46 protein-coding genes, 4 tRNA genes and 1 pseudogene are annotated in these 50,039 nt (G+C 37.0%); 15 read left to right on the top strand and 36 right to left on the bottom strand.

The annotated features are described in order from the left end of the window. The 4 genes from LACDD01_RS08070 to LACDD01_RS08055 all read right to left on the bottom strand — a co-directional run. Window positions 1-853 (bottom strand): MurR/RpiR family transcriptional regulator (locus tag LACDD01_RS08070; RefSeq protein ID WP_061414258.1); only part of this gene is annotated, 853 nt, incomplete at its 3' end. Between the two features lie 15 nt (window positions 854-868). After that, window positions 869-1,348, bottom strand: coding sequence for a PTS sugar transporter subunit IIB (locus LACDD01_RS08065; protein ID WP_019291821.1), 480 nt, complete (start codon window positions 1,346-1,348; stop codon window positions 869-871). Between the two features lie 38 nt (window positions 1,349-1,386). Next, window positions 1,387-2,223, bottom strand: coding sequence for a PTS system mannose/fructose/sorbose family transporter subunit IID (locus LACDD01_RS08060; protein WP_061414255.1), 837 nt, complete (start codon window positions 2,221-2,223; stop codon window positions 1,387-1,389). Next, the gene (locus LACDD01_RS08055; protein WP_061414252.1) at window positions 2,216-3,058 is read right to left on the bottom strand and encodes a PTS mannose/fructose/sorbose/N-acetylgalactosamine transporter subunit IIC; all 843 of its coding nucleotides are present in this window, start codon (window positions 3,056-3,058) and stop codon (window positions 2,216-2,218) included. Before LACDD01_RS08055 ends, LACDD01_RS08060 begins: the two co-directional genes overlap by 8 nt. Window positions 3,059-3,206: 148 nt before the next feature. On the opposite strand from LACDD01_RS08055, the gene LACDD01_RS08050 reads away from it, so the two are divergent. Beyond that, window positions 3,207-3,980, top strand: a complete 774-nt coding sequence (locus tag LACDD01_RS08050) for a sulfite exporter TauE/SafE family protein (RefSeq protein WP_019291824.1) — start codon at window positions 3,207-3,209, stop codon at window positions 3,978-3,980. Between the two features lie 334 nt (window positions 3,981-4,314). Here the strand turns inward: LACDD01_RS08050 and LACDD01_RS08045 are convergent, their stop codons facing one another. Beyond that, a complete protein-coding gene (locus LACDD01_RS08045; RefSeq protein WP_061414249.1) occupies window positions 4,315-5,520 on the bottom strand; it encodes a tyrosine-type recombinase/integrase in 1,206 nt (401 codons plus the stop codon). A gap of 62 nt (window positions 5,521-5,582) precedes the next feature. Beyond that, window positions 5,583-6,218, bottom strand: coding sequence for a helix-turn-helix transcriptional regulator (locus tag LACDD01_RS08040; RefSeq protein WP_061414247.1), 636 nt, complete (start codon window positions 6,216-6,218; stop codon window positions 5,583-5,585). Window positions 6,219-6,485: 267 nt separating this feature from the next. Here LACDD01_RS08040 and LACDD01_RS08035 point away from each other — a divergent pair, with 267 nt between their 5' ends. The 3 genes from LACDD01_RS08035 (at window position 6,486) to LACDD01_RS08025 (ending at window position 9,391) form a co-directional block, all read left to right on the top strand. Beyond that, window positions 6,486-6,782: a hypothetical protein gene (locus LACDD01_RS08035; RefSeq protein ID WP_061414245.1), complete on the top strand. Its 297-nt coding sequence runs from the start codon at window positions 6,486-6,488 to the stop codon at window positions 6,780-6,782. Between the two features lie 90 nt (window positions 6,783-6,872). After that, a complete protein-coding gene (locus LACDD01_RS08030; protein WP_061414243.1) occupies window positions 6,873-8,393 on the top strand; it encodes a hypothetical protein in 1,521 nt (506 codons plus the stop codon). Between the two features lie 107 nt (window positions 8,394-8,500). Then, entirely contained in the window at window positions 8,501-9,391 is an 891-nt protein-coding gene (locus LACDD01_RS08025; protein ID WP_061414240.1) for a bifunctional DNA primase/polymerase, read from the top strand. A gap of 27 nt (window positions 9,392-9,418) precedes the next feature. Here LACDD01_RS08025 and LACDD01_RS08020 read toward each other — a convergent pair whose 3' ends face one another. Beyond that, window positions 9,419-9,736: a helix-turn-helix domain-containing protein gene (locus tag LACDD01_RS08020; RefSeq protein ID WP_061414236.1), complete on the bottom strand. Its 318-nt coding sequence runs from the start codon at window positions 9,734-9,736 to the stop codon at window positions 9,419-9,421. A 141-nt stretch (window positions 9,737-9,877) separates the two neighbouring features. On the opposite strand from LACDD01_RS08020, the gene LACDD01_RS08015 reads away from it, so the two are divergent. Next, window positions 9,878-10,711, top strand: a complete 834-nt coding sequence (locus LACDD01_RS08015) for a PASTA domain-containing protein (RefSeq protein WP_061414233.1) — start codon at window positions 9,878-9,880, stop codon at window positions 10,709-10,711. 17 nt (window positions 10,712-10,728) lie between these two features. After that, window positions 10,729-11,319 (top strand): hypothetical protein, encoded by a 591-nt coding sequence (locus LACDD01_RS08010; RefSeq protein ID WP_061414231.1) that lies wholly within the window; start codon window positions 10,729-10,731, stop codon window positions 11,317-11,319. A 248-nt stretch (window positions 11,320-11,567) separates the two neighbouring features. Here LACDD01_RS08010 and LACDD01_RS08005 read toward each other — a convergent pair whose 3' ends face one another. After that, a complete protein-coding gene (locus LACDD01_RS08005; RefSeq protein WP_061414228.1) occupies window positions 11,568-13,040 on the bottom strand; it encodes a MutH/Sau3AI family endonuclease in 1,473 nt (490 codons plus the stop codon). Between the two features lie 84 nt (window positions 13,041-13,124). Between LACDD01_RS08005 and dcm the strand changes: the two genes are divergently transcribed. Continuing rightward, window positions 13,125-14,429, top strand: coding sequence for a DNA (cytosine-5-)-methyltransferase (dcm, locus tag LACDD01_RS08000; RefSeq protein ID WP_061414226.1), 1,305 nt, complete (start codon window positions 13,125-13,127; stop codon window positions 14,427-14,429). Window positions 14,430-14,650: 221 nt separating this feature from the next. Here dcm and rpsD read toward each other — a convergent pair whose 3' ends face one another. The 21 genes and pseudogenes from rpsD to LACDD01_RS07895 all read right to left on the bottom strand — a co-directional run bounded on the left by rpsD (window position 14,651) and on the right by LACDD01_RS07895 (window position 36,674). Further along, window positions 14,651-15,262 carry a 30S ribosomal protein S4 gene (gene rpsD, locus LACDD01_RS07995; RefSeq protein WP_003133217.1) on the bottom strand — a complete coding sequence of 204 codons (612 nt, stop codon included), beginning with the start codon at window positions 15,260-15,262 and terminating at the stop codon, window positions 14,651-14,653. Between the two features lie 202 nt (window positions 15,263-15,464). Beyond that, on the bottom strand, window positions 15,465-16,820 hold the full coding sequence (locus LACDD01_RS07990; protein WP_061414224.1) for an APC family permease: 1,356 nt from the start codon (window positions 16,818-16,820) through the stop codon (window positions 15,465-15,467). A 270-nt stretch (window positions 16,821-17,090) separates the two neighbouring features. Next, window positions 17,091-17,540, bottom strand: a complete 450-nt coding sequence (locus tag LACDD01_RS07985) for a hypothetical protein (RefSeq protein WP_019293660.1) — start codon at window positions 17,538-17,540, stop codon at window positions 17,091-17,093. Between the two features lie 113 nt (window positions 17,541-17,653). Next, complete coding sequence (locus LACDD01_RS07980) at window positions 17,654-18,298, bottom strand: ATP-binding cassette domain-containing protein (RefSeq protein ID WP_061414220.1); 645 nt, start codon at window positions 18,296-18,298, stop codon at window positions 17,654-17,656. A 19-nt stretch (window positions 18,299-18,317) separates the two neighbouring features. After that, a complete protein-coding gene (locus LACDD01_RS07975; protein WP_061414217.1) occupies window positions 18,318-20,354 on the bottom strand; it encodes a DUF1430 domain-containing protein in 2,037 nt (678 codons plus the stop codon). Window positions 20,355-20,757: 403 nt separating this feature from the next. Then, window positions 20,758-20,831, bottom strand: a tRNA-Pro gene (locus LACDD01_RS07970). Window positions 20,832-20,885: 54 nt separating this feature from the next. Beyond that, window positions 20,886-20,959 (bottom strand) — tRNA-Arg (locus tag LACDD01_RS07965). Between the two features lie 118 nt (window positions 20,960-21,077). Then, window positions 21,078-21,881, bottom strand: coding sequence for an energy-coupling factor transporter transmembrane component T family protein (locus tag LACDD01_RS07960; RefSeq protein ID WP_019292582.1), 804 nt, complete (start codon window positions 21,879-21,881; stop codon window positions 21,078-21,080). Between the two features lies 1 nt (window position 21,882). Beyond that, window positions 21,883-22,728 carry an energy-coupling factor ABC transporter ATP-binding protein gene (locus LACDD01_RS07955; RefSeq protein WP_061414214.1) on the bottom strand — a complete coding sequence of 282 codons (846 nt, stop codon included), beginning with the start codon at window positions 22,726-22,728 and terminating at the stop codon, window positions 21,883-21,885. Next, window positions 22,725-23,558, bottom strand: a complete 834-nt coding sequence (locus tag LACDD01_RS07950) for an energy-coupling factor ABC transporter ATP-binding protein (protein ID WP_019292584.1) — start codon at window positions 23,556-23,558, stop codon at window positions 22,725-22,727. Before LACDD01_RS07950 ends, LACDD01_RS07955 begins: the two co-directional genes overlap by 4 nt. Window positions 23,559-23,623: 65 nt before the next feature. Next, a pseudogene (locus tag LACDD01_RS07945) lies at window positions 23,624-24,117 on the bottom strand (DUF2325 domain-containing protein). Continuing rightward, complete coding sequence (gene nrdG, locus LACDD01_RS07940; protein ID WP_019292586.1) at window positions 24,114-24,713, bottom strand: anaerobic ribonucleoside-triphosphate reductase activating protein; 600 nt, start codon at window positions 24,711-24,713, stop codon at window positions 24,114-24,116. The pseudogene LACDD01_RS07945 and the gene nrdG overlap by 4 nt, the downstream one beginning before the upstream one ends. A 195-nt stretch (window positions 24,714-24,908) precedes the next feature. Further along, a complete protein-coding gene (locus tag LACDD01_RS07935) occupies window positions 24,909-26,348 on the bottom strand; it encodes an APC family permease (protein ID WP_061414211.1) in 1,440 nt (479 codons plus the stop codon). 213 nt (window positions 26,349-26,561) lie between these two features. Then, window positions 26,562-28,802 carry an anaerobic ribonucleoside-triphosphate reductase gene (gene nrdD / locus LACDD01_RS07930; protein ID WP_019292589.1) on the bottom strand — a complete coding sequence of 747 codons (2,241 nt, stop codon included), beginning with the start codon at window positions 28,800-28,802 and terminating at the stop codon, window positions 26,562-26,564. Window positions 28,803-28,961: 159 nt separating this feature from the next. Further along, window positions 28,962-29,474 carry a cysteine hydrolase family protein gene (locus tag LACDD01_RS07925; protein ID WP_019336043.1) on the bottom strand — a complete coding sequence of 171 codons (513 nt, stop codon included), beginning with the start codon at window positions 29,472-29,474 and terminating at the stop codon, window positions 28,962-28,964. 104 nt (window positions 29,475-29,578) lie between these two features. Beyond that, window positions 29,579-30,940: an APC family permease gene (locus tag LACDD01_RS07920; RefSeq protein ID WP_019291515.1), complete on the bottom strand. Its 1,362-nt coding sequence runs from the start codon at window positions 30,938-30,940 to the stop codon at window positions 29,579-29,581. Window positions 30,941-31,087: 147 nt separating this feature from the next. Further along, window positions 31,088-32,041, bottom strand: a complete 954-nt coding sequence (locus LACDD01_RS07915; protein WP_061414208.1) for an L-threonine 3-dehydrogenase — start codon at window positions 32,039-32,041, stop codon at window positions 31,088-31,090. A 66-nt stretch (window positions 32,042-32,107) separates the two neighbouring features. Beyond that, a complete protein-coding gene (locus LACDD01_RS07910) occupies window positions 32,108-33,298 on the bottom strand; it encodes a glycine C-acetyltransferase (RefSeq protein WP_014025448.1) in 1,191 nt (396 codons plus the stop codon). Between the two features lie 225 nt (window positions 33,299-33,523). Next, window positions 33,524-34,531 carry a bifunctional threonine ammonia-lyase/L-serine ammonia-lyase TdcB gene (gene tdcB, locus LACDD01_RS07905; RefSeq protein WP_003133199.1) on the bottom strand — a complete coding sequence of 336 codons (1,008 nt, stop codon included), beginning with the start codon at window positions 34,529-34,531 and terminating at the stop codon, window positions 33,524-33,526. A 24-nt stretch (window positions 34,532-34,555) separates the two neighbouring features. Continuing rightward, entirely contained in the window at window positions 34,556-35,650 is a 1,095-nt protein-coding gene (locus tag LACDD01_RS07900) for an alanine dehydrogenase (RefSeq protein WP_019291512.1), read from the bottom strand. Between the two features lie 178 nt (window positions 35,651-35,828). Continuing rightward, on the bottom strand, window positions 35,829-36,674 hold the full coding sequence (locus tag LACDD01_RS07895; RefSeq protein ID WP_046400884.1) for an aldo/keto reductase: 846 nt from the start codon (window positions 36,672-36,674) through the stop codon (window positions 35,829-35,831). A gap of 119 nt (window positions 36,675-36,793) precedes the next feature. Here LACDD01_RS07895 and LACDD01_RS07890 point away from each other — a divergent pair, with 119 nt between their 5' ends. The 7 genes from LACDD01_RS07890 to LACDD01_RS07865 all read left to right on the top strand — a co-directional run bounded on the left by LACDD01_RS07890 (window position 36,794) and on the right by LACDD01_RS07865 (window position 42,416). Further along, the gene (locus LACDD01_RS07890) at window positions 36,794-37,273 is read left to right on the top strand and encodes an S-ribosylhomocysteine lyase (protein WP_003133193.1); all 480 of its coding nucleotides are present in this window, start codon (window positions 36,794-36,796) and stop codon (window positions 37,271-37,273) included. Between the two features lie 14 nt (window positions 37,274-37,287). Then, complete coding sequence (locus LACDD01_RS12080; RefSeq protein ID WP_197458041.1) at window positions 37,288-37,437, top strand: hypothetical protein; 150 nt, start codon at window positions 37,288-37,290, stop codon at window positions 37,435-37,437. Continuing rightward, window positions 37,434-38,447: a Gfo/Idh/MocA family oxidoreductase gene (locus tag LACDD01_RS07885; protein ID WP_061414205.1), complete on the top strand. Its 1,014-nt coding sequence runs from the start codon at window positions 37,434-37,436 to the stop codon at window positions 38,445-38,447. The genes LACDD01_RS12080 and LACDD01_RS07885 overlap by 4 nt, the downstream gene beginning before the upstream one ends. Before the next feature lie 97 nt (window positions 38,448-38,544). Next, a complete protein-coding gene (locus LACDD01_RS07880) occupies window positions 38,545-39,387 on the top strand; it encodes an ABC transporter ATP-binding protein (protein ID WP_019292970.1) in 843 nt (280 codons plus the stop codon). Continuing rightward, entirely contained in the window at window positions 39,380-40,882 is a 1,503-nt protein-coding gene (locus LACDD01_RS07875) for an ABC transporter permease/substrate-binding protein (RefSeq protein WP_061414202.1), read from the top strand. Before LACDD01_RS07880 ends, LACDD01_RS07875 begins: the two co-directional genes overlap by 8 nt. A 96-nt stretch (window positions 40,883-40,978) precedes the next feature. Beyond that, on the top strand, window positions 40,979-42,247 hold the full coding sequence (locus LACDD01_RS07870) for a BaiN/RdsA family NAD(P)/FAD-dependent oxidoreductase (protein ID WP_061414199.1): 1,269 nt from the start codon (window positions 40,979-40,981) through the stop codon (window positions 42,245-42,247). Window positions 42,248-42,330: 83 nt separating this feature from the next. Continuing rightward, window positions 42,331-42,416 (top strand) — tRNA-Leu (locus LACDD01_RS07865). Window positions 42,417-42,686: 270 nt separating this feature from the next. On the opposite strand, the gene LACDD01_RS07860 is transcribed toward LACDD01_RS07865, so the two are convergent. Both LACDD01_RS07860 and LACDD01_RS07855 read right to left on the bottom strand, forming a co-directional pair. After that, the gene (locus LACDD01_RS07860; protein ID WP_061414196.1) at window positions 42,687-42,890 is read right to left on the bottom strand and encodes a hypothetical protein; all 204 of its coding nucleotides are present in this window, start codon (window positions 42,888-42,890) and stop codon (window positions 42,687-42,689) included. A gap of 213 nt (window positions 42,891-43,103) precedes the next feature. Next, on the bottom strand, window positions 43,104-44,201 hold the full coding sequence (locus LACDD01_RS07855; protein ID WP_231863409.1) for a glycosyltransferase family 2 protein: 1,098 nt from the start codon (window positions 44,199-44,201) through the stop codon (window positions 43,104-43,106). Window positions 44,202-44,458: 257 nt separating this feature from the next. Between LACDD01_RS07855 and LACDD01_RS07850 the strand changes: the two genes are divergently transcribed. Beyond that, window positions 44,459-45,493: a YdcF family protein gene (locus tag LACDD01_RS07850; protein WP_061414189.1), complete on the top strand. Its 1,035-nt coding sequence runs from the start codon at window positions 44,459-44,461 to the stop codon at window positions 45,491-45,493. 34 nt (window positions 45,494-45,527) lie between these two features. On the opposite strand, the gene LACDD01_RS07845 is transcribed toward LACDD01_RS07850, so the two are convergent. The 5 genes from LACDD01_RS07845 to LACDD01_RS07825 all read right to left on the bottom strand — a co-directional run bounded on the left by LACDD01_RS07845 (window position 45,528) and on the right by LACDD01_RS07825 (window position 50,002). Beyond that, a complete protein-coding gene (locus tag LACDD01_RS07845; RefSeq protein WP_019291504.1) occupies window positions 45,528-46,322 on the bottom strand; it encodes a TraX family protein in 795 nt (264 codons plus the stop codon). Window positions 46,323-46,538: 216 nt separating this feature from the next. After that, on the bottom strand, window positions 46,539-47,708 hold the full coding sequence (locus tag LACDD01_RS07840) for a class I SAM-dependent rRNA methyltransferase (RefSeq protein WP_061414185.1): 1,170 nt from the start codon (window positions 47,706-47,708) through the stop codon (window positions 46,539-46,541). A gap of 47 nt (window positions 47,709-47,755) precedes the next feature. Next, entirely contained in the window at window positions 47,756-48,952 is a 1,197-nt protein-coding gene (gene pgk / locus LACDD01_RS07835; RefSeq protein ID WP_014025460.1) for a phosphoglycerate kinase, read from the bottom strand. A gap of 92 nt (window positions 48,953-49,044) precedes the next feature. Then, window positions 49,045-49,530, bottom strand: coding sequence for a hypothetical protein (locus tag LACDD01_RS07830; RefSeq protein WP_029343540.1), 486 nt, complete (start codon window positions 49,528-49,530; stop codon window positions 49,045-49,047). A gap of 386 nt (window positions 49,531-49,916) precedes the next feature. Continuing rightward, a tRNA-Leu gene (locus LACDD01_RS07825) sits at window positions 49,917-50,002 on the bottom strand. Between the last annotated feature and the right edge of the window lie 37 nt (window positions 50,003-50,039).

Below are 50,039 nucleotides of genomic sequence, written 5' to 3'. Positions count from 1 at the left end.
TCACTTCATTTAATTTTTTTATATTTTCAGCCGTTTTCTTCATACGCTTCGTCAATTTCGGTCCAATCATCTCTTCAATAACACCTAGATATAATACTGTGGCCACTTGAAAGGATGACTCAAAAGAAGCAATTGCGCCCACCCGTAACAGGTGCTCTGTTGTAGGTATCGCAATAACACCGCTCACACGTTTACTTATTTCATTAGACTGATTTTTAGTGACAATATAAGATTGAGCACCGCGTTCACGTGCAATATCCAAAGCAGCTAGAACTTCTTTTGTCTCTCCTGAATAAGAAAAACTTAAAACAACGTCTTGCTCATTGAGGTAAGCCAAATTTTCCATCACCATATGCCCATCCCAACTGTGCAAAGCCAGAAAACCAGCCCGGTTAAATTTGTGAGCCAAATCATAAGCAATAACTCCTGATGAACCTACACCAATAAGATAAATTCTCCTCGCTTTTTTCAAAGCAGAAATAGCCTCTTGTATCACTTTTTCATCTAGAAAATTAGCTGTATCCGAAACTGTCGTGGAGAGCATAACAGCAACCTTATCAATAATTGTTGATAAATCATCATTCTTTTGAACGATGGGATCAATCTCTATGATATCGTTTGAAGCTATAGCATTAGAACTTTGCGCCATTGCAATTCTAAATGTATCCAAGCCTTCATAACCGAATTTACGAACAAATCTTGTAATCGCGGAAGCGGATGTATCCGACTGTGCTGCAATTTCAGCAATGCTCATCGTCAGAACATCAGGATGTCGCAAAAAAGTATCCGCCACCCTTTTTTGACTTTGGTTGAGCGCTTCATAATTTTGCTTGATTTCCATTCTGATATTCATAAATATTTCCTTTTTCTATTTATCATCAATCATACTCATAATTGAGGCATCACTTTCACCTGGTACCATACGAGCAGTAATTTTTGTTCCATTTTCTGTTAGTTCCTTGAGCTGTTCTATATCTTGGGGAGATAAAAAGACAGATTTTTTTACCTGAACAGAGTCTTCGCCTTGTTTCGAGATATTTCCCACATTAAATTCGTCCAGTAGTCCAGCATCAACTAAAGCTTTCATATCTCCAATTGTTTTTGTCAAAACAAAAACACGTTCATCACCAAAGCGATTTTCCTTAAAATTCACAATTGCACGGCGAATACTTGACACAGTTAACTTTTTCCCCGCTGGTTTTGCCAACTGCAATGCACCGAGAACCATCTCATCATTCCATGCACTATCATTTACTACATAGAGTCGTTCAGCATTCACTACATTTGACCAAACGGCAGCAACTTGACCATGAATCAAACGCTCATCTACTCTTGCATGTATAATCATTTTACTATTTCCCCATTCTTCTTTCAATTAAAATTCTACTAGTTAAAGAGGTTACCAACAGCATTTAACATAGGCTGTAAATTTCCTAAAATCATACCCAAAGCAATCAGGACAAAAATCAAGCGTGTAGAGTTCATCTTCTTTTTACCTAGAAGCCAGTAGCTAAGTCCGACAATTGCAAGTGGCACAAGCCCTGGTAGAATTTTATCCAACATTTCTTGCACATTCATTGTTACTTCGCCCATTTTATAGGAAAGTTCAAGTTTATAGGTAATCACAGAAGGAATTAAGCCCCCTACCACGGTCAAACCAAGGATAGCTGCTGCATCAGTCAAGACTTTCATTTGTGATGCAAAACCAACAGCAATTTTTTTACCTTGTGCATAACCAATCTGAAGGAATTTCCAGCGAACGACGAGTACAGCTAATCCAATAATCAAAGGAATAATTAAGCTAACAACTTGTCCTGCTTGAGCTAAGTAAGCCGCCATTGAGAAGACAACAGCACGGTAAATAGCAATAAAAAGCGTATCCCCGACACCAGCAAATGGTCCCATTAAACCCGTTTTAAGACCGATAACTGCTTCTTCATCTGTTTCATTGAGTTCTTCTTCCATAGCTATGTTCGCCCCAATAATCAGATGACTCATGGCTGGTGTTGTATTAAAGAACCCAATATGTGTTTTCAAGGCTTTAGCCATTTTTTCTTTATTGTTACCATAAAGGCGACGTAAAGCCGGCATAATTGTGTAGGCATAGCCTAAACCTTGCATACTTTCGTAATTCCACCCCCATTGGAAACCAAAGAGATTGCGAATGTAAACTTTTTTTAAATCTTTTTTTGTGATTTCTGGTTTATTATATTGTTCAGTCATTGAAGTTAACCTCCTCATCTACGTAGAGATTTTCTGATAAATCTGTTCCCGTAGCTGTAGCAGCTACAGGTTGTGGTGCTGCAGCTTCTTTCACTTTATTTTGTTGATTAATTACCGCGATACCAGCAAGTGCAAGTCCAATAAGGGCGACTCCAAGTACTGAAAAAGTCTCAGAAAAGTAAGCCATTAAGGCAAAACCGATGATAAAATAAGACCAATATTTTTTAATCGGGAGATAGTGAAGCAAAATTGCAATACCCATAGCAGGAAGGATTGCTCCTGCCGCTTTTAGTCCATTCATTACCCAAACAGGTATTGCTTCATTAATAAGATTAACGACATGATCACCGAAATAAAGACCAATAAATACTGGAATCATCCGTGATAATGTCCACGAAAATATTCCAAATACGTTGCTCATTTCCACACCACGAGCATTGCCGACTTCAGCAAATTTGGCTGCTCGCTTTTGCCAGAATAAATTAACCATACGACCCAAAATATCCATTTGTGTGAGCAAAAGTCCAATCGGAATAGCGATACCAATGCCGTATTCTACACCTTTACCTGAAAGAATGGCATAGGCTGTTCCCATAATAGCTCCGCTTAAAAAATCAGGAACAGTAGCCCCACCATAAGTTGCGACTCCAAGTGTCATCAACTGTAGCGTTGCACCGACCAGAAGTCCTGTTGTAAGATCTCCCATAACAAACCCTGTAAATGCAGCTGCAAAAAGTGGCGTGTAAGGACCTATTTGAATAGAAATCTGATCTAGTACACCAATGGCTGTATAGACCAGAAGAACAATGATGATTCCAATGGAAAGTGTATCCATATTTCCTCCTCCGCCTTCTTTTGAAAGCGTTTTTATATTTTAGATGATCCTATTGTAGCGAAAACGAAAATATTTGTCAATTATTTTAAAATAAAACACTAAACGAAATCAATTTTCGTTTGGTGTTTTTTTATGTTATACTGTTCGTATGAATATTTTACAATTTTTTCTCTATCCTTTTATCATTATCATAGCAAATGTGATTGGAGCAATCAGTGGCATGGGTGGTGGATTAATCATCAAACCCCTGCTGTCCCTACTTGGATTTCACTCACTGCCTGAAATCGTATTTTATTCTAGCGTGGCTGTCCTTGTTATGGCACTTTCTTCAACAGCGCGCCAAATTAAAAACGGCATCAAAATTAACGCTCGAAATGTTACTTTTTTGTCTATCGGTTCCGTGTTAGGCGGAATGCTCGGACAGCGGGTTTTGCAATTTTCTTTTAAAATTATTGGAAATGAAAATACAGGTCAACTCCAAGCTTTCCTACTAATTATTTTATTATCTGGCGTTTTACTCTTAGGACGATTAAACATTCAGTTTAATAAACAACTCAATACTCTTTATTTCTTATGTGGACTGTCTCTTGGAACCATATCTGTATTTCTAGGAATTGGGGGAGGTCCTTTCAATGTCGCTCTTCTTTTACTGATTTTCCCTCTAAAAATCAAAGAAGCAACGACCTACTCTATCGTTTCTATTTTGTTCTCACAAGTTTCAAATTTAGCTACAACTTTAATTTTTTCGAATGTATTTGCATATGATTTAAACATCTTATGGGTAATCATTCCTGCTGCATTTATTGGAGGACATCTTGGCGCATTACTTAGTGGAAAACTTAGTGATCGGAGTATTAACAGACTCTTTAATATCGTAGTTATCATGATAATGCTTATTACTCTAATACCAGTATTGTTTTAATAGCTCTATCAATTTCAGTATAATTAGGAATACTATTTCATAGCTAGACTAATTTAATTTTTCCTTTCCATATCAGTTCGATAAAAACACTGACAAACAGTGTTTTTTATTTTCATTAAGTATAACTGAACCTAAAGTTTATGAAGTAAATCTTAAACAAAAAAACTCTAAGTCAATCTGACTTAGAGTTATAACTCGTGTGAAACGAGATTACATCATTTTGTTGTAGAATTCAATAGACAAAATCTCTTGTGAACCTTTATGTATAAAGGTTTGTAAGAGATTGTTTTTTATATTTTTAGTTTTAGTTCTGTGTTTAGTTCTGTGTTCTCAATTATGAGCCAAAACCTAACTCTTTTAACGACTCTTTACTAATACGAGCTGTTTCTCTTGCTTTATCTGGCGCAAGATGGCTATAAGTATCCAATGTAATCTTAATACTCGAATGTCCAAGGCGGTGTTGAATTTCTTTATAGTCAGCCCCTGCATTCAGTAAAACACTTGATTGTGTATGACGAAAGCCATGAAAACCGATATCAGGAACTCCAGCTTTTTTATAATGCTTTTTCAAGCGTGTCATACAATTAGAACGTGCACGGAGACCTCCAACATTAGACGGGAATACGACTTCTACATTATAAATCCCTTTTTCCATGAATAACGCTGTCGTTCGATTTTTAAAAGCTAACATCATAGTCAATGTTATCTCATCAAGTGGAAGTTCTCGCATACTTGACTGTGATTTAGTTTTTTCTTGTAATTGCACTTTACGAGTCAGTGTTTTTCGGATAGTAACACTACCTTTTTCAAAGTCAAAGTCATCCCATGTCAATGCTAAAGCTTCATTCACGCGCACACCAGTAGCTATTAAAAACATATATAAAGTAGTATCCCAGCGATTACCATATGTATCTGGAAGACTATTCAAATAGGAAAAAAATTTTTTCAAGTTATCTGAATCAAAATATTTCAGAGCCTCTAACGCCTCTTCCTTCACTTTACCAACAGAAACCATTTTAGCTGGATTATCCTTAATCACTCCTAATTCAAATCCATATTGTAAAATACGTCGAATAGTTCCAAGATGCAACTTCACATTCTTAGCACTTCCTGTTGGTCGTGCTCTTTTTCCTTTTACAGCCACATTAGTACTTTGAACCCAGCTATTGATAATTGATTGGATTAATGGGGTGTTAATTTTTTCTAGTTTATATTTACCTAAAGCGGGCAAAATATAAACATTGAAAGAACTCCACATTGTTTCTGCAGAATTTTCCGTCACTGCTGTTTTATATCCTGCAAACCAATCTAGAGCAAGCTCTTCAAAATTTTTAAACTTGTTTACTTTCCGAAGTGTTGTTTTCCCATTTGCTTCAAACTCATTGATTTTCTGACGTTCAAGATTCTTAATATCAGATTTTTTACTGGCAGAAATTGTCGTATAACGCCCAACACCTGCTAAACTGTCTGTTCCTAAGTATACACGCTTTTTGTATACAATCGTACCATCTTTTTTCTTTGTTTCTTTAATATCACTCATTAATTTTCTCCTGTACCATATGTCGGGCGGACAGGTTTGGTTATTGAGAAAATGTTTGAGTATTAAATACTCCTTCGGTTACGGATGCCAAGGATTACTGTTTCAAGTACAGCTATATCTGTCTTGTTTAATTTTTTACCATCAATACGCAAATCCATATACTTAAGTAGATTCTTAGCCTCAATAAAATTTAAGTCTAATTGGTGTTCAACATTCAGTGATAATTTTTTGTTGATATTATACTTCCCATCACTCTCATTATCTAGAGTTTCAGCTTCATAGTCCTTAATGATCCCTGTATTAGTATCAATTAATGTCAGTAAGGATTCGATAATACCAATAACACTTGTTTTTTCTCTTTCATTAAGAATAAAATAGTTGCTGTGCTCTAAATCAGTTAATAAAATACTCCTCAGCTCTTCAACGTCATATACACGATTACTGTTTGGAGAGATAATAGGAAAGCTTGGCGATATTGTTTTAAAAAAATTATTTAAGATATCTTGGTAAGCATCTACGCCTTGAGATGATAAAGAAGCTATCCCTTTTACTATAGAAAAGAACATGCTTACAGTTGGGAACTTCTTCCCTTTTTCAACATTAGACATGAAGGGTTGAGTGACCCCTACTTTTTCTGCAACACTAGTGAGTGTACTCCCGTACTTGTATCGTTCTTCTTTTAAAAATTCTCCTAGCATTATGCCTCCTTTTTTAATATAACCGGTAATATAACTTATTACTTGACTTCAAAAAATCTTTCTGTTAAAATCGAAACCATACTCGGTTATGATTACTGATTATATTTTACCATGAAATGAAAGGTCATTCAACTAAAAAGATGAAAAAATATCGTGCCCCTCCTCCTAAGAAAAACAACAAACAAAAAAAAGCCTCACTTCTCCGCCAAGAGGTGTGGCTTGGTAAATTATCTTATTCCTATTATAACATAGGACAGGGGGAAATAAATGGATAAAGACAATCCAATCTCTATTACATTTCTGAGCAAAGAAGCTCAAAATGAAATTTCAAAATCAGTAGCAAATTGTATTGAACAAGCAACAAATGATACATTTGAATTCAAGAGCTATCCTGAGTTACTGTCACAAAAACAAGCCTGTGAATTTCTTCAGGTTAATCCAAATACTTTGTATTCCTATGAACAATACGGATTGAAACGTTACAGCCCTCCTATTGAAGACAGCCGTAAAGTTTGGTATCTCAAAAAAGAGATTTTGAGCTTCATCGGAGTAACAGAAACTTAACAAAAAATAATTAGAAATGTCGGGCGGACAGGTTTGGTTATTGAAAAACTTCGCATCGTTCGTCATTTTTTAAAATCAAAAGGAGACATTATGTCACTTGAAACTAATATCAAAACTACAATCGCTCTTCCATGGGAAGAGCTTGAAAATATTGATGCAGCTTTGTTGCCTAAATTTTTATCTAAAGTAAAAGTTATTCCTAAGGACCCAGAAGGAAAGTATACTGATGATATTAATTTGTATCTCAACAATGGCTTGGAATCAGCAGGGATTAAATTTGAAGGTACAAAAGTCCCTCGCTTTATTGTCCTTATTCTTGATTATCTCCATGGAGGAGTTACTTTCAAAAATGGACAAGTCTATTTCACGCGCAATTTGCAATATCATACTTTATCAGAACATAAAATGACTCAGATGTATAAAATGCCTAAGGGGCGTGATTTTAGTCCGCAAGAAGTATTAGAGATTATTCAATTTATAGACTCTCATCTTCACATTGACCCCGTAAAAACACTGAAGGAGTTTACTATCGCAGGTACTGATTTCCAAATTGATTTAGAGAAAAAAACTGTGATTTCGGAAGCTCCACAAGAAACAAATTCCTACTTTAAAGTATTTGAGTGTTCCTATGAAGATGTGAAAGCTCTAGTGTCTTTGTATAAGGAATTCCTTCAATCTGTTATCTATGATGCTGATAGCTTGCATAATGCGCGGCTTCAACCTCTCTATACTATGATGGTCGCAATGCGTTTAGTGTCAAAATCAAAGTTCTTCGTAAGTAAATCAGGCGTCCGTACTGGTAAAGGTCTTCGCCATAAGGTTCTTTCATCAATTTTTGAAACAAAACCTGTTTCTCTTGATGCTCTGTCAGGGATGACAAGTGACTTAGGTTGGGCTTCCTTTGATGGCGGTGAGATGTTATTGGTAACTGAAGCAGGAGCAATCACACAAAAAATGGAACGCAACCTTAAAGTACTTGCTACCGAAAGCACACATACAGCGCGTACTATTGGGAAAGACTATGCAGATATTAACCTCACAGGAGTTTTAACAATCGATTCTAACGAGAATATCTTATTATCTGAAGATATGAAAAGTCGTCTGGTAAATATTGCCTTCAAGGACCGTCCGAATGGGGAGACTGACGGACAACGTGAAGCGTTCTTTCAAGAGTATTGGGGAAAATTTACACAGTCAAGTACAACTTCATCAGGGCGGGATGCCCTGCCTATTTCTGGACTTGCAGCTTTATTAGACTCTTTTTATTATTGGGAAGAGAATGATTACCAATTTGACTTTAAACACGTTGAAATGAATAATCTTCAAAACAGTACACAACTTGATGACGTACAGCTCCTTGTTTTAGGAGAAATTCACAAAACTGAAGAGGATTATGTGGTAAAAACAGACAATGACGTCTTACAAAATCTTTTACGTGAAACATATTCTGGTAAAGGAAGCTCCCAAAAGCGTAAAGCCGCCTTGGATTTAATTGGAATGGTAGAGGGCTCTATTTTTAAGGGAAAAACTTTACGTGTAATTAAAAAGACCAACAATGAGCGCTTTAATAAAGCTATGGTACTTTATAAACAATGGCTGACTGAACAGTAAAAAAAATGACATTACGTTATTACGCTTATTACGCATTCTTTTATAAGTACTCTCTTAGGAAAAGCGTAATATCTGTAATAGCGTAATTTTTATATGGAAGGAACTTTATGACAAATTTTAAACAAAAAGCACGAAAACTTTATGAAAAAGGATATCAATGTATTCCTGTATTAAAAGATAAGAAACAACCTTCTTATAAGTTTGCAGGCATTGATATTACAGAAAGTGTAATCGAACAATGGGATTGGCAAGATAAACAAATCGCCATGCTTGCGCGTGGTGTTTGGTTTATTGATATTGATACACATACTCTTTCTCCTGAACTTAAAGAAGAAATTCGCAAAGGATTAATTGACAAAGGTTTAGACTATCTCTATCAACTTCCTTACAAAGACACGAATTTTGAAGGATATTCTACTCTCTACAAATCTCCATACTTTGAAGAAGTAATGACAAATGCTAAGACAAGCTATGTGGAGGTAACAAAGACTGGTGGTCTTCATATTATTTTCAAGAAAAAGTCTTCTTCTTCGCTAACTTATCAACAAAAGATTGATGTATTCAAGGATAGTTTCGGGTCTGGAGTGGATATCAAAGCAAATGATAATAACTATTGTATTATTTCCCCAAGTGAAGGATACGTACCTGTTATTCAAAAAGAGCCTTGTGAGTATCAAGGAAAGCTAGAGGAACACTTATTTAATAACACTGTACAGAAACAACGTGAAATTGCACAAGCTATGTTTCCAGAATATGCTACCCCACGCAGTGCCTGTCCTAATGGTAATTTAGCATACCAACGTATTGTAGAAGGGACATCCACAGCAAGGAATAATGACTTGTTCATTGCTTGTTGTTATGCTTTTCAGCATGAAATCTCAATTGAACCACTCGCTGTACTGATTGATACTGAAAATACCCAAGGAGATGTCTTCACGCGCGAAGAATTTATCCATACTGCAAAATCAGCTAAGAATACAATTCAACATAATAAATAAAACATAAAAAAGTTAGGTGTATTTTTCCTAACTTTTTTTATCTTCTACAATATTATTTGCTTGTTCAACAATGGCAACAAACTCCAAGAAAGACTCCATCTGCTTTTCGGATAATCCTGACATCTTAATAGTCACTTCATCTGATATCCCTAGTAAGTAGTCTGATGAGGTATTAAGGATATCACATATCTTTATCAGTACATCAACTGATGGATAGGTAATACCTTGCTCATAAGCAGAAATAGCTCCCTTTGAAGCATTTAACCGTTTTGCCAATTCAAGCTGTGTCAATCCCTTACTTTTTCTTACAGCTTTTAATTTCTCTCCAAAATATTCCATTCCCATTACAGTACCTCTGTATCAATCATATTAAAACAAAATACAACTACAGTAATATGTATGCTATTATAGTTTGACCTTCATGCGTATTTTTATTATACTTAATAGTACAAATACAAATTAAGATATACTTAAGGAGAACAAATTTTGAAAAAATTAAACATTCCACGCTGGACTTATATAGCTATTCCGCTCTTAGCTTGTCTTATTTTTGTAGTAATAGCCAGCTTATTTAGCCCAAGCTCTACAGACGCAAAAAATAAAGATACAAAAACCACCCAAGAACACCCAAAAAAAATACCCGTTGATATGATAGAAATACCTGATATTTCTCTTAAAAGCAAAGAGGAAGCTGATGCGCTTTTAAAACAAGCTGGAGTGAAAGTGCAGTATGTAACTGGGAACTTTGCCGATGATGTAAGTGAGTATACTACATTCATTCCCAAAAATACTGTTAATTATGATGAAAGTCAAAAATCTGTTAAACACTACTCTTCGGGTGATGGCTGGGATATGGAAGCATTCACCGAAGCTGATTATATCAACAAATCTGATACATTGATTGTCAAAGTCGCAGATATGGATTACAAATATCGTTCTACAGACAATACGGATGGTAGCTCTAAGGATACCTCAAATACAACATTCCAACCTACAACAGTTTACGATGAAGGGGGAATAAAACTCGAACAAACTAACTGGAATTCATTTAAAGTTACAAATAATACCAACCAAGTAATATCTGTTAAAGACATTAATTTAGATATAGATGGTCAAGAGGTAAATCCATGGTCCTTAGGTCTTCTTTGGAAAGATGTAGCTGTAGGTAAAAGTATCATTGGTAGTATCACTGATTATGATGGCAGTGGATTGTTAACAAAAGGAAAGACATTACATGGCATTATAGAATTTGATGATGAGGATTGGAATGCACTAGGAACGGCTGAATTCAATCTCGTCCTAGAGAATACAATTAAATAATTAACGGACATATTTAAATGAATAAACTAAATAAATTTTTGGGTATATTGACAATAGGAATTATCGCAATTTTAGCTTTTTTCCCTTTTAGATCAACAATGAGTGGTTGGGGAGAAATGACAGGGAGCTTACTTATACCGAAAAGTATAGATAGTATGCTTGGAGAAACCTTAAATGCTCTAAGAATACAAAGAATCATAGAAATCATAGTATTCATTATAATAATGTCTATATATTTCAATATGAGTAAGAAGGGCAAATACACCCAATCAAATACAAAATTTAAAACATTTTTAGGAGTAACAATAGCTTGGTGTACTTTCATTATTAGCGTCTTACTTCCCGGACTAGATTTTGCTTTTTCATCTCCCCATTTTTATAAAGTTAATATTATTTTAATGCTCTTCTTCCCAATAGGATTAAAAATATCAACGATATTAGTTACATCTTCTAAAAAATCTAAAGGTACTAATACCTCTAAAAGCCCTTCTAATAATAAAAATCAAACTTCTGACCTTTATATTACTTGTAATAATTGCTATATGGATAACGAGCCTGATAGGATACGTTGCAAAAGATGCTCAAGAACTCTTGATAAAACGAATTAAACGTAGATTCACTTTTTACATTAAGCATTACTTCCGTCAGGAATTGAAGCAGGAATGCTCCTGCTTTTTATTATATGCAAGTTTCTATTTTCAATTTCAAAAATTTGGTTCTTATGAATTGATAGAATAGCAATATAAAATAATCTTTTATGATGCGAATTGAAACCTCTTTTTTATAATATTTCGTAAACAAAAAGATATCAAAAAGAAACAAAAACTCTGTATCAAAGATACAGAGTTATCTATCTTTACACATAGTCTATCTTATTTAACATCTCAACTAAAACTGTGCCTTTTATCCAAAATTGTTGCTGATAAATATCATATCCATTTAATTTCAGTGGTTTCTTAGTAGAGTCTGTACTTGTCCCCCTTAAGAAAATCGCATAATCTTTTGACTTAGGGAAATTAGTAGCTTCTTGAATTGTACCTGTTTTCTTATTAAGTCTTAATTCTCCACTTTTATTTCTGACTCCTTCTACTTTGAATTCATTATTAAAAAGTAAATAACGTACTTGATCCCATGTTTTCTTCACCTCACTGTTGATAAATTCGTCATCAAATGAAAGTCGTTTAAATCCTTTAAAAATATTTTTCTCTAGTGGTGAGCTATTGTATGCTTCTTCAAATATAGAAAACAACAAAGTTTGATTTGCAAAAAATTCATAAATTGAAGAACATTCAAAGTCTCTTCTTGGGTCACTCCATTCTAAAAAATCAATTGTATCAAATTTTGTATCTTCCGTACGAGCACCTTTATTTGTTAAAGTAAGAGTTTTAGGAATTGTACCTATCTTAGCAAAAGTATCTATCTTTCTTAATTTACCTGATTTTATTCCAAATGCAGCTGTCATAATCTTTTCCGTAATGGACTTATTCACTTTACCATCACTATTTCTGACTAACTCTAAATCCAAAATTCTAGCTATTTCTTCGATACTTTTGTCTTTATATTTCATAGTGAAATTTTCAAGAATTTCATCTAGCTCTTTATAATTCGAAAATTTATTTTTTCCATATAATGGCTGAAACTCTTTTCCTAAAAATTTTTGCACGATGGTAGTTAATGTTTGTCTACGCAACCTAAATCTTGGTGGGTGAGGATATTTTGGAGCTGTATCCATATAAAGCATTTGATTTCTCAATTTAGAGATTTTAGGATATTCGATGTCGGGATTCAAATTATTTTCCTTAACATTAATAATAAAATCTCGCACAACCTGCCAATCATTAAGTAAAATTTCTATATCCTCTTTACTAAACTCATGAAACTGATAATTTTGGATTGGAAATTTAGCGTATTCTGAAGCAGGGACTGTTGTTTCTGAATCATATAAGTAATAAATAAGTAGCATGTGCTCCATCTTATGCCACAACATAGAACTGTAAAACTCTTCTTCTACTATTTTATTAGGACTCACTGCTGTTATACTCATTGGCTCTTTCGCTTCCACAGAGTATATTCCTTTTTTTGAAATTTTTAATCCCGTAGTTTTCAACTCAGTATCTATACCGTCCACAATTAAATCAGCTTCTTGTTTATTATCTGCTGGATACCCAAGAACTGATTGTTCAATGACATCTCCAGCAATACCTGTAATTTTTGGGTTTAATATAGTTTTATTAAATACATTATTTTTATCTACTTCTCCTAAAGTGCATCCGATAACATTATCAAAAATTTCAATAAGTTCTTTTTTAGTAAATACATGATTCGGCATAAATTACCTCATTCCAGTTTTATAACTTGATCTTTTGCCACTTTTATTTTATAATAGTATTATCAATTTTTCAAAGGAATACACATGGAACAATTAAAAATATTTTCAATGTTTGATGGAGTAGGCGGTTTTACCGTTGGTCTGAATAACTCAAATGAAAAATTATTCAAAACAACCTACTCAAATCAATTTGAACCATCAAGAAAGTCTCAAGACGCCTTTGAAGTTGGCGTATACAATTATCCTGATATAGAGCATATAAATACTGATGTAGAGAAAATTGACATTAGTAAGTTTGAAGAAATGCGCGACAAAGGTGTGAATATGATTGTCGGAGGATTTCCTTGTCAAGATTATTCTGTTGCACGTTCTAAGAAACTAGAAATGGGTATTGAAGGAAAAAAAGGAGTTCTGTTTTGGGAAATCATTAGAGCTGTACAAACCATACAACCAAAATATTTGATATTAGAAAATGTCGACAGACTACTCAAGTCTCCATCAAGTCAGCGAGGAAGAGACTTTGCAATCATGCTTTCTGCTTTTAATGCATTAAACTATTCTGTAGAATGGCGAGTTATCAATGCGGCAGATTATGGTCGTGCTCAACGTAGAAGACGCGTTTTCTTTTACGTCTATCACAACAGCACCCCTTTTGCTAAAAAAATAGACGAAAAGTATGAACCAACTACACTAGATTTAATTACTGATGAACATCTATATGATGAATATATTTTCAAAGATGGTTTATTTTCTAGACAATTCCCTATAAAGCAAACTCCAAATAAAAACCGTTCAGCTTTTTACCAACTCTCTAATGATATAGTTAATGTATCTGATAATTTCACAGGGACAGTTTGGAACACCGGTATAATGAGGTATGGACGTTACTTTACTATTGACACCGAGCCAATAAAAGAGAAAGCTATTACTTTGGGAGAAATCCTTCAAAAAGAAAGTGAAGTACCAGAAGAATTTTATATTACGGACCCAGATAAGATAGAGAAATTTAATTATCTAAGGGGCTCTAAAAAAATTGAGCGAACCACACCTGATGGACATAAGTGGATTTATTCAGAAGGAGGAATGTCCCCATTTGACTCATTAGAATTACCAGCCAGAACGATGCTTACCAGTGAAGGCTCAATTAATCGCTCTACCCATTTATTAAAAATTAATAATCGTTATCGATTACTTACCCCAATTGAAGCGGAAAGAATACAGGACTTTCCTGATGATTGGACAAAATACAAAAAGTCTTCTGATGGAACAATAAAAGAAGTTTCTACTCGGATGCGTATGTTTTTTATGGGAAATGCATTAGTCACTGAAATAGTAAAAAGAATTGGAGACGAGCTCGAAAATATACTTACAGAATATGACAAAGAATAGCTTAAAAAGAAGCTATTCTTTTTTATTATTCCTCATAATAAAAAGTAAATCAAAAAAAAGCCCTGTATCAAAGATACAGAGCATTTCCGCCCGACAAAGTTTAGTTCTGTTTTTAGTTCTGCTTCTATTGAAACCTAACATTATGTATCAAAACATAAAATCTATCAAAAGCTGATACTTAAGTGATATTGTAAGGTAATAAATCCTAACAAATTCACTGATTACATCATTTTGTTGTAGAATTCGACGATAAGTGCTTCGTTGATTTCTGTGTTGATTTCATCGCGTTCTGGAAGACGAACGAGTGAACCTTCAAGTTTATCAGCATCGAATGATACGAAGTTTGGACGTCCTTTAGTTGCTTCAACAGCTTCAAGGATTGCAGGAACTTTCATAGATTTTTCACGAACTGAAATAACTTGACCAGGTGCTACGCGGTATGATGGAATATCAACGCGTTTACCATCAACGAGGATGTGACCGTGGTTTACGAATTGACGTGCTTGACGACGTGTAGTTGCAAGACCAAGACGGAATACAACGTTATCCAAACGTTGTTCAAGCAAAGTCATGAAGTTGAAACCAAGAGTTCCTTCTTTAACACGTGTAGCTGCTACAAACAAGTTACGGAATTGACGTTCAGAAACACCGTAAGTGAAACGGAGTTTTTGTTTTTCAGCCAATTGCAAACCGTATTCAGAAAGTTTTGAACGGTTGTTAGGGCCGTGTTGACCAGGTACGTAGTTACGACGTGCAAGTTCTTTACCAGAACCTGTAAGTGAGATGCCGAGACGGCGTGATTGTTTCCAAGATGGACCAGTATAACGTGACATATTAATGTCTCCTTCAAATTTTTTTGAAGAATATTGACAGCCTCGAATTCGTGCATTTCACTTTCGCCTTACAGCTTCGGTTACTTCGTAACAAGGGAAATGTTGACGAGTTTTCTAGCTGACTGCTATATTCAACTTTACTATTTTAGCAAAATTATTAAAAACTGTCAACATGACAAGTGAATCATTTATAGTGTTCTTCTTATTTAGATTTTACTTTAACAACTGCTGCAACACTATCGCTGCTTCGCTTCATTTTCGTCTGGTAATAAAACACAGGAATGCCGGCTAGCGTAATAGCAATCCCAATCATCGCAAGAACGGGCTGCTGTGTAATAGTCGTCCACATGATAAACAAGGCACCCAACATTCCAATGACAGGAAGGACAGGGTAAAGTACAACCTTATATGGACGGTGCAAATTTGGCTCCTTTTTGCGGAGGATAAATACTGCAAGAATTAACAAGAAGGAGAAAAACCACATTACAAAGATGACCAGATTTGTCAGGATATCAAAGGAACCTGCTGCCATAAAGATGCAAGCTAAACTCCCAACCAAGGCCGTTGAAACAAAGGGAATGGCATTTTTATTGAGTTTACTCAAGTGTTTTGAGAAAGGAAGTGAGTTTTCTAAAGCTAGAGCATAAGGCACACGAATTGCTGTCATTGTGTAGCCATTGAGCGTGCCATAAACAGAAACTAAAATCCCAATCGTTACGAGCTTACCACCATTTACACCAAATAATTTTTGTGCAGCATCTGAAGCTGTATTTGCATTTCCTGCAATCTGATCCAGAGGCAGAACTTTTAAAAACCCTAAGCTAATGGCAATATAAATAAATGAAATAACCAATAGACCGATGGTGATAACTTTCGACAAATGTTTTTGCGGATTTTTCATCTCACCGGCGATATTCCCTACATTCATCCAGCCGTCAAAGGCAAACAAACTCGCGACCAAAGCGCCACCAAGACCGGCAAAGAATCCGATATTTTGTCCCGCCTGAATTGGAAACAACTGCACATCCACTTGCGAATTGGTTGTTAAACCAAAAATAATAATCAAAAAGATTGGGATTAATTTTAAAATCGAAGTCACTTGCTGAAAACGTGAAGTAAAACGTGAACCCAGTAGATTAATAGACATGATAGTTAAAATAGAGGCAATAGCGATAGGTAATAATAAGCCTTGAGGTAGGCCAAGCAAGTTCAGAACTTGTGTGGCAAAGATTATTCCTAGGGCTGCCATATTTCCAGGATTATAAATTAATACTTGTACCCAGCCAAAAAGAAAGCCCACTAGTTTTCCATAACTGTGCTCTAAATATTTTACAGCACCACCTGTTTCCGGAATGGCAGCTGCAAGTTCAGCAACACTGAGTCCCGCACAAATCGTTAAAATACCACCCACTGCCCAAGCAAGCAAAGTTAGCGAAGCAGATTGGGTTACTGCAACCATCGCAGCAATTTTGAAGAATACTCCTGCTCCAATAACCGTTCCTACAACAATAGATAAGGCTCCGAAAAAACCGACATCATTTTTCAAGTCTTTTTCCATATAATATCTTCCTTAAATAATATATTCACTAATTTTTTTAGTGTTATGCACTATTATACTTTAAGTACTTCTACACACCTAACAATTTGCGGGACTTTAGGAGCTTGTTAAGCAAATGTAATTCTTTAGATGAATTAAAGAACAAAAAACTCAGCTACGAAAACTTCTCAGCAAACACAACTCAATGGCTGTCCGAAGACAACATCTTTTTATCCACTGCTATTTTTTCAAACCAATCTTACAGAAGACCATGAACAATCTCCTTAAAAATTAATACCAGTTTGTTGGGTTATACCAACAAGAAAATGTAGCAGAAGATCTTCCATAAGTAGTTGCAAGTGCCCATTGTTTAAATCCAGCATTTGCTACTTGACTTCTCGTACCTACTTTAGCTTTAGCACCATGTCTTTGATATCTAGAGCTGTAATGGTTAGAATGTCCTCTTTTCATTCTTCCCCAATCATAAAGGTCAGAAAAATATACCCATCTCCCTGAAGCATGATTAATAGCTGGTCTTGCTTTCTTATTGGTGTTAGACCCTAAATTACTTTCTACAATATTACCTTCAGGGTCAAAATGGATATATCCCTCAGAATCTGATGTATGTGTGATATCCCCATATGGCTCTTGTTTGTCCGCAAAAGCCACTGAACCACCTAGGAAACCGCCGAACAGTCCAAAAGAAAGTACTAAAGTTGCTAAATATATCATTTTTTTCATATTTACCTCCAAAAATTTTTTATATACAATGTCGCTGTGTCTCCGATAATTTTAAAGCCGAGGATTGTTCATGATCTTGTGTAGGGTTGATTTAAAAAAATGGTAGCGCAAAATTAAAGTTCTATGCTTTTATTCCCTTTCTTTGCCAGTTCCTCATCATGGGTGACAATGATTACTGATTTCCCCTCTATTGATTGTTGAAATAAAATATCCGTAACGATATCTCTGTTGAGCGAATCTAAAGAACCTGTGGGTTCATCCGCTAAGATAAGTATGGATGGCTTTAAAATAATTCGCGCGAGTGCAACGCGCTGTTTTTCTCCCCCAGATAAACTGCTAATCATTGTGGATAGTTTTTTATTTAAATTGACCGCATTCAGTGCCTCCTTTTTTTGTTTTACTTTCTCTTTCCTACTTAATTTGCTATATTTTAAGCCTATTTCTAAATTAAAATTAATTGTTTCTTCTTCAACTAGACCGAAATCTTGAAATAAAAATGATATTTTATTTCTCTTGATTTTTAGTTTTTCTTTTCCTTTCAGCTCTGACGCTTCAATACCTTCAAATAAATATTCTCCTGAACTTACCGTGTCGTTCATCCCTAGTATGTTTAACAGCGTCGTCTTTCCAGAACCACTGACACCTTTGATGGTAACAAAATCACCCTTATTTACAGTAAACGCATTGATTGAAAAAATGGGTTTATCCTGTATCTTTTTTTGGATGTTAGATAGAGAGACTATTTCGTTTTTATTCATCACTTTCCCCTTTAAAGATTTAATTAGACTGTCTTTTTTCAACTCTAAACAAAGTCATACTGACTATAATGACATTGAGTACCATGGCCAGAAAGATATTAATAACAAATTCTTTGCTGATTTCAGACAAGAATACAGCTATAGATAAACCCATCATTAGTTCGAATAGCAACAATAAAAAGACTGAGGCATAAGCTTCAAAAAAAGAATAACCGTTTAGCCTTAGCAAATAAAATTTTTTATTATGATACTGGAAAAAATAGGCAGTGGTAAGTAAGCAAACAATGGAAAAGACAAATACAGTCAATAGGGAGCTGATTAATAAAGAGCTGAGCGAACCAGACAGGCTTTTTATTAGCGTAATCTCTGACTTTTCATAGGGGACAAAAGAAGGTAAATTATCTGTTAACTTGTTTTTCTCTAAAAGCCCGCTAAGCTTTTCACTTGACTGCCCAGCTGTTTTTATTTTGATTGGCGGATACATAGCACCACTAAAAATATTCCTTTCCCAACTGTCGCTGTTTTTGAGTGTTAAAATATCTAAAATAGGATAGTCATCAATCCATGGCTTATTGGGAACAAAACTGTAGACAGGTTGTTTATCTTTGATATAGATAATCTCCTTTAATTTATCCTCAAATTGGAGTAAGTCTTTAAAATAGTATTCTTCTATCTTCTTTAAGTCATCACTTCCCTTGAATCTTTCGGGAATGAGTAATATCCTTTTTTCTTCACTTTCTTCTATAAGGACTCTCTGATTATTTTCATCTAAAATCTCGAATTTTTTTAAATAATTAGGGTTGAGTTGTATCGTTCGTCCAAACACTTCGTTCTCTTTTATATTATAATGTTCTATATTTACCAGCAAGCTCCCGTTTTGGTTTAAATAGCGATAAATCTCCTCCTCTTCTTCTGCTCTAGAATCCTTGTCATGGTCAAATTCAAGTTGATTTTTTCCCACAACAACGGGGTAAAAAACATGATAGTTATCTTCACTTATTTTTTTAGGCACTTTACTATTAAAGGTGATACTGGATGTTTGATACATAATCCTTGCTAAATCTAGGTGAGTTGCGACTAGCATCATCAGAAAAATAAGTTTTATCGCTGTTGGCAATACGTTGATAAATAACTTTTCTCCTTTATTTTTACTCTCTTTTTTTCTCCGACCTAACTTCTCCACGACATAAACCATCATCATCAACCAAACATAACTCAAGGCTAGGAGTAGTCCAACATTTATCATAAAATTAACACAATAGATGCGTGAAATGCTTCCTAATAAATAGGTAAGTAAAGCAATGGATGCAAAAATACAAGTTGCATACCCCTTGCCGATAAAGTTATTTATACTCGCTACGATAGAATAGCCATTTTGTCGTAAAATATGAATTTTTTTATGAACCGAAAAAATCCAAAAACTCAACATCACCGTAAAAAAGGTTATGCCAATCTTTAAATAGCTTGAAATATTGTAAATGTCCCTACCCGATGATAATTCATAACTTTCACTTTTTTCAAAATCTGCAAAATCTTTGTAAGTATAGTTCTCATCAAAAGCTTTGTTATAAGTATTTTTAATCTGTTCTACCGTATCTTTATATTTGTTTTTATCCTCTGTTTTTATAAAAACTTGCCACTCAAATTCATTTTTATTTTTTAAATTATCTATACCGTCTATAGTTAAGACTGATTTACTCAATGGAGGGCTGTACACGCTTTTTTGATGCGTCTGAGGTACATACAAGGTTATCTCTGCTTTTTCTAGGAACTTAAAATTGATCCCTTCTTTGATAAAGTACCCTTGGTCTACAACTTTATAGAGTGTAAATAATCCCTCCTGTTTTGAAATTTTTTCTATAATATCAATCGCGCTGTCGTTCTCTTTTTTATTCGTTATTTTTTTAGGTTTTTTTACAGGAGAATAACTATACGTATATCTAAAAAAGTCTGTCACTTTATCTCTTGAATATTGCTCTACCTGAAAAATAAACATTCCAAATAAAATGCTGAGTAGAAGAATAGCAAGATTAAATTTTAAAATTCTTTTTTTCAAAAAAGCCTCATTTCAGTTAGTACTTTTATTCTCAAGGTCTGTTTTCTACTATTTTTTGATCTGTTCTGCAATGTTGACTTCACATCCTCCTATTCACAATAAATTTTATTCATGGCACACTATTATCCGTAAAAAAATATGAAATATAACAAAAAAAATCAAAAAAACTTTTTAACTGCTACTTCTAGAATTGCAATACTTCTTGATATGTCCTATTTGCTTTGTTCTATATAGCACGCCCTGATACTAGAGTGACAATATTAATACCAAATCAAAGCAAAACAAAAAATAGACTCCAAAGAATCTATTCTTTAACTCACTAACTCCAACCACAATACAGGCTCAGTTTTCATTTCCAACAAAAAAACTCATCTACGAAAGATGAGTTAGGGTTAGTCGGTAATCGGGAAGACAGGATTCGAACCTGCGACACCTTGGTCCCAAACCAAGTACTCTACCAAGCTGAGCTACTTCCCGAAGGTATGAAAATTTTTTACAATAATAAAACGGGCAAGCCCGAATTAATTATTATGCACCCGGCAGGATTCGAACCTGCAACCGCCTGATTCGTAGTCAGGTACTCTATCCAGTTGAGCCACGGGTGCGTTTTTTAACTACTTGATTATTATAGCAAATCAACTTTGCGAATGCAAGAATAAACTCATAATTAAACAAAAAAACCGAAATTATTCAGTTTTTTTATTCTAAAAGTAGCTGCGCGAATTAACGACTAAAGGTATTCCATGACAGTAAGAGAGCAGCCAATATAAAAATACTCAGTAATAAAATAAAATCATTTTTCGACCATTTGAGCTGACGATATTTACTGCGCCCATCGCCTCCTTGATAGCCTCGTGACTCCATGGCAACTGCTAAATCTTCTGCACGGCGGAAGCTCGAAACAAAGAGCGGAATCAATATCGGGATAATCGAGCGGACTTTTTGCAAGAGATTCCCTTCACCAAAATCCATACCTCTTGCCTTTTGGGCATTCATAATCATGGTTGTATCGTCCATCAATGTTGGAATAAAGCGAAGTGAAATCGAAAGCATAAGTCCTAATTCATGTACCGGTACCTTGATTTTCTTCAAAGGTGCTAAACCAGTTTCAATACCATCTGCCAAGGTTAGCGGCGGCGTGGTCAATGTGAGTACTGTTGACATAAAGATAATTAACACAAAGCGGAAGAAAATATAGAGTGCGTTAATTAAGCTCTCTGTTGATATTTTCAATATCCAAAATTGAAAAATAATATGTTCTCCAGGTGTAAACAGCATCTGAAAAATAACTGTAAATAAAATCAAGCCAATCATCGGTCTTAGACCTTTAAGGAAATAAGAAATAGAAATTCCTGATAAAAGGACACCAGCAAAAGTGTAAAGAATTAAGAGTAAATAGCCTAACCAGTCATGTGCAAAGAAAATCACGATAACAAAAATAAACATGACTAAAAGTTTGCTTCGAGGATCCAGACGATGAATCAGCGAATTTCCAGGGATGTAACGTCCCATAAGCATATTTTGCATTCTACTTTTTCGCCTCCTTCAGCATTTGAATCAACTCTTGACGTTTGATAGGCAAGCGGTCAAAGACCACACCTCGCTGCTCTAACTTGACAGCAAATTCCGTTGTTTTAGGTACACCAAGCTCATGCTGCATCAAAAATTCAACATTTTGAAAAACGTCTTGAGGACTACCTGATGAAATAACACGTCCTTTTTCTAAGAGATACACCTTGTCTGCATATTCGGCCACATCATCCATATTATGTGTGACCAAAACAACTGTCTGCCCTTCTTGATGTAGGTGACTAAAGAGCTGCATCATCTCGATGCGGGCTTTGGGGTCCAATCCAGCAGTGGGTTCATCAAGAACTAAAACTTTAGGTTCCATTGCTAAAATCCCCGCAATGGCAACACGGCGCATTTGTCCACCTGATAATTCAAAAGGCGATTTTTCAAAGTTTTTTTCTGCTAGACCGACAAGCTCGAGCTTTTCACGCGCAATTTTAAGCGCCTCTTCTTGCGAAACACCAAAGTTTTGTGGACCAAAAGCAACATCTTTCAAAACCGTTTCTTCAAAAAGCTGACTTTCTGGAAACTGGAAAACAACCCCCACCTTTTTACGTGCTGGCTTGATTTCTTTTTGTTTACTGCTGGCCTGAATGACAATATCATCAATATTGACCTTACCTTCTGTAGGTTGCAACAGGCCATTAAGATGTTGTAATAGTGTTGATTTCCCTGAACCTGTATGGCCAATAAGGGCAGTATAACTTCCTTCTGCCACCTCTAAATTGATGTCAAAGAGCGCTCGACTCGCAAAGGGAGTATTCGGTTGGTAAGTGAAATTTACCTTATCAAATTTAATCATTTTCTCAGTCTTTCTGCTAAGAGTTCTGCCAGTTCTTCTTCATTTAAATATTTTTCTGGCAAGTTAAAGTCCGCTCGTAAATCCTCGGCTAAGTTCGATGTGAAAGGCATATCTAAACCAATATTAATCATATCCTCACCAGAACCAAAAAGTTCCTCTGGCTTGGCGGATTTGATAATTTTACCCGCACGCATGACCAATACACGATCAGACAGGGTAGCTTCATCAAGGTCATGAGTAATCGAGAGCACTGTAAGATTATATTCTGCCTTAATTTCACGGATAACGCGCATGATTTCAGCACGTCCTGTCGGATCAAGCATGGAAGTTGCCTCATCAAGAATAATAATTTCTGGACGCAATGCGATAATCCCTGCAATAGCAACACGCTGTTTTTGTCCACCAGATAATCGTGCAGGTTCCTTGCCTTTAAACTCTAGCATATTGACTTGTTTTAAAGCCTGGTCCACACGCAAAATCATCTCTTCACGAGGAATACCCTGATTTTCCATTCCAAATGCGACGTCGTCCTCAACAGTTGCTCCAACAAATTGATTGTCAGGGTTTTGGAAAACCATTCCTATTTTTTGACGAAGTGCCCAAACGTTCTCCGAACTTAAAATTTGTCCGTCAATTTTTATATTTCCAGATACATTTTCAAGTAAACCGTCAATAGCACGAGCTGTGGTTGACTTTCCTGAACCATTTTGACCAATGATAGAAACCCACTCTCCTGCTTGGACAGCAAAAGATACCCCATCTAAAGTGGGCGCTTCTTGATCTTCTTCATATTTGAAAGTTAGATTTTCTACTTCGAGGATTTTATTCATAAAACTAATTATACCAAATGACTTGCATTTTCGCTATCTCTCATTTTTGCAAAAAAGCCCTGATGTCAGGGCTTAAACATTTTTGCAAAATCAACTTCCTCTTCAGTAACTTTGAAGTCCTTCAGAGCCGATTTTAAGGCAAGATTTTTTGCTTTCTTGGGTAGCTGGTACTTTTCTTCAGAATTGTTCGTAGAAGGATTAGCCAACTTTTGTTGCGGACTTTTTTTCTTGGCATTTTTGGCTTCATAGTTTTTTCGGACAACTTTATTTCCGGAAAGGCAAGCTTAAGCTTTTCAATAATCTTTTCTACACCGAAATTACTGCCTATCCAGAAAGGTGTATCACTCGCTTTTGCTGCTTCTTTTGCAAATCGAACTGAAGCATGAGCGACATTGAGGTTCCGAATCATCACAAAGTCAGCTTGCGCCACTAATTGGTCAATTTCGGAACGCCTAGGTTTTTTCTTGTCAAAACCGAGAAAGCCAATTTCTACAGCTGCTAGTCCTTCACGTAAGTCATGCCAATAGCCTGATTCACAAATTACTAACACAGTTTTCATATTAGCTTTTCCTTATGAATTTGTTCTACAGCTGCTTTACCGTCATTAAGTTTTTCCCAGATGACTACTCGATGCTCAGCGAGGGATTTTTTCACATCAATAATTCGTTGATTTGAAGAGCCTCTAAATTGGAGCAATAAGTTTTTCTTACTGAGTTTAAAGCGACCGTCAACAAGTATATCAATATTTCGCAAAAGCTCAAGTTTGGTTTCATCCTCTTGTAGAAGCTCTTCCCAAGTATAACCCGTCCAAGACCAAATATCCTTTTCAGGAAGTTCTGCGCGTATACGTTTGACCAGCGGTAAAGCAACGCCAGTATTGAGGAAAGGCTCACCACCAAGTAATGTCAATCCCTGAACATAAGACTGGCTCAAGTCAGCCATGATTCTTTCTTCTAATTCTTTTGTATATGGACTACCGTAACGGAAATTCCAAGTTGCTTGATTATAGCATCCTTCGCAGTGGAATTTACAGCCGGATAAGTAAAGCGAGCAACGTACACCTTCTCCATCAACAAAATTGAAAGGCTTATAATCTGAAACATAGCCCTGTTCCAAATCCGCAGCAAGCCACTCTTGTGGTTTTGGATTATTCATCTGCCATTACTCCTATCTCTATTTTATCTAAAATTTCACAATTCATCCTCTTAATCACAATGAAGAGGATATCATGCAGACAAGCCTGATAAAGCTTGACGTTCCTCATTAGACCCTTTAGGGCAATGAGAGTAGCGTATCAAAAAATGAGCAATTTCTTCCGAAACTACTCATTCTATTATACTACTTTTTAGACTAAATCATTTGATTTTTTTGCTCACGACGCGCAATAAATGGAAGGAGCATCCCTAAAAGAATCAAGACAACTGGTGTCAAAATGTTCGAAGTCAATTGGAACCACCAAGCCGAAGGGTCGGCAGCAAAATCTACTTTTGGTACCATACCAAGGACACATGCTACTAAAGTGAACAAGAAACACCAGATACCAGCAAACATCGCCAAGCGTTTTTGCTTGATAAATTTGTATTCAGAAGTAAAGTGTTTAATCGCACGATTAAGCATGATAAAGGCGAAGAATACCCACATGTAGCGCATTGGCATCACCACTGAGTTTAAGTTTGTCAGCCATTTGACCAATTCGTTCATGTTTCCTATTCCAAGCAAAGGCATCAAAATAACGATACTTACCAAAATTCCTGTCAATACGAAACCATTGATCAATGTTCCTTTGGCAGTCGTTTTACGTAGCCAAGCTGGAACAAATTGTGGATCTGCATCCGCAAGCAAAATACGCAATGGCGCATCTATTGAAAAGGCAAGCGCAGCAATTTGACCGATACCTTGTGTAAAGGCATAAACATACATCAGGCTATTGCCAATACCATAGTGTTCGCCAAGCATTTGAAAGGCAGCATAGGCACCATTGGCCATGAGGTCATCAGGCAAGTTACCACTTGTAAAGAGCATACCCATCGCAACTGAGCCAAGAACGGCACAGACACCGACCATTGCAGCAAGCATAAACATTGCTTTTGGAAACTCACGTGCAGGACTCTTCATTTGGTTGACATAAGGTGAAATTTTTTCTGCACCACCAACCGCAAAGACTAGCATAGAGATTGTTGTGAAGTAACTGAAGTCGAATTTAGGGATATACGTGTTGATATTTCCCATATCTGGCGTTGCGATTGCAAAGTCTTTTGCAATAAAAGGAACGCTGACAGCCATCACGATAAAGAGCAAGCTCATGACAAACATTGCTGTTCCTGCAAGTCCCCCAATAACTTTAAGCGTGTTTAAGCCTTTTGTTGCGAGCCAGAGGAAGAGAAGGAAAATAATCAATGAAATGATGGCAACCATCGGAACAGACATCAAACTTACAAGCTGTCCATCTCCACGACCAATCCAACCAAAGGCAATCAAAATAGCTTGAGGTTTTTGGGCCAGATAAGGGATATGCACAACCCAATATGTCCAGGCTGCATAGTAGGCAAGACGTTTTGTTGAAGTTTGTTCAACCCACGAACTTACGCCTCCTTTACTGTCTTTAAAAGTTGAGCCTAACTGCCCAACAATAAGTGCATAAGGTACAAAGTAAAGCGCCAAAATCAAAATCCATGAGGTAACAACTGTGATCCCTTGCTGGGCGAAGTTATTGACCACATTTCCCATGCCCCAAACCATGTTGAAGGCGATAAATGCGACGGTAAACCATCTAATTTTTTTAGTGTCCATATTACTCCTTAAAATTTTTTATCACTCTGCGGACAAGACAAAGTAATTTTTTACGCGCCTTTTACAAATGTAAAAAAGCGGTTGCATTAAAATTATAAAATAAAACTTAAACACTGTCAATATTATTCTTGAATTTTCACTAAAATTTTAAATTTGTCCCTGCTTTTTTATCTTTTCATAAAAAAAAATGAATCCTAAGATTCACTTTTTACTTTATTTTACAAACTTGCTCTTTGCATGATCTACAGCTTCACTGTCAATGCTCTCGCCATCTTCAAGAACACCTACAGAGCCATTCATATGTTTGACACGCGCTGATATTTCTTTATGACGGCCATGAACCATAGGGCGAGCTTGAGGGTTACCTAGGTACCCACATGTTCGTTTTACCACATCACATGTTTGTGGGTTAGCATTGTCACATTGGGGACATTTAAAGCCACGCTCAGTCGCAGTAAAGTCTCCTTCGAAACCACACTCATAACAATGGTCAATCGGTGCATTTGTTCCCAAATAGCCGATACGATCATAAGCAAAGTCCCAAACGGCTTCAAGTGCACGAGGATTTTGTTGAATCATTGGATATTCCGCATAGTGGATAAAACCTCCGTTGGCATAAACGGGATAATCTTTTTCAAATTCCAATTTTTCAAATGGAGTTGGATTTTTACGCACATCATAATGGAAGCTGTTCGTATAGTAATCTTTATCGGTGATATCCGCAACAGAACCAAATTTCTCCTTATCCATACGACAGAAACGGTCTGTCAGACTTTCACTTGGTGTAGAGTAAACAGAGAAATGATAACCGGTTTCTTTACTCCAGTCTTTACAATCTTGGTTCATACGTTTTACGATTTCCAAAGTAAAGTCTTTTGCTTCCTTGTTATTTTCCCACGTTGGTCCATAGAAACTTGTTGCAACTTCATAAAGGCCGATATAGCCAAGGGAAACTGTTGCACGTTCATTTTTATAAAGCTCATCGACTGAATCTTCAGCTTTCAAGCGACCCAAGGCCCCATTCATAAAGAGTATAGGGGCATTTTTGGGTTGGGCTTCTTTTGTACGGTTAACACGGAAAACCAAAGCATCCTTAGCAATGGCAATGCGTTCATTAAAAATTTCCCAGAACTTTTCTTTATCGCCTGCCGCTTCAAGTGCAATACGTGGAAGGTTTACCGTTACTACTCCGAGGTTATTACGGCCCGCAGTTACTTCATTGCCCTTTTCATCTTTCCAACCATGAAGGAAGCTACGGCATCCCATACTTGCTTTAAATGAACCTGTTAACTCGACAATCTTGTCATAAGACAAGATATCTGGATACATACGCTTTGTGGCACACTCTAGTGCCAAGTTTTTAATGTCATAGTTTGGCGTACCGACTTCAAGATTCAAACCACGCTTCAAGGTGAAAATTAATTTAGGGAAAATAGCTGTACGATGCTCTTTTCCTAAACCTCCGATACGGACTTTCAGGATAGCTTTTTGGATTTCACGTGCATACCAGTCTTCTCCTAAACCAAAACCAACTGTAACAAAAGGTGTTTGCCCATTTGAAGTAAAAAGCGTATTGATTTCATATTCCAAAGATTGCATCGCATCATAGATATCTTTTTTAGTTTTTGCTTGAGCATAGGCTTCGCGTTTTTCCGGTTGCTCAATCCACTCTTCCGCATCTTTTAAATGCTTCGCATAGTTTAATTTTGCATAAGGTGCTAAAATTTCATCAGCACGGTCAAATGAACAGCCGCCGTATTGTGAGCTAGCTACATTTGCAATAATTTGTGAAGCTTGAGCAGTTGCTGTTTGAATGGACTTAGGTGAATCTACTTGAGCATTCCCTAATTTAAAGCCATTTTCAAACATATTTTTAAAGTCAATCAAACAACAATTTGACATCGTTGTGAAGGGAGAATAATCTAAGTCATGATAATGAATTTCCCCTTTTTGGTGGGCATTCGCTACATGAGGAGGGAGCATCTTTAAACCAATGGCTTTAGAAACAGCACCTGCAGTTAAATCACGCTGTGTATTGAAAACATCGCTATCCTTGTTGGCATTCTCATTGACAACCGTTTGGTCCTTGTTGATCAATTTTTCGATGGTAAAGTTAATGTCTGTTGCCTTACTTCTTTCAAGATCACGTTGTGTGCGATAAGTTGTGTAAACTTCCGCCCACTTTGTTTCACCAAGTTCCATCAACAGATGTTCCACAATACTTTGAATTTCATAAATCTTAACATTATCCGTAAAACGTGTGAATATTTCGTGCACTACACGATCGCAGATTTCTGCTATACGCTCCTCTGAAGCCGGAGGTACTATTTCGTCCCCAGCTTTTTGCAACGCCTCAAAAATTTTGCTGCTGTCAAACTTTACGGAGCGACCATCACGCTTAATCACACTGATTTCTCGATCTGTTACAACAGTGCTTTCCTCAACCATTTTCATTGTTTCGTTCCCCCATTTTTTAATTCCTTGTGCTTCTATTCTATCAAATAAATTTTCCTTTTTCCACTATATCTAGTGTCATTTTTTATGAAAACAAAAGAAAGCACACTATATATAGTGTTGAGGCCAAAAATAAAAAAAGAGCTATTTTTGCTCTTTTTAGTCATTAATCACATTAATTTGACAAGATTTCATTGTTTCTAAAGCTGCACGATGACTTTCTGGAGTTACACCCGCACAACATGAGGCATCAACAGTAATTTTTACTTCTGGAGCAAATGACTTAATCAATAAAGCATTTGAAACCACACATATATCCGTACAGATACCAATGAGTTCCACTTGCTCCACATTCTCATTGCGGATATATTCTGCAAGCTCTACTGAACCAAAGATATTTTTTTCGAACACACGTTGAAAGCCAACTTGTGCTTCCTTACGTATTTCCCAACCCTGAGTACCTTTTTGACAGTGAATTACTGGCAAGTTTTGTCCTTCTTGAGTTGTTAGGTAATCTTCAAAGTGTGTATCTTGTGTAGCCAGTCGTTCACTTTCAGCGTAAGACACCAACTTCTCAATAACCCTTGGAACAATAGCTTGCGCTTCTTTTGTGCCCAAAGAACCATCTATAAAATCATTTTGAAAGTCAATCAATACCAGTAATTTTTTCATAAGCAAATTATAGCAAATTTACTTTAAAAAGCAAATACTGATAAAAAATAAGCTCTCCTTCCAGATCCAAAAGAAAAACTCCACACTCGGAGTTTTTTTCTATATTAACGATGGTACTTCTTGTCTAGATGGTTGTATACAGGAAGACCAATTAAAGTAAAGACAACACCAACCAAGGCTGGAACTTGGTTACTCATATAGTCTGAACTAATCAAGGTCATGACTAAGATGAAGACACCACCAATGATTGCAATAATTGGAATAACTGGATAAAGTGGTACTTTATATGGACGGACTAATTCTGGTTCGCGCTTACGTAAGATAAAGACCGTTATGAAAACCATAGTGTAGAAAATCCAAATTACAAAGACCAACATATTTGTTAAGAAGTCAAAAGCATCGCTTGAAAGCATTGTTACAACTAACATGATTGCTGCAATTGCAACTTGCAGAATACCTGAGTTTACGGGCACGCCGCTCGCTGAGAGCTTTTTAAACGTTCTCCAGAAAGGGAAAGATTTCTCTGTTGCCAAAGCGTATGATGCACGCATTCCTGTCATTGAATAACCATTAATTGTACCGTAAACAGAAATTAAGATACCAATTGTGACAAGTTTACCTCCCATACCACCAAAAATTGTATTGGCAACAATAGCAGGGAGATTCGGATCATTTTCCATCAAGGTTGGAATACCTAAAGTACGAATATAAGCTGCATTGATAAAGACATATACAAACATGATAGCAACAATACCAAGAATAATCGCACGAGGCAAATGTTTAGCAGGGTTTTTCATTTCACCGGCAATATTACCAGCATAAATCCAACCGTCATAGGCAAACATAGTTGCTAAAAGACCTGAACCAATTGCAGACGCCAAGGATAAGTTTTCTCCTGCTGTAATAGGAAGCAATTGGAAATCAACACCACCAGGACGAAGTAACCCAACAACAACAATCAAGGCAATCGGAATTAACTTAATCACTGTTGTAACGGACTGAAGGCCTCCCGCAGCTTTAGAACTAATGAAGTTAATTAAGGTAACTGTAATTGCTGCAATTACACCGACTATTGCAGTGTTAGCTGCGCTCACATTCATCCCAAACAAATTTAAAAATTGTGTACCAAATACAACAGAGAGTGCTGCAATATTTGCAGGGAAATAGATAATAGACTGTGCCCAACCTAAGAGAAATGACCAACGTTTACCAAAACCACGTTGAATATAGCGAATCATCCCACCTGTTTCAGGGATAGCAGCAGCAAGTTCTGCAGCAGTTAATCCCCCACAAATTGAAATGATACCACCAAGTATCCAAACCAATATGTGCAATCCTGGTTGGCCTGTGAGTTCCGCAACTCGTCCAGCCTTGAAGAATACACCTGCACCAATAACCGTACCCATTACTGTTGTAAGGGCAGGGAAGAAACCAAGCGTTCGCTTCATTTCATTTTTTTGTTCCATAAGAGCTCCTCTTTCAAAGATAAATTTTTGATAAGATTAATAATAACAATGCTGACTCCTAACATCAGCATTAGAGAGTAATCTTGTAACCGATTACTCTCTTATTTTAACATAATTTTAGATTTTGTGATGGGATGAACTTAGTTTTTAGCTTTTTAATTTTTCTGTAAGTTTTTCAAGCATTTCTTTCGTCATTGCATCTAAATCATATTTAGGATTGAAGCCCCATTCTTCTTTGGCACAAGTTGCATCGATAGAGTTTGGCCAGCTGTCTGCGATACCTTGACGGACTGGATCTACATCATAATCCATTGTAAAGTCTGGCATGAATTTTTTGATTGATGCAGCAATTTCTTCAGGCTCAAAACTCATCGCAGTAATATTAAAAGCATTACGGTTTACTAATTTGTCTGCAGGTGCATTCATCAAGTCAACAATGGCATCGATAGCATCAGGCATGTACATCATATCCATCTTTGTGCCTTCAGCGATAAAGCTTGAGTAATGACCATTTTTAATTGCCTCGTAGTAGATATCTACAGCATAGTCTGTCGTTCCTCCACCAGGCAATGTTTTATAAGAAATCAAACCTGGGAAACGTACACCACGTGTATCAACACCAAATTTAGTGTAGTAGTAATCACAAAGCAATTCCATAGAAACTTTAGTCACACCGTACATTGTATTTGGACGTTGAATAGTTACTTGAGGTGTGTTGTCCATTGGAGTGCTTGGTCCAAAGGCAGCAATAGATGATGGTGAGAAGTATTGGAGGTTAAGTTCACGCGCTGTTTCTAAGGCATTAACCAAGCCACCCATATTCAAATTCCAAGCAAATTGTGGTTTTGCTTCTGCAACAGCTGAAAGAAGTGAGGCCAAGTGGATAATTGTATCCACACCATTATCTTTAGCAATTGCCATCATTTTGTCACGGTCCATGACGTCCAAAATTTCAAAATGGCCGTCAGTCACAACTGGATTACCTTCAACTTCACGTACATCTGTTGCGATAACATTATCAACCCCAAGATCTTTCCGAAGACGTTCTGTTAATTCTGATCCGATTTGTCCGAGTGCGCCTGTGATGAGTACTTTTTTCATTATATTTTCTCCAATATATTTGTTGTATGCTTACTTGTAATAGAAAGTTTTTATTGCCCCAAGAAATTAAATCAAGCCGATCTCTTTACCTACTTTGGCAAAAACAGCAACAGCTTCATCTAACATTTCTTTCGTATGCGCTGCTGTAGGCATTGCACGTACACGTCCTGTTCCAAGTGGTACAGTTGGGAATACGATAGGTTTAACATAGACGCCATTTTCAATCAATTTCTTAGAAAACTCTTGTGTTTTTGCTTCATCTCCAAGAATCACTGGTGTGATTGGTGTTTCAGATACACCTGTATCAAAGCCGGCTTTTTGTAATTCTTCTTTGAAGTATTTTGCGTTGTCCCAAAGTGTTTCGACATATTCTGGATGATCATGCATTAAGACAAAGGCTTCTTTTGCTGCTGCTGCTGCACCCGGTGTCAATGAAGTTGAGAAAAGGAAAGGACGTCCTTGTGATTTAAGCCAATCAACCAAAAGTTTTGATCCCGCTACATATCCGCCTACTACACCAATCGCTTTTGAAAGAGTACCGATTTGGAAGTCAATCTTATCTTGCAAGCCAAAATGTTTTACTGTACCGGCTCCGCCGCCCATAACACCAGAACCATGCGCATCATCAACATAAGTAATCAAATCATATTTTTCAGCGATTTCAACAATTTCTGGCAATTTAGCAACGTCCCCATCCATTGAGAACACACCGTCTGTGATGTACATTACTTTATTGTATTCACCAGACTCAGTCGCTTCTTTTGCTTTTGCTTCAAGGTCAGCCATATCTTGATGCTTAACACGGATAATTTTAGCACCTGAGAGACGACATCCGTCAATAATTGAGGCATGGTTTAGTTCATCTGAAAGAATCGCATCACCTTTTTTCATTACGGCGCTAATCGCTCCCATATTACAATTGAAACCTGATTGAAACGCAATCGCGGCTTCTGTGCCTTTAAATTCAGCGATTGTTTTTTCTAATTCAATGTGTATATCTAAAGTGCCGTTGATAGTACGTACTGCACCAGCTCCAGCTCCATATTTATCTGTTGCATCTTTTGTTGCTTGAATTAATTCAGGACGTGTCGCAAATCCCAAATAGTTATTTGAAGCAAGGTTAATCATCTTGTTGCCCGCAACTGTAATTTCAGGACCATTAGCGCTATCTAAAACGTCAATTGTGTTGAGCAAACCCTTTTGTTTAAGGTCTCCAAGCCCATTTTCGAGGAACTGTGTTAAAACTTTTGAAGTCATTCTATAACCTTCTTTCAATTTTTAGTTACAAGTTTTGTAACCGTTTACAGTAAGTTTAACACTTTTTTTTTACTCATGCAAGGATTTTTTGCACTTTGATTAAACTTTAATTTAAATTACATGTCTTTGTGAATTTCGTGATGTCAGAGTAAATTATCTCACGATTAAAAAAAGACTGAACTATACAAAAAAGACTTTGAAATTCAAAGTCTTTTTTTTTAAGAATTATTGATCGTTGTCATTGGCAATGAGAAAATGATCCACAACATCTTCAATACGGGCTAAGTCAACATTCCCTCCTGAAACGATAGAAACAACTTTTTTGCCTTTCACATAATCATCAACTTTACCTGAGAGAATAGCTGCTGTTGCAAGAGCGCCAGCACCTTCCACCACGATTTTCGTACGTTGAATCAAATCTTTAATGGCTAATTCGATTTCTGCTTCTGTTACAAGAACCATATTATCAACGATTTGATTGACTACTTCAAAAGTCAATTCACCTGGATAAGCCACATGACAGCCATCTGCAATCGTTGGTGCTTCATCATGGTGCACTTTCTTACGTTCTCTAAAAGATGCAGTCATACCATGGCAATTTTCAGCTTGCACACCAATAACTTGGATATTAGGGTTAAAAGATTTCAAGGCAACCGCAACACCTGAAATCAAACCACCACCACCTACTGGCACCAATACTGTGTCAACATCCCACAGATGATCTAAGATTTCTAGACCGATTGTTCCTTGTCCAGCCATTACTTCTGCATCATCATATGGAGGAATATACGTAATATTATTTTCCTTAGCATAAGCTTCACAAAAGGCCTTTGAGTCATCAAACTGTTCACCTTCAAGCATTACTTCTGCACCATAGCCACGTGTGGCATCAACCTTAGCTTGAGGTGCACCTTTTGGCATAACAATAATGCTCTTGATACCGAGAAGTTTGGAAGTTAAAGCCACACCTTGAGCATGGTTCCCTGCTGAACACGCAATCACTCCACGATCTTTCTCTTCTTGAGATAATTGAGCAATCTTATTGAAAGCGCCACGGAACTTGAATGAGCCTGTTAATTGCATATTTTCAAGTTTCAAGTAAACTTCGCCACCTGTTTTAGCAGTCAAGAACATTGACTGAATCAAGGGTGTTTCACGTGCATATTGTTTAACAGTGTTTTGAGCTTTTTTAATATCTTTAATTGTAATTGGCAGATTTGCTAAATTTGGCATAATTCTTTTTCCTTAGATTTCTTTTTAGAGTTCCGTATAAGTGACATCAATTGAATCAGCAAGTGCTTTAGAAACAACTTTTCCTTTATAAACACTCAACCCAGATAAGAGTTCTTTTGATTTCAGCGCCTCATCTAAGCCTTTGACTGAAATATCCTTAAGGAAAGAGATATTGCCCTGAGCCAAAGCAATTGTCGCTGTACGAGGTGTTGCTCCTGGCATATTTGGCACAGCGTAATGAATTATGCCGTGTTTGATGAAGACTGGATCCGCATGGTTTGTTGCATGATCGATTGTTTCAACAGTTCCTCCTTGGTCAATAGCGATGTCCACGATAACAGAACCTGGTTTCATAGATTTAACCATATATTCTTTGACTAATTTTGGTGGTTTAGCGCCAGGGATTAAGATTGTTGAGATAAAGACATCTGCAAGTTTAATATTTTCTTCCAATGCTTCTGTTGTTGATTTAACGATTTCAACTGTTTTTCCTGCATAGCGTTCTTTAAGTTGGGCGATACGCGCATCACCAAGTTCAATGATAATAACCTTACATCCCAAAGCAACAGCCATATCGGCAGCATTTTCTGCAGCATTACCTCCACCGAAGATAACAACTGTACCAGCCTCGATACCTTCAATACCAGGAAGAAGAATTCCTTCCCCTTCATGTTGTTTTTCAAGATAATATTGCCCAATATTAACTGCACGACGTCCCGCAATAGCTGACATTGGTTTAAGCAACTCAAGCACACCATTGATTGAGATATTTTCACCGGAAATAGCTGTTACACCGACTTCCATCATTTTTTCCACACAAGCTTTATTGGCTGCCAAGTGTAAGAATCCCCAAATAATTTGGCCTGGTTTGAAATATTTATATTCAGATTCCATTGGTTCTTTGACTTTAACAATCAGCTCTGCTTCCCAAGCAGTTTCTGTATCGACGATTTGTCCTCCAGCCGCTTCATAAAGGTCATTTGTAAAACCACAACCTGCACCAGCATTACTATCGACAAGTACTTCATTACCTGCTTCAACGAGAATTTTTACGTTTTCTGGAGTCATCCCTACACGCGCTTCACCTTGTTTTGGGTCTTTAATTACACCAATTTTCATTTTGTTTCTCCTTTGTGAATTCTTTATCAATTAAATGATAGCACTTTCATATTCATTTAGCAATTATTATTGTGAAATAAAACACTTTTTTAACGTTTTATTATTCTTCCTGTCTATATTCTGTCAATTATAAAAAAAGACACTCAAATCTTACAATTTGAATGTCCTTAAATTTATTTTAGTGGTCCACTTCGTCTGGATTGCGTGCCAGACCTGCTTTCCCATGAAGGCTATCAATAAAGGCGATATCTTCTTCGGTCAAATCAAAATCAAAAATATCCGCATTTTCTTTAATACGGCTTGCCGTCACAGACTTAGGTAAAGGAAGATAACCTTTGTGTAAACTCCAACGTAAAACGACTTGGGCAACTGTTTTACCATATTTATCTGCAATATCCGCCAATTCAGTAACCGCAAAGATTTTACCTGTGCCAAGTGGGCTATAAGCTTCTGTCAAAATATCGTGTGCTTTATTGAAAGCTACAACCTCTTCTTGCTGATCCGAAGGATTAACCATAATTTGGTTGACAACAGGTTTAATTTCAGCAACTTCCAGTAAAGGTTCTAAGTGACGTGGATGGAAGTTAGACACCCCGATAGCTCGAACTTTTTTGTCCCGTACGCCTTCTTCCATTGCTTTCCAAACCGCAGCATTGCGCTCGGCAAAGTTTGGTCGAAATGCTTTTGGATTTGGCCAGTGAATAAGATAAAGGTCCACGTAGTCTAAACCTAGTTTTTCCAAGCTTTCATCTAGTGCTGCTCGGGCATCTTCTGTTGTACCAACAGCCCAAAGCTTCGTTGTAATAAACAAGTCTTCGCGAGCAATTCCACTGTCTTTAATCGCGCGTCCCACTGACTCTTCATTGCCATAGACAGCTGCTGTATCAATATGACGATAGCCAACTTCTAAGGCCGTTTTTACAGCTTGATATGCTTCTTCACCATCTTTAGATTGCCATGTTCCAAAACCAACTTTTGGAATTGTCATACCATTTGCGAGAGTGTAAGTTTCTGTAAGTGACATAATTTCTCCTTTTCTTTACTTTCTAGCTTCATTCTATCACTTTACGAGGTCAGACAAAAAAATTTTGGTTCAAAAAATGGTAAAATAGAAGAATACTAAGAATACTGGAGGTAGAAAATATGGCTGAAGTAGAATCATTCCAGCTCGATCACACAAAAGTTTTAGCACCTTACGTGCGCCTAATTGGGACAGAGACTGGTCCTAAAGGTGACATCATCACCAACTTTGATGTCCGTTTTGTGCAACCTAATCACGGTGAAATCCCGACAAGTGGGCTACATACTATCGAACACTCAATGGCAAGTTTGATTCGTGACCGTATTGATGGCATGATTGACTTTTCTCCTTTTGGATGTCGTACTGGCTTCCATATGATTATGTGGGGCGAACCAACTGCTGAGGAGATTGCTAAAGTGATCACTTCATCTTTGGAAGAGCTCGCAGGAGACAGTTTCACTTGGGATAATGTCCCAGGGGTTGCCGAAAAAGAATGTGGAAATTATCGCGATCACTCATTATTTTCAGCAAAAGAATGGGCGAAGAAAATTTTAAGTGAAGGTATCTCCTCGGATGCTTTCGAACGTCGCCTTGTAAAATAGAGAGAAAGAGAACCATGGGAAAGTATCAATTAAATTATAAAGGGCAAGCCTCTGTCCAAAAATTCCACGAAAAAAATTCAAATAAAAAGACAGATAAATTGTCAAAAATCGAAGAATTAAAAAAACAACACCAAGCGAAAAAGAAAAAAGAGAAGAAAGCATGAAAAAGTTAAACATTGCTTATGTTGGTTTTGGGAAGTCCACCAATCGCTATCATATTCCTTATGTTAAAATCCGTGAGCACTTCAACATTGCGCGCGTTGTCAACCGTAGCCTAGGCAAACGTCCTGAGCAAGCTATTCTTGAGGCTGAAGGAACTTTTTTTTCAACAGACATCAATGATATTATTCAAGATGATTCAATTGATTTAGTCATTGTCGTCACTCCAGGTGCTGCACACTATGAAACCAGTAAAAAGCTTTTACTGGGTGGAAAAAACGTTATCTGTGACAAACCGCTAGTAGAAACGTTAGAACAAGCCGAAGAATTAGTTGGTATCGCTCAAGAAAAGAAGCTCTTCTTTATGCCTTTCCAAAACCGTCGTTTTGACAGTGATTTTTTGACAATCAAAAAAGTTTTGGATACGGGTTACCTAGGAGATTTGCTTGACATTACTGTCACTATGGATCACTATCGTCCAGCAGATGCAACTGCTGGTAAAAACTTTGATGGCGCCTGGTATGGCCATGGTGTACACATGGTTGACCAAATGGTTTCACTCTTTGGACAGCCAAAAGATGTACAATACGATATTCGTTCAACACGCGATTCAAATGCTGTAAATGATTACTTCTCTGTAAACTTGCTTTACACCGATTTCCGAGCAACAGTTCAAGCCACTGAACTGGCTGCACTCAAACGTCCCAAATGGGTGCTTTATGGTTCTAGAGGAACTTTAATTAAAGAAAACGTTGACCAACAGGAAAATGATTTGAAGGTGGGAATCTTCCCGGGAAGTGACGGTTTTGGGGCCGATGCACCGCAAGATTTTGCTCAATTGACATACTACAATCAAAATGGCGATCGCATTGAAAAGTCAATTCCTACGGTTTCAGGCGATTATGGTCGTGTCTATGATGCAGCTTATGAGTCACTCGTGAATGGAGCTGAAAAACTCGTTTCGGATGAGCAAATTTTGACAGTTATTGAAACTTTAGAAAATGGCTTTAAATAAAAAGTCCTCTTTGAGGGCTTTTTCTATACCCTTCCATCCATAAAAATAGCAATCCATTTCCTGAAAGAACTGAAAGATAAAATGTTAAAATGACACTATGACTATTACATTTAAAAATGTCACTAAAAAATACGGAGACAAAGCCGTACTTTCAGATATCAACTTATCCATTGAAAGTCACGAGTTTTTTGTTCTCGCAGGCTCTTCTGGTGGCGGAAAAACAACATTACTCAAGATGGTTAACCGGCTCATCGAACCCAATGAAGGGCAGGTCCTCATTGATGATCAAGATATTCAAACAATTAACTTAAGAGACTTGCGTCTTCAAATAGGATATGTGCTTCAACAAATTGCGCTCTTTCCTAACATGACCGTTTTAGAAAATATTGGTATCATCCCGACAATGAAAGGTTGGAGCAAAAGAGAAACGCGTGAGCGCGTACTCGAACTCCTTCCTTTAGTGGGTCTAGATGCTGAAAAGTACCTTAACCGATACCCTCATGAACTTTCTGGAGGTGAAGCACAACGGATTGGTATTTTGCGTGCTATCGCCTGTAAACCAAAGATTATTTTAATGGACGAACCTTTCTCCGCTCTGGATCCTATCTCCCGTAAACAGCTACAGGAACTGGTCAAAGATTTGCAGAAAACCTTAAAAATCACAACGGTTTTTGTTACCCACGATATGTCTGAAGGAATGGCGATGGCTGACCGTATCGCAATTCTCAAAGACGGCGAACTTCAACAGGTGGGACGTCCCCAAGAAATTTTAAATGCCCCAGCAAATACTTTTGTGGCGGACTTCTTCACTGATTATCAGCAAGACTTGTCTCAATATAAATTAAAAAATCTTGAACAAGTCCTTGCAACTCATGATTTTTCGGAAGAAACGCCTTTGGGGGAAATCTTAAATAGTCTGGAGGACGATGCTCATGAATAATTTGATTTCTACCTTTCAACAGCAAGAGCACCAGTTTTGGCTTGCTCTTCTAGAGCATATCCAAATTTCCTTGGTTTCTCTTTTTATCGCTATTTTAATCGCTCTTCCCCTTGCTTTACTTTTAAGACGTTACCCCAAAATTGCTGAGCCCGTACTGCAACTTACCGGAATTTTCCAAACGATTCCAAGTTTGGCCTTACTTGGATTATTGATTCCTTTTATTGGGATTGGTTCTTTGCCAGCTATTGTCGCATTAGTTGTCTACGCTCTTTTTCCTATTATTCAAAACACCTATACCGGTCTTCAGCAAATTGATCAGTCTTTAATTGAAGCAGCAACTGCTTTTGGGATGAACCGACGAGAGCGCTTGATGAAGTTTGAGCTGATACTTGCTCTTCCCTTTATTATGGCTGGTATTCGTACAAGTGCTGTCATGATTATTGGGACAGCAACTTTAGCTGCACTTATTGGAGCAGGCGGACTCGGAAACTTCATCCTCTTGGGCATTAACTCCAATGATGTTAACCTTATCCTGATTGGAGCGATTTCTTCTGCTTTATTGGCCGTTATTTTCTCAGCCTTACTCCGCTTCTTGGAAAAAGCAAAAATTCGTACCATTCTGATTAGTTTCTTTGCTGGTCTTTTACTCTTGCTAGGGTCGTATTATCAACCTCAATCCAATACTCATCCACAGATTACCATTGCTGGAAAGCTCGGAGCTGAGCCGACACTTTTGATAAATATGTACAAGGAAGTCATTGAAAAGAACAGTGATATCGAAGTCACACTCAAGTCCAACTTTGGAGACACAACCTTCCTTTACAATGCTTTAAAATCCAATAAAATTGATATTTATCCTGAATTTTCTGGAACAGTCTTAACGACATTCTTGAAAAAAAACACAACCTCCACCGATCCCAAAAAAGTTTACGAAGAGGCACGCACAGGTATTGCTAAACTTGATAACTTTGCCTATCTTACACCTATGGAGTTTCAAGATACTTATGCTTTAGCTGTGAAAAATAGCTACGCCCAGAAACATCACCTTAAAAATATTTCTGATCTCCAAGGGCTTCCTTCAGTTAAAGCTGGCTTTGACTTAGAATTCGCACACCGCCAAGATGGCTATATTGGCATTCAAAGTTTATATGGACTAAATTTTGATGTGAAGACAATGCAAACAAGTTTGATCTACAATGCCTTGAATAGTGATAGCATTGATTTAGCCCAAGTTTATTCCACAGACAGTCAAATCAAACAATATGAACTGACCGTCCTGAATGATGATAAAAATCTTTTCCCACCATATCAAGCAGCTCCTTTGATGAATAAAAATCTCCTTAAGAAATCCCCCCAATTGGAGCAAATTTTAAACCGACTTTCAGGAAAAATTACCAATCAGGAAATGATTGATATGAATTACGCCGTCAATGTTGAGCAAAAAGATCCTGCTGCCGTGGCACATGACTTTTTAGTGAAACACAGTTTGATTTAAAGGTTGAGCTTAAGAACTCTTACATAAGGGTTCTTTTTATATATTTCATAAGCGAGCGCAAGAAATCAGCACCTGAAACTATGCTATAATGAAGTTATGAAAAAATATGATGTAATCGTTGTTGGAGCCGGACCTTCGGGTATGATGGCAGCAATAGCTGCTGCAGAAAATGGTGCACATACAGCTTTAATTGATAAGAACAAAAAAGTAGGAAAAAAACTGTTGATGACGGGAGGCGGACGATGTAACGTTACCAACAGCCATTCGGTGGACGAAATTATCACCCATGTCCCTGGAAATGGCCGCTTCTTGCACAGTGCTTTTGCTCAATTTTCAAACTTAGATATTATTGACTTCTTTGAAAAAAATGGTATTCCACTCAAGGAGGAAGACCATGGTCGAATGTTTCCTGTAACCGATAAATCTCGAACAATTGTTGAGGGCCTTTTCAGTAAAATAGAGGAGCTTCATGTGGACTATTTTCCAAACGCTGCTGTAACTGAACTCAATATAGAACATGGTGCTATTACAGGACTTGAAACAGAAACAGATAGCTTCACAGCCTCCTGTGTTGTCTTATCTACTGGCGGACGCGCCTATCCCTCGACAGGTTCCACTGGTGACGGTTATAAATTAACACGAAGTGCTGGTCATACAATCACAACACTTTATCCGACAGAATCCCCATTAATTTCTTCTGAAACATTTATTAGTGAGAAAACTTTACAAGGTATCTCTCTTCGAGATATCCGATTAAGTGTACTTAATGCTAAAGGGAAAATCATCATTGAACATCAAATGGACATGCTCTTCACGCACTTTGGTCTCAGTGGCCCTGCAGCACTTCGCTGTTCTAGCTTTATCAACCAAGAACTAGCTAAAGGCGCAGAAAGTGTGACTGTCCAGCTGGACAGCTTCCCTGACATATCTGTAGCACAACTCTTAAACGACTTGAAAAATACTGCGCGTGACAATGGCAAGGCTGTTAAAAATGCTTTTGCAGCGCTCACGCAGGAACGCTATTTACTTTTCTTACTGGATAAAGTTCAAATCGACGCAGATATACCTGCAAAGCAATTGACCGAAAAACAGTTGGAGAAATTTTCTCATATCCTTAAAGCATTTCCAATCCAAATCGATAAAACTTTTCCGATTGAAAAATCTTTTGTCACTGGTGGAGGCGTTCAGCTTAAAGAAATTAATCCAAAGACAATGGAAAGTAAATTAACAGCCGGTCTATATATGACTGGGGAATTGCTCGATATTAACGGTTATACGGGTGGCTATAATATCACTTGTGCTTTTGTGACTGGTCATGTAGCAGGTGCCCATGCTGCAGAAATGGCCTCTTATATGAAATACTGAACATACTTTATAAAAACATCTAAAAGTTAAGTTCATTCTTGCATTCTTTCTCGTGAAATGGTATTATATTAAAGTACCAATTCGCGGAAGTGGCGGAATTGGCAGACGCGCAGGATTAAGGATCCTGTGGCCTATCTTGGCTGTGCGGGTTCAAGTCCCGCCTTCCGCATCTATATAAGAATTTAAGCACCAGTCTTGTAAGACTGGTGCTTTTCTTTTTTTATTACTAAGTATGCTACAGTGGACAATGGATAAAAATATAGATACAAAAATAAACCACAACCTTGATTAGATTGTGGTTTTAAAATAGAAATTAAAAAAATTTTCATATTTTTTCTTCGAAAAAGAAGCCTCTTAATCTTGAACAATTGCTGTATACACCTAAATTTTGTCATTCAAATTTGATTACCTCTGAGTATTGCAAGATAATGCAATCTAATTAATATGAAGGTTTTTCTGTAATCGTTGCCGCCAATTCTACCAATGCTAACACTGGTTTACCTCTAAGCGTAAGGTAGAGCTTTCTTGTGCCTTTTTCATCATTAATGAGGAAATGTAAACCAACACCTGGTACAAATTTCAGAATATGGAAGACGATACCAATGTTAATGAAATAAGAAACGATAATCAAGAAGTTTTGCATATTATTTCCTCACTTTTATTGTTTTTGTTTAACCGCGTAATTTATTATATATAAAAGTAAAATAGATTACAAAAGATATGCAAATCGTTTTAAATGTTTCTTTTAAATTACTCGAAAGCAACTAAAAAACGCTAAACTATGACTAGTTTATGCGTTAATATTTAGATAATTTGTAACAAATCAGCTGTGGCCTGTCGTTTTACACCCTCTTTTTTAAGTGTGCTTCCATTTCATATCTTTACCTGTCAGGAAAGACCATAGAGCCGCGGCATAGAAAATCAAAAGAAAGATGGCATAGACAATTTCGGGGAAATAGCTCAGCGCCACAAGGCGACATTTCCAGCCCTGATCCCAAACCGTAGCAACCTGAACGAATAGATAGAGTACGAGAAGCACGATAGAAGTTAATCTAGACCAACCCAAAACCGCTCCCTCACTAAGCACTACCTGAATCAAATAAATCGTAAAGGCAAAAAGGACAATCGGTGTGATAGCAAGAGCCATGTACAACCCAATTTGTTGCACCCAATAAATCATCCGCATCCAAGGTGGCATTTTTCTGCCATATTCTTTAATATTTTGTAAAGCACCAATATACCAGCGTTTACGCTGATGGTAAAGCGAGTTATAATCTTCCATAACATCAGTTATCGACTTCACACTTACATGAGGAACTGAAAAGCCTAAAACGAGGATAGCCAAAGTCAGCTCATTATCTTCTGTCATACTATCGACATCATAGTAGCTTTCCCCCTCTGGTAAGAGCTTAGCTTCTAAACGTGCTCCCTTTATTTCTTTGAGAACATCCCAACTAATCAAGCTAGCTGTTCCTGACAAAACATAAACCTCAGCTCTTTTGTGAACTAACCGAGCAAAGCGGGCAAATTCCATTTGTTGCAAAATCCCAAGTAAGTTGGTTGAATTACGTCCCACAAAAATCGAACTAACTCCACCCACACGCGCTTCTTCTATCATTTTTTTCTCAGCTTTTTCGATGAAATCAGGCTCTATCATCGTATCCGCATCCATAACTAAAACAGCAGAGCGTTGAGCATCTAATGTCGGAGAAAGTTTTTCTAGTGCCCAGTTAAGTGCACCTGCTTTTTTCTTCTCATTTTTCCCTGGCATAACCAAAACTTCTGCCCCAGCGGCCATAGCTTCTACAGAGGTCAAATCCGTTGTGTTATTGGGTACGACAAAGATGCGATCAGGTAATCTCGTTTGTTCATAAATACTGCTTACCGCTTCTCCTATACTCCCCGCTTCATTCCATGCGGGAATCATTACAACGATATATAGCGTTTCCTCCATAAGAAAAAGTCCCTTCATTCTGTACGATCTGTTTGAACAGTCATCAACATTACTTTTAGGTAACTAAATTAACAAACATATATCTATTGTAATATTTTTCTTAGTAAATTCAAAACATCTTCCCAGCATATGGACTTTTCTTAGGCAATTTTAAGTTTTTGTTTCTCACAGTAGTCCTTAGCGTCAGCGATTAATACAAAATACTGGTTTACCAAGGCGCGAACATGGTATACTAATTTTATCTATTGGAGGACTTTATGCTATATCTACTTTTTTTTCTCGCTATTTCTGGGATAGGCTATTTGCTAATAAAATTTAAAGATCGGAGTATCTTGGGCGGGCTGCTTTTGGCTGCTGGGTTGATTCTCTCATTTTTAACCCTTTTAATTCTTGGACTCGTTTTCCTTGATAAAACCTCCTCTCATGGTTCAATGCTTGCTTTAGCAATTTTTTATTTGCTTCTCCCTCTCATCTTTTTAGCTGTATGCATCTATCTCATTTTCAATTCACAAACGATGCATACTAAAGAAGGAAAAAGTTTAACTGCAAAGCTCTCCGCTGCCATGGGCTTAAATTTAATCATCAGTTTCCCTCTTTTTCTATTTTTAATCACAGGTATGTTCAAACTACCACTTTTTCTGGATATAATTTTGTTATTTATCCTCTTACTTGATTTAATACTGTCCTTCATCTTTATTGCTTACCTCTTTTATTCTTGGATGTACCAGATGCTGCCGCTTAAAAAGCATATTGACTATATTATTGTACTTGGATCTGGTATTTCTAGTGAAGACGTTCCACCGCTTCTTAAAAGCCGTTTGGACAAAGGGATTGAATATTTCTACAAAAATCCGAATGCGAAATTTGTTGTGAGTGGTGGGCAAGGTGCTGATGAGCCTGTTTCTGAAGCTTATGCTATGCGTAAATACCTCCTCTCTCAGCATATTCCTGAAAATATGATTATTTTAGAAGATCAATCAACTACAACTTATGAAAATATGCTTTTTTCAAAACAGCTTATTGAAGAAGATTGGCTCACAAGATTTGAGGGTGGCCACCCAGCGCCAAGTATTATCTTTTCAACCAATAATTATCATGTACTCCGTGCACGTTTATATGCCCGTAGAGTGCATCTTAAGGCTGAAGGGGTTGGTGCACCAACAGCACTTTATTTCTTACCCACAGCCCTCATACGTGAATACGTGGCCCTCTTATCACACAATAAAATATGGGTTATGAGCCTCATTGGTTTTGTTTTCTTCGCTTTATTATATAGCTTTTTACCAATATAAAAACACACGGTTAATGAATGACCGTGTGTTTTTGTTATACTACACCTACCAAGGCATAGCGTAAGATGTACAGAATAAGCAAATGTGCGGGATAAAAATAATAGAAAAGATCTCTTTGCCACTGTGCGCCATTACCGCCACGTTGACCATTGTAGAGGTAAATGAAAGGTAAAACAGTAATAATCATAAATTCATTTGAAAAACTGAGTACCTGGTAAAGCGTGCCTGCTGCACTGCCTGTAAAATAGCCCACCAAACTCCATATAAGCAAAAGAAGACTAAAAGTAATAATCCCTGCTGAAATTTTTGCCCATCTTCTTCGGAAAAAATAGAAAATGAGGACCAATACAAGCTCATATGGGCCACCCTCACTCAACAGGATAAGGGGCAAAAGTAATATAATGACTAAACTATATGAAAAGCACTTAAGCTTCGTCCCTTGATTTTTACGAATAATATCAATTGCCCAGATTAAAGCAAATAAGAGCGCCAGCGTCATGAAAATATTTTGACCTGCAAGAAGTAAAAATATATCAAATTGCCCATATGGGTCCTCAAAACTGCTCCGTGTCAGCAAGTTGAAGCTAATATTGATGGCATACATTAGTAGACCACCACCTAAAAGCCTTAAAAAATATTTTTTTCGACTTCTTGTATAGTGAAAGCCTTCGACCATCATAAAGACAAATAGTGGTGCGACAAATCTCCCTAAAAAGCCTATCCAAGTAGGTAAGCCCAAATAACTTCCAAGATAAATGTTAATATGGTCGATAACCATAAATACTATACCTATGATTTTTAAATCATAGCTAGAAAAAATTTTTTTCATACTCTGTTCTCCCTTATTTGTGAAACAGATTTTCTAGAAGAAACCAGCCTAGCTGAAGATAGTTAAGAATCAAGAAAACTGCTTCTACTGAGACGGCTTTTTTTAAAAAAACTGATACCTTTTTATTATAAAGGAGGAATTGTACATCCACTCTTACATTTCAGTAATTTATGGCTTATTAAAAAACTGCTGGAGCAACTTTCCAACAGTTTTTTCTTATTTTTTGATTTGAATAAACAAGACTTTCAAATAATCACCTTCCGGGAAAGAAGAAGCCACCTTGAAGTCGGCAGGCAAGTGCTCTTCCTGAAAAATATCAAATTTAACTTTTTTATTTTTCAGAGCCTGTTCTACCATTGTACGGAATTTCTCACGGCTAACATTAGCAGCATTTGTAGAGGCAATCAAAAGTCCTTCTTTATTTAAAATATCGATTGATTCTTGAACGAGTTCCCCATAATTCTTTGCCACCGAAAAAGTCTTCTTCTTGTTGCGAGCAAAACTTGGTGGATCTAAAACCACAACATCATAACTTAATTCTTTTTTCTTGGCATAATTAAAATAGCTAAAAACATCCATAACATAGATACGTTGACTCTCTGGATCAATGCCATTCATTGTAAATTGTTCTCGCGTTTTATCCAAAGAACGTTTGGCCAAATCTACTGAGGTTGTCTGACTTGCTCCTCCAAACGCTGCTGCAACCGAAAAAGCGCCTGTATAACTAAACATATTAAGAAGAGTCTTACCGGCCACTAAACCATTTGCTAAAGTACCACGCACTTCTTTCTGATCTAAGAAAATCCCTGTCATCAGCCCTTCATTCATATATGTTGCATAGGTCACACCATTTTCCTTAACGGCCAATGGTTCTGGGGCAATTTCTCCGCCTATATGTCGCGTTTCAAAACTTAGTCCATCAAAACGAATTTTTTCATAAATTCCTTTGATTTCAGGATAAACAGAGCGAAAGGCAGCTATAATGTCTGTACTTTGCGTATAGATAAAAGGATTGTACCAGCTAAAAACGGCATAATCAGCATAATAATCAACAGTTATACCGCCTAAGCCATCGCCTTCACCATTAAAAATCCGGAAAGCTGTTGTTAGGTCATCTTGGAAAAAAGAAAGACGTGCGCGCTTAGCTTCCTCAAACTTCTTTTCATAGAAACGCTGATTTATATCCTCTGGGATTTGACTTAAAAGCCAACCAGCGCCTTTATTTTGCTTCGATAAATAGCCTCTTCCTAAAAAGTTTTCTTTTTCATCAATAAAGTCAATAAACCCATCTTCCTGTGGAGTAGACTTTAAATCTTCGGCAACAATTAAGGGAAAAGCGCGACGAAGCTTAAGTGCAGCCTGCTTTTTTACTGTGATTTTCTTCATAGTATTATTGTATCAAAAAAACAGACCATGGTCTGTTTTTTATTGCATTATTTTTCTGTAAGAGCATCAAGTCCTGGAAGAACTTTACCTTCGAGAAGTTCCATAGAAGCACCACCACCTGTAGAGATCCATGAGAATTTATCTGCACGGCCAAGGTTGATTGCTGCAGCTGCTGAGTCACCACCACCGATGATTGATTTTACACCTGGTTGAGCAATGATAGCATCCATAACACCAATAGTACCTGCTTGGAAATCAGGGTTTTCAAAGACACCCATAGGACCGTTCCAAACAACTGTTTTAGCACCTTCAAGCTCTTTAGCAAAACGTTCAACTGATTTAGGACCTGCATCAAGGCCAAGGAAACCTGCATCCACTGCTTCGCCTTCAGTATCTTTTACTTCAGTGTAACCAGCAAAAGCATTTGCTTCTTTTGAGTCTACTGGCAGGATAAGTTTACCGTCTGCTTTTTCAAGCAATTCTTTTGCCAAGTCAAGTTTGTCTTCTTCAACCAAAGAATCACCGATTTCGATACCTTGTGCTTTGAAGAATGTGTACGCCATACCACCACCGATGATAACTTTGTCTGCTTTACCAAGCAAGTTTTCAATAACACCGATCTTATCTGAAACTTTTGAACCACCAAGGATCGCTACGAATGGGCGAACTGGGTTTTCAACAGCTTCTTGGATGTAAGCAATTTCGTTTTCAAGCAAGAAACCAGCTACTGCTTTATCCACGTTAGCAGAAATACCTACGTTTGAAGCGTGCGCACGGTGAGCAGTACCAAATGCATCATTTACGAAGATACCGTCTCCAAGTGAAGCCCAGTATTTACCAAGTTCAGGGTCATTTTTAGATTCTTTTTTACCATCAACATCTTCAAAACGAGTGTTTTCAACAAGCAAGATATCGCCATCTTTTAATTCAGCAATAGCAGCTTCCAATTCAGCACCACGTGTAGTTCCTGGGAAGACCACTTCTTTGCCCAATTTTTCGCCCAAAGCTGCTGCTACTGGAGCAAGAGATTTACCAGCTTTATCTGCTTCTTCTTTAACACGACCAAGGTGAGAGAAGAGAATTGCACGTCCGCCTTGTTCAAGTACATACTTGATTGTTGGAAGAGCTGCAGTAATACGGTTATCATTAGTAATTACACCATCTTTAAGTGGGACATTGAAGTCCACACGAATAAGAACTTTTTTTCCTTTAAGATCTACATCTTTAACAGTCAATTTTGCCATTTTCTGGAAATCTCCTATAAATTTTTATTTAGTAATAAAATAATTATATCACAATTTAGGCAAAACTTTCTCTCCAAGCATTATCAATAAACTCACTGCTGATCATACAATATTTTCGTTATTTTTTCTTTCAAACGATACTTTTCCATACGATGCAATTCATCGCCCGCGAGATAACTTTTCAGGAGCCGTCGGTAACGTAAACTTAAGTTTTCAAAAACTTCTTCTAGTAAACTTCCAGAAATCAGCGTATGTTCTGGACTGGCCGCTTTACCTTTTAAAGCATCCGAATATTCGTATATGTCTAAGCCAGTCCCACAATCAAAACCCCTTTTAAAAGCCCGCTCCCTTCTTTTAATATCAATAAGTCTCTGCTTATAGCGCACCTTAAAATGGCAAAATAAATTTCTTTGTGTCACACCGTCGCTAAGCAAGTCATATAATACCAAGCGCCCTTCCTGCTGATAGTCATCAATCGTCCAAAAATTTATCGGAATTAAACGACTGCTTTTCCACACAATATGTTGGACAGAATGAAATATTTCTTCCAGCTGCTCCATATCTAAATTATGCTCCATCCTTATATTTTTTTCTCCCCTCTAGAATAACTTCCAACTTATCGTAATTTATTATGTTCCCCCTTCCTTTTGTGATATGCCCTACTCCTATATAGTAGAATACCATAGCTTCAATTAAATACAATTATCAAATTATTTTTATTTTTTAAATTTCTAAAACATAATCGAAATTATGGACATTTTTTAAGTTACAGAATATAAATTGACATTTTATCAAAAAAACTAGAATATTAGCACGTATCTTTTCATCTTAGAGTAATAAATAACAATTCTCTGATATTTAACAAACAAACTTATTCGTCAATAAAATAACTAGGTCACTAACCTAGTTATTAATAAAAATTATATAAAAAAACCAAGAGTCATAAAACTCTTGGTTTGACTGATGCCGAGGACCGGTTTCGAACCGGTACGAAGGTTACCCTTCGCAGGATTTTAAGTCCTGTGCGTCTGCCAGTTCCGCCACCCCGGCAAAATATGGAAAATCCCCCCACTAAGGGAGAACTAAC

This window comes from Lactococcus sp. DD01 (assembly GCF_001578715.1).
Classification (GTDB): domain Bacteria; phylum Bacillota; class Bacilli; order Lactobacillales; family Streptococcaceae; genus Lactococcus; species Lactococcus petauri.
The sequence above is the reverse complement of the archived record's forward strand: the minus strand, read 5'-3'. Positions and strand labels throughout refer to the sequence as shown.

Bases quoted from the DNA above. Each gene is read 5' to 3' on its own strand.
- LACDD01_RS08065 (WP_019291821.1), bottom strand. From the start codon at position 1,348: ATGATTATACATGCAAGAGTAGATGAGCGTTTGATTCATGGTCAAGTT.
- LACDD01_RS08060 (WP_061414255.1), bottom strand. From the start codon at position 2,223: ATGACTGAACAATATAATAAACCAGAAATCACAAAAAAAGATTTAAAA.
- LACDD01_RS08055 (WP_061414252.1), bottom strand. From the start codon at position 3,058: ATGGATACACTTTCCATTGGAATCATCATTGTTCTTCTGGTCTATACA.
- LACDD01_RS08050 (WP_019291824.1), top strand. From the start codon at position 3,207: ATGAATATTTTACAATTTTTTCTCTATCCTTTTATCATTATCATAGCA.
- LACDD01_RS08045 (WP_061414249.1), bottom strand. From the start codon at position 5,520: ATGAGTGATATTAAAGAAACAAAGAAAAAAGATGGTACGATTGTATAC.
- LACDD01_RS08040 (WP_061414247.1), bottom strand. From the start codon at position 6,218: ATGCTAGGAGAATTTTTAAAAGAAGAACGATACAAGTACGGGAGTACA.
- LACDD01_RS08035 (WP_061414245.1), top strand. From the start codon at position 6,486: ATGGATAAAGACAATCCAATCTCTATTACATTTCTGAGCAAAGAAGCT.
- LACDD01_RS08030 (WP_061414243.1), top strand. From the start codon at position 6,873: ATGTCACTTGAAACTAATATCAAAACTACAATCGCTCTTCCATGGGAA.
- LACDD01_RS08025 (WP_061414240.1), top strand. From the start codon at position 8,501: ATGACAAATTTTAAACAAAAAGCACGAAAACTTTATGAAAAAGGATAT.
- LACDD01_RS08020 (WP_061414236.1), bottom strand. From the start codon at position 9,736: ATGGGAATGGAATATTTTGGAGAGAAATTAAAAGCTGTAAGAAAAAGT.
- LACDD01_RS08010 (WP_061414231.1), top strand. From the start codon at position 10,729: ATGAATAAACTAAATAAATTTTTGGGTATATTGACAATAGGAATTATC.
- LACDD01_RS08005 (WP_061414228.1), bottom strand. From the start codon at position 13,040: ATGCCGAATCATGTATTTACTAAAAAAGAACTTATTGAAATTTTTGAT.
- dcm (WP_061414226.1), top strand. From the start codon at position 13,125: ATGGAACAATTAAAAATATTTTCAATGTTTGATGGAGTAGGCGGTTTT.
- rpsD (WP_003133217.1), bottom strand. From the start codon at position 15,262: ATGTCACGTTATACTGGTCCATCTTGGAAACAATCACGCCGTCTCGGC.
- LACDD01_RS07990 (WP_061414224.1), bottom strand. From the start codon at position 16,820: ATGGAAAAAGACTTGAAAAATGATGTCGGTTTTTTCGGAGCCTTATCT.
- LACDD01_RS07985 (WP_019293660.1), bottom strand. From the start codon at position 17,540: ATGAAAAAAATGATATATTTAGCAACTTTAGTACTTTCTTTTGGACTG.
- LACDD01_RS07980 (WP_061414220.1), bottom strand. From the start codon at position 18,298: ATGAATAAAAACGAAATAGTCTCTCTATCTAACATCCAAAAAAAGATA.
- LACDD01_RS07960 (WP_019292582.1), bottom strand. From the start codon at position 21,881: ATGCAAAATATGCTTATGGGACGTTACATCCCTGGAAATTCGCTGATT.
- LACDD01_RS07955 (WP_061414214.1), bottom strand. From the start codon at position 22,728: ATGATTAAATTTGATAAGGTAAATTTCACTTACCAACCGAATACTCCC.
- LACDD01_RS07950 (WP_019292584.1), bottom strand. From the start codon at position 23,558: ATGAATAAAATCCTCGAAGTAGAAAATCTAACTTTCAAATATGAAGAA.
- nrdG (WP_019292586.1), bottom strand. From the start codon at position 24,713: ATGAATAATCCAAAACCACAAGAGTGGCTTGCTGCGGATTTGGAACAG.
- LACDD01_RS07935 (WP_061414211.1), bottom strand. From the start codon at position 26,348: ATGGACACTAAAAAAATTAGATGGTTTACCGTCGCATTTATCGCCTTC.
- nrdD (WP_019292589.1), bottom strand. From the start codon at position 28,802: ATGAAAATGGTTGAGGAAAGCACTGTTGTAACAGATCGAGAAATCAGT.
- LACDD01_RS07925 (WP_019336043.1), bottom strand. From the start codon at position 29,474: ATGAAAAAATTACTGGTATTGATTGACTTTCAAAATGATTTTATAGAT.
- LACDD01_RS07920 (WP_019291515.1), bottom strand. From the start codon at position 30,940: ATGGAACAAAAAAATGAAATGAAGCGAACGCTTGGTTTCTTCCCTGCC.
- LACDD01_RS07915 (WP_061414208.1), bottom strand. From the start codon at position 32,041: ATGAAAAAAGTACTCATCACAGGCGCACTCGGACAAATCGGATCAGAA.
- LACDD01_RS07910 (WP_014025448.1), bottom strand. From the start codon at position 33,298: ATGACTTCAAAAGTTTTAACACAGTTCCTCGAAAATGGGCTTGGAGAC.
- tdcB (WP_003133199.1), bottom strand. From the start codon at position 34,531: ATGCCAAATTTAGCAAATCTGCCAATTACAATTAAAGATATTAAAAAA.
- LACDD01_RS07900 (WP_019291512.1), bottom strand. From the start codon at position 35,650: ATGAAAATTGGTGTAATTAAAGACCCAAAACAAGGTGAAGCGCGTGTA.
- LACDD01_RS07895 (WP_046400884.1), bottom strand. From the start codon at position 36,674: ATGTCACTTACAGAAACTTACACTCTCGCAAATGGTATGACAATTCCA.
- LACDD01_RS07890 (WP_003133193.1), top strand. From the start codon at position 36,794: ATGGCTGAAGTAGAATCATTCCAGCTCGATCACACAAAAGTTTTAGCA.
- LACDD01_RS12080 (WP_197458041.1), top strand. From the start codon at position 37,288: ATGGGAAAGTATCAATTAAATTATAAAGGGCAAGCCTCTGTCCAAAAA.
- LACDD01_RS07885 (WP_061414205.1), top strand. From the start codon at position 37,434: ATGAAAAAGTTAAACATTGCTTATGTTGGTTTTGGGAAGTCCACCAAT.
- LACDD01_RS07880 (WP_019292970.1), top strand. From the start codon at position 38,545: ATGACTATTACATTTAAAAATGTCACTAAAAAATACGGAGACAAAGCC.
- LACDD01_RS07875 (WP_061414202.1), top strand. From the start codon at position 39,380: ATGAATAATTTGATTTCTACCTTTCAACAGCAAGAGCACCAGTTTTGG.
- LACDD01_RS07870 (WP_061414199.1), top strand. From the start codon at position 40,979: ATGAAAAAATATGATGTAATCGTTGTTGGAGCCGGACCTTCGGGTATG.
- LACDD01_RS07860 (WP_061414196.1), bottom strand. From the start codon at position 42,890: ATGCAAAACTTCTTGATTATCGTTTCTTATTTCATTAACATTGGTATC.
- LACDD01_RS07855 (WP_231863409.1), bottom strand. From the start codon at position 44,201: ATGGAGGAAACGCTATATATCGTTGTAATGATTCCCGCATGGAATGAA.
- LACDD01_RS07850 (WP_061414189.1), top strand. From the start codon at position 44,459: ATGCTATATCTACTTTTTTTTCTCGCTATTTCTGGGATAGGCTATTTG.
- LACDD01_RS07845 (WP_019291504.1), bottom strand. From the start codon at position 46,322: ATGAAAAAAATTTTTTCTAGCTATGATTTAAAAATCATAGGTATAGTA.
- LACDD01_RS07840 (WP_061414185.1), bottom strand. From the start codon at position 47,708: ATGAAGAAAATCACAGTAAAAAAGCAGGCTGCACTTAAGCTTCGTCGC.
- pgk (WP_014025460.1), bottom strand. From the start codon at position 48,952: ATGGCAAAATTGACTGTTAAAGATGTAGATCTTAAAGGAAAAAAAGTT.
- LACDD01_RS07830 (WP_029343540.1), bottom strand. From the start codon at position 49,530: ATGGAGCATAATTTAGATATGGAGCAGCTGGAAGAAATATTTCATTCT.